The 57,671-nt window shown below is 72.0% G+C and carries 43 protein-coding genes (2 of these 43 cut by a window edge); 14 read left to right on the forward strand and 29 right to left on the reverse strand.

The features are described 5' to 3' along the window. From LY40_RS24915 to LY40_RS24940, 6 genes are all read right to left on the reverse strand, one after another. Window positions 1-2,683 carry the 5' portion of a glycohydrolase toxin TNT-related protein gene (locus LY40_RS24915; protein ID WP_258938325.1) on the reverse strand. 488 nt of this gene lie to the left of the window's left edge, so the window shows 2,683 of its 3,171 coding nt (coding positions 1-2,683); the start codon lies at window positions 2,681-2,683; the stop codon falls past the left edge of the window. Window positions 2,684-2,692: 9 nt separating this feature from the next. Next, entirely contained in the window at window positions 2,693-3,037 is a 345-nt protein-coding gene (locus LY40_RS24920) for a hypothetical protein (RefSeq protein ID WP_183779305.1), read from the reverse strand. Beyond that, the gene (locus LY40_RS24925) at window positions 3,019-3,483 is read right to left on the reverse strand and encodes a YbaB/EbfC family nucleoid-associated protein (RefSeq protein WP_183779307.1); all 465 of its coding nucleotides are present in this window, start codon (window positions 3,481-3,483) and stop codon (window positions 3,019-3,021) included. The genes LY40_RS24920 and LY40_RS24925 overlap by 19 nt, the downstream gene beginning before the upstream one ends. Window positions 3,484-3,588: 105 nt before the next feature. Next, window positions 3,589-4,533 carry a hydroxymethylglutaryl-CoA lyase gene (locus tag LY40_RS24930; RefSeq protein WP_183779309.1) on the reverse strand — a complete coding sequence of 315 codons (945 nt, stop codon included), beginning with the start codon at window positions 4,531-4,533 and terminating at the stop codon, window positions 3,589-3,591. A 5-nt stretch (window positions 4,534-4,538) separates the two neighbouring features. Next, the gene (locus LY40_RS24935) at window positions 4,539-5,144 is read right to left on the reverse strand and encodes a PH domain-containing protein (RefSeq protein ID WP_183779311.1); all 606 of its coding nucleotides are present in this window, start codon (window positions 5,142-5,144) and stop codon (window positions 4,539-4,541) included. Between the two features lie 65 nt (window positions 5,145-5,209). Further along, the gene (locus LY40_RS24940; protein WP_372497779.1) at window positions 5,210-6,076 is read right to left on the reverse strand and encodes a biotin--[acetyl-CoA-carboxylase] ligase; all 867 of its coding nucleotides are present in this window, start codon (window positions 6,074-6,076) and stop codon (window positions 5,210-5,212) included. Window positions 6,077-6,238: 162 nt separating this feature from the next. Between LY40_RS24940 and LY40_RS24945 the strand changes: the two genes are divergently transcribed. Both LY40_RS24945 and LY40_RS24950 read left to right on the forward strand, forming a co-directional pair. Beyond that, window positions 6,239-7,888, forward strand: coding sequence for an acyl-CoA carboxylase subunit beta (locus tag LY40_RS24945; RefSeq protein ID WP_183779313.1), 1,650 nt, complete (start codon window positions 6,239-6,241; stop codon window positions 7,886-7,888). Beyond that, a complete protein-coding gene (locus LY40_RS24950; RefSeq protein WP_183779316.1) occupies window positions 7,885-8,160 on the forward strand; it encodes an acyl-CoA carboxylase subunit epsilon in 276 nt (91 codons plus the stop codon). Before LY40_RS24945 ends, LY40_RS24950 begins: the two co-directional genes overlap by 4 nt. Window positions 8,161-8,236: 76 nt before the next feature. Here the strand turns inward: LY40_RS24950 and LY40_RS24955 are convergent, their stop codons facing one another. After that, the gene (locus tag LY40_RS24955; protein WP_258938327.1) at window positions 8,237-9,742 is read right to left on the reverse strand and encodes an MFS transporter; all 1,506 of its coding nucleotides are present in this window, start codon (window positions 9,740-9,742) and stop codon (window positions 8,237-8,239) included. Between the two features lie 177 nt (window positions 9,743-9,919). Here LY40_RS24955 and LY40_RS24960 point away from each other — a divergent pair, with 177 nt between their 5' ends. The 4 genes from LY40_RS24960 (at window position 9,920) to LY40_RS24975 (ending at window position 13,106) form a co-directional block, all read left to right on the forward strand. Next, a complete protein-coding gene (locus tag LY40_RS24960) occupies window positions 9,920-10,651 on the forward strand; it encodes a GntR family transcriptional regulator (protein WP_258938328.1) in 732 nt (243 codons plus the stop codon). A gap of 154 nt (window positions 10,652-10,805) precedes the next feature. Continuing rightward, window positions 10,806-11,450 (forward strand): Maf family protein, encoded by a 645-nt coding sequence (locus tag LY40_RS24965; protein ID WP_258938329.1) that lies wholly within the window; start codon window positions 10,806-10,808, stop codon window positions 11,448-11,450. Between the two features lie 378 nt (window positions 11,451-11,828). Continuing rightward, the gene (locus tag LY40_RS24970; protein ID WP_258938330.1) at window positions 11,829-12,065 is read left to right on the forward strand and encodes a hypothetical protein; all 237 of its coding nucleotides are present in this window, start codon (window positions 11,829-11,831) and stop codon (window positions 12,063-12,065) included. 270 nt (window positions 12,066-12,335) lie between these two features. After that, on the forward strand, window positions 12,336-13,106 hold the full coding sequence (locus LY40_RS24975) for a 2,3-dihydro-2,3-dihydroxybenzoate dehydrogenase (protein ID WP_258938331.1): 771 nt from the start codon (window positions 12,336-12,338) through the stop codon (window positions 13,104-13,106). Window positions 13,107-13,398: 292 nt separating this feature from the next. Here LY40_RS24975 and LY40_RS24980 read toward each other — a convergent pair whose 3' ends face one another. The 12 genes from LY40_RS24980 to LY40_RS25035 form a co-directional block, all read right to left on the reverse strand. After that, entirely contained in the window at window positions 13,399-14,745 is a 1,347-nt protein-coding gene (locus LY40_RS24980) for a DHA2 family efflux MFS transporter permease subunit (protein WP_258938361.1), read from the reverse strand. A gap of 71 nt (window positions 14,746-14,816) precedes the next feature. Next, window positions 14,817-25,358 carry a non-ribosomal peptide synthetase gene (locus tag LY40_RS24985; protein WP_372497778.1) on the reverse strand — a complete coding sequence of 3,514 codons (10,542 nt, stop codon included), beginning with the start codon at window positions 25,356-25,358 and terminating at the stop codon, window positions 14,817-14,819. A gap of 58 nt (window positions 25,359-25,416) precedes the next feature. After that, the gene (locus LY40_RS24990) at window positions 25,417-26,190 is read right to left on the reverse strand and encodes an ABC transporter ATP-binding protein (RefSeq protein WP_183779326.1); all 774 of its coding nucleotides are present in this window, start codon (window positions 26,188-26,190) and stop codon (window positions 25,417-25,419) included. Beyond that, window positions 26,187-27,116 carry a FecCD family ABC transporter permease gene (locus tag LY40_RS24995; RefSeq protein ID WP_372497783.1) on the reverse strand — a complete coding sequence of 310 codons (930 nt, stop codon included), beginning with the start codon at window positions 27,114-27,116 and terminating at the stop codon, window positions 26,187-26,189. The genes LY40_RS24990 and LY40_RS24995 overlap by 4 nt, the downstream gene beginning before the upstream one ends. Window positions 27,117-27,319: 203 nt before the next feature. Beyond that, entirely contained in the window at window positions 27,320-28,336 is a 1,017-nt protein-coding gene (locus LY40_RS25000; RefSeq protein ID WP_183779330.1) for a FecCD family ABC transporter permease, read from the reverse strand. Between the two features lie 10 nt (window positions 28,337-28,346). Next, the gene (locus tag LY40_RS25005) at window positions 28,347-29,348 is read right to left on the reverse strand and encodes an ABC transporter substrate-binding protein (RefSeq protein ID WP_258938334.1); all 1,002 of its coding nucleotides are present in this window, start codon (window positions 29,346-29,348) and stop codon (window positions 28,347-28,349) included. Between the two features lie 59 nt (window positions 29,349-29,407). Further along, window positions 29,408-30,268, reverse strand: a complete 861-nt coding sequence (locus LY40_RS25010) for a siderophore-interacting protein (RefSeq protein WP_258938363.1) — start codon at window positions 30,266-30,268, stop codon at window positions 29,408-29,410. Window positions 30,269-30,417: 149 nt separating this feature from the next. Then, entirely contained in the window at window positions 30,418-30,672 is a 255-nt protein-coding gene (locus LY40_RS25015) for a phosphopantetheine-binding protein (protein WP_183779336.1), read from the reverse strand. A gap of 87 nt (window positions 30,673-30,759) precedes the next feature. Further along, complete coding sequence (locus tag LY40_RS25020) at window positions 30,760-31,431, reverse strand: isochorismatase family protein (RefSeq protein WP_183779337.1); 672 nt, start codon at window positions 31,429-31,431, stop codon at window positions 30,760-30,762. Next, window positions 31,431-33,143, reverse strand: coding sequence for a (2,3-dihydroxybenzoyl)adenylate synthase (locus LY40_RS25025; protein ID WP_258938335.1), 1,713 nt, complete (start codon window positions 33,141-33,143; stop codon window positions 31,431-31,433). The genes LY40_RS25020 and LY40_RS25025 overlap by 1 nt, the downstream gene beginning before the upstream one ends. Then, entirely contained in the window at window positions 33,140-34,339 is a 1,200-nt protein-coding gene (locus LY40_RS25030) for an isochorismate synthase (RefSeq protein ID WP_258938336.1), read from the reverse strand. The genes LY40_RS25025 and LY40_RS25030 overlap by 4 nt, the downstream gene beginning before the upstream one ends. A gap of 245 nt (window positions 34,340-34,584) precedes the next feature. After that, entirely contained in the window at window positions 34,585-35,340 is a 756-nt protein-coding gene (locus tag LY40_RS25035; protein ID WP_258938337.1) for a hypothetical protein, read from the reverse strand. A 106-nt stretch (window positions 35,341-35,446) separates the two neighbouring features. On the opposite strand from LY40_RS25035, the gene LY40_RS25040 reads away from it, so the two are divergent. From LY40_RS25040 to LY40_RS25050, 3 genes are all read left to right on the forward strand, one after another. Next, window positions 35,447-35,725, forward strand: coding sequence for an SAV_915 family protein (locus tag LY40_RS25040; protein WP_183779343.1), 279 nt, complete (start codon window positions 35,447-35,449; stop codon window positions 35,723-35,725). A gap of 94 nt (window positions 35,726-35,819) precedes the next feature. Next, complete coding sequence (locus LY40_RS25045; protein ID WP_258945870.1) at window positions 35,820-37,616, forward strand: acetyl/propionyl/methylcrotonyl-CoA carboxylase subunit alpha; 1,797 nt, start codon at window positions 35,820-35,822, stop codon at window positions 37,614-37,616. A 285-nt stretch (window positions 37,617-37,901) separates the two neighbouring features. After that, complete coding sequence (locus LY40_RS25050; RefSeq protein ID WP_258938339.1) at window positions 37,902-38,318, forward strand: DUF1707 SHOCT-like domain-containing protein; 417 nt, start codon at window positions 37,902-37,904, stop codon at window positions 38,316-38,318. 94 nt (window positions 38,319-38,412) lie between these two features. Here the strand turns inward: LY40_RS25050 and LY40_RS25055 are convergent, their stop codons facing one another. Together LY40_RS25055 and LY40_RS25060 are read right to left on the reverse strand one after the other, a co-directional pair. Next, window positions 38,413-38,994, reverse strand: coding sequence for a GNAT family N-acetyltransferase (locus LY40_RS25055; RefSeq protein WP_258938364.1), 582 nt, complete (start codon window positions 38,992-38,994; stop codon window positions 38,413-38,415). Window positions 38,995-39,337: 343 nt separating this feature from the next. Next, complete coding sequence (locus LY40_RS25060) at window positions 39,338-41,065, reverse strand: glycerol-3-phosphate dehydrogenase/oxidase (protein WP_258938365.1); 1,728 nt, start codon at window positions 41,063-41,065, stop codon at window positions 39,338-39,340. Between the two features lie 290 nt (window positions 41,066-41,355). Here LY40_RS25060 and LY40_RS25065 point away from each other — a divergent pair, with 290 nt between their 5' ends. Next, entirely contained in the window at window positions 41,356-42,102 is a 747-nt protein-coding gene (locus LY40_RS25065; protein ID WP_258938340.1) for an MIP/aquaporin family protein, read from the forward strand. Between the two features lie 13 nt (window positions 42,103-42,115). Further along, entirely contained in the window at window positions 42,116-43,621 is a 1,506-nt protein-coding gene (gene glpK, locus LY40_RS25070) for a glycerol kinase GlpK (RefSeq protein WP_183779351.1), read from the forward strand. 46 nt (window positions 43,622-43,667) lie between these two features. On the opposite strand, the gene LY40_RS25075 is transcribed toward glpK, so the two are convergent. Beyond that, window positions 43,668-44,453, reverse strand: coding sequence for a VOC family protein (locus tag LY40_RS25075; RefSeq protein ID WP_183779353.1), 786 nt, complete (start codon window positions 44,451-44,453; stop codon window positions 43,668-43,670). A gap of 71 nt (window positions 44,454-44,524) precedes the next feature. Further along, entirely contained in the window at window positions 44,525-45,925 is a 1,401-nt protein-coding gene (locus LY40_RS25080) for an NAD(P)H-quinone dehydrogenase (protein WP_258938341.1), read from the reverse strand. A gap of 84 nt (window positions 45,926-46,009) precedes the next feature. Here LY40_RS25080 and LY40_RS25085 point away from each other — a divergent pair, with 84 nt between their 5' ends. After that, a complete protein-coding gene (locus LY40_RS25085) occupies window positions 46,010-46,462 on the forward strand; it encodes a gamma-glutamylcyclotransferase (RefSeq protein WP_183779356.1) in 453 nt (150 codons plus the stop codon). Between the two features lie 79 nt (window positions 46,463-46,541). Here the strand turns inward: LY40_RS25085 and LY40_RS25090 are convergent, their stop codons facing one another. The 6 genes from LY40_RS25090 to LY40_RS25115 form a co-directional block, all read right to left on the reverse strand. Next, on the reverse strand, window positions 46,542-47,462 hold the full coding sequence (locus LY40_RS25090; RefSeq protein WP_258938342.1) for an endonuclease domain-containing protein: 921 nt from the start codon (window positions 47,460-47,462) through the stop codon (window positions 46,542-46,544). A gap of 252 nt (window positions 47,463-47,714) precedes the next feature. Beyond that, complete coding sequence (locus LY40_RS25095; protein ID WP_258938343.1) at window positions 47,715-48,998, reverse strand: M20 family metallopeptidase; 1,284 nt, start codon at window positions 48,996-48,998, stop codon at window positions 47,715-47,717. Between the two features lie 450 nt (window positions 48,999-49,448). Continuing rightward, the gene (locus tag LY40_RS25100; protein WP_258938344.1) at window positions 49,449-50,006 is read right to left on the reverse strand and encodes a hypothetical protein; all 558 of its coding nucleotides are present in this window, start codon (window positions 50,004-50,006) and stop codon (window positions 49,449-49,451) included. Window positions 50,007-50,066: 60 nt separating this feature from the next. Then, complete coding sequence (meaB, locus tag LY40_RS25105) at window positions 50,067-51,083, reverse strand: methylmalonyl Co-A mutase-associated GTPase MeaB (RefSeq protein ID WP_258938345.1); 1,017 nt, start codon at window positions 51,081-51,083, stop codon at window positions 50,067-50,069. After that, window positions 51,083-53,257 (reverse strand): methylmalonyl-CoA mutase, encoded by a 2,175-nt coding sequence (gene scpA, locus LY40_RS25110; RefSeq protein ID WP_258938346.1) that lies wholly within the window; start codon window positions 53,255-53,257, stop codon window positions 51,083-51,085. Before scpA ends, meaB begins: the two co-directional genes overlap by 1 nt. Further along, window positions 53,254-55,257 (reverse strand): methylmalonyl-CoA mutase family protein, encoded by a 2,004-nt coding sequence (locus LY40_RS25115; protein ID WP_258938347.1) that lies wholly within the window; start codon window positions 55,255-55,257, stop codon window positions 53,254-53,256. The genes scpA and LY40_RS25115 overlap by 4 nt, the downstream gene beginning before the upstream one ends. A 112-nt stretch (window positions 55,258-55,369) precedes the next feature. Between LY40_RS25115 and LY40_RS25120 the strand changes: the two genes are divergently transcribed. Continuing rightward, window positions 55,370-57,118: a serine/threonine-protein kinase gene (locus tag LY40_RS25120; protein WP_183779370.1), complete on the forward strand. Its 1,749-nt coding sequence runs from the start codon at window positions 55,370-55,372 to the stop codon at window positions 57,116-57,118. 88 nt (window positions 57,119-57,206) lie between these two features. Beyond that, window positions 57,207-57,671: the 5' portion of a purine-nucleoside phosphorylase gene (locus LY40_RS25125; RefSeq protein ID WP_183779372.1), read on the forward strand. The gene runs 354 nt beyond the window's last position; 465 of the gene's 819 nt are visible here — the first part of the coding sequence; the start codon lies at window positions 57,207-57,209; its stop codon lies off the right edge, out of view.

Consider the following 57,671-nt stretch of genomic DNA (forward strand, 5'->3'; position numbering starts at 1 on the left):
AGCGCTGCTCGAACGGGGTGCCTGCGGCGGCGAACACTCGCCCGTGAGCGGTGCCGAACCGGTCCAGCATCGTGCCGGCCGCGAGCAGTTCCGGCTCTCCCTCGGCGGAGCAGCCTTCGGGGAATTCGTCGGCGGGTGGCCACACGTACGCAGGTACCGCGTCACCGGCCGGAGCGCCGACAGCCCGGTTGTCACCGGCGGAACCGTCGTCGTCCCCGGTCGCTTCACCCTCGGACGTCGCCTCACCCTCAGACGTCGCTTCATCCTCGGACGTCGCTTCATCCTCGGACGTCGCCTCACCCTCGGAGGTCGCGCCGCCGGAGGTCGCGGCGCCGGACGTCGCGTCGTCACCGGCCGGATCGCCGTCGGCAGGGCCGCGACCGTCCCCTGCCGGACCGTCGAACCCCGCCGCAGCCGCGGCCCCGGCATCGCCGTCGGCGACACCACCGGCGTCGGTCTCACCAACAGCGGCGGCCTCACCGGCGGCTGCTTCGGGAGCCAGGAACCGGGCGTCCCATTCGCGCTCGTGCATCCCGCCGAGCGGATCGTAGCCGTCGCGGACACCGGGTGGCGGGCACGGCAGCACGGACACGGGCGGCGGCGCAGGTTGCCGGGCTCCCTGCCGTAGCAGTTCGAGGGCCTGGTCCGGCTCGATGATGTCCGAGTTCGGATGGTCGTGCGGTTCGAACCGTGCCACGGCGGGAACAGCGGGGTCCGGCTCGGGCGCGGGCAGCTGCCGCGCGGGACGGTCGGAGGCGACCGGCAGGTGTCCGATCGGGAACATGTGCACCAGGAACAGCGCGACGACGCTCTCCCGCTCCTGCCGCGGCGAGCCCAACGCCGGAGCCTGCTGTTGCGGTGCCTGCTGTGGCGGCGGTGACGGCGCCTGGTGTGGCGGCGCGGCCGGCTGCGGTGCGTACTGCTGCGGCGCTGCGTACTGCTGCGGCGCGCCCGGCGCGGCAGCGTAGGGCCCGGCGCCCGGCCCCGGTGGTGCGTTCCGCAGCTGCGGCGGCTGACCCGCCGGTGCCTGCGGTGGGTACTGCTGTCCCCCGGGCGGCCTGCCGTACGGGCTCTGTCCCTGTGGCTGCTGTCCCTGCGGCTGCTGCCCCTGATACGGCTGGCCCGGCTGCGGCCTGCCGTACGGATTCTGGCCCTGGCCGTGCTGCTTGTACGGGGCCGCGCCACCCGGCTGGCCCGCCGCGGGTGGCACCGGTCCGCCCGCTGCAGCGCCGCCACCGGCGACCGGACCGGGCACGGGGCCGCCACCCGCCATGGGACCGGCGGCCGGTGGCGGTGCCGGCTGCGGACCGAACCCGCCGGGCTGCCCGCCGATCGACGGTGGAACGGCGCCCGGCTGCGGCGGAGGTGCGCCACCCGCGGGCGGTCCGCTGAAGCCGGACAGGTTCGTGCCGGTCGGCGGCGTCGGCGCGTCGCCACCCGGTGCGGGCGGCCCCCACGCGGAACCGACGGGAATGCCTCCCGGCGGAGTCGGTGCGTCCGGCAGGACGATCGGGCCCGTACCGCGGTCACCACCGGCGAACGGCGGCGCCGGCTGGACGCCGGGACCGTCGGAGTGACCCTGTCCCAGACCGAACGGCGGTGTGCCCGCGTCACCCGGACCACCGGGTCCACCCGGGAACCCCGGACCGCCGGGGAAACCGGGCCCGCCCTGGCCACCGGGTCCGCCGGCGGGGCCCTGACCGGGGTGTTCGCCCGCGTCCGGCCCACCGAGCAGTTCCTCCACGCCGTCCAGCAGGTCACGGCCGGGCTGGGCCGTCCCTGCGCCGCCACCGCCACCGAGTACGCCGCCGGGACCGTTCGGGGAGGCATCGTCGCCCAGCACGTCCGAGGCGTCGGCGAGCGCTCCACCCGATCCGATCCCGGGTGCCTGGCCGAGCACGTCGTCGACCGGCCCCAGCGGACCCTGCTGATGCGACGAGCCGGGTCCGACCGGCAGCCCCTCCCCGACGGGCGGACCGCCCTGGCCGAGCGGCTGCCCCTCGTCCCGGCCGGAGCCGAACAGGCCCGATGCGTCCTCGAACACGGTGTCGCCGGGAGCGGCGGCCGTGTCCGCCACGTCGGGCAGGCCGAGCGCCCCGAGCAGACCGCCACCACCGCCCGAACCGGAACCACCGGCGGCACCGGGGCGGTCGTTGACCACATCGGGTGCCACGCCCGGGCCCGCGCCGTCGACGCCGACCGTGTCGGCGAGCCCGCCGGTGATGGCCCGCATGTTGGCTGCGGTGCCCTGAACGACCGTGTCGATGCCCGCGAGTGCGGCCGGGTGGCCCGCATCGGCGGCCGTACCCGCTGCGTCGCGCGCCACCGCGGCGTCGCGCAGCTTGCGCACGAGTTCGACCTTCGTGCGGCCGACCTGCTCGGCGGCGCGGTCGAGCCGGTCGGCGGCGTCGCCCGCGCCCTGCGCGGCCTGGCTGAGACTGCCGCGTTCGGGGTCGACGAACCCCGACCACGTCCGGCGCGCGGCGTCGCCCGCCTCCCCGCTCATCGCGCCGAGTGCCTGGCCCGCGACCGTGTCCGCATCGCCGGCGAGCCCTTGCAGCTCGCCCGCGGCCTGCCGCCACGACCGCGCCTGCTCACGCATCGCGTCCTCGTCGGCCTGGGGCCACGCGACACCGGTCTCGGCGGCGATGTCGGCGAGTTCCGCGGGCAGTTCGATCCCCATGTCGCGGGCCTACCCTTCGCGCCCGGCGTCGGTGATCGACTGCTGCGCCGCCTCGTCGCCCGCCGTGTAGGCCTCGGCCGCCCGCGACAACGCGCTGCCCATCTCTGTCAGTCCGCCGGACAGTCCGTCGAGGACCCCGGCCGTCTCGTCGGCGGGCGTGCGATGCCGTCCGTCGAACGCCCGCCCGACCTCGTCGTCGCCCCACGGCGACGACGCGACGGCCTCACGCAACGTCCGTGCGATCTCCTCCGCGCGCCGGGTGAGCCCGTCGAACTCCGCCGCGCGCTCACCGAGCCGCTCGGCGTCGGCCTCGAAACCGTGGTGACCGGGACCGCTCATCGTGATCGCTGCCATTCGGAGTCGTCGATCCAGTTGGCGTCTTCGAAGCTCTCGTCGTCGTCGAAGTCGTCCGCGGTCGGGGCGCTGTTCTCCCCGGACGGGGTGATCTCGTCGGCCGTCAGGTCGGCCGTGCCGAGCAGCAGCGCCTGCGGGTCCGTGTCCTGCGGCAGCGCCGGAGCCAGCGCCTCGCTCGCACCGGTGAACGCCTTCGCCGTCGCCGCGCCCGTGAGGCGGACGATCTGGGCGGCGAGCTCGGCGGGCCGGTAACGCTCGTAGGCGGCGTCGGCGATCGTCAGGCCCGTCAGTACGCCGCGCCCACCGACGGTCGCGGTGACGAGGCCGTCGTCGCTGCTGGCGGATTCGCTGATGGCCGTGAGCTGCTGCTGCACGTCCGCCAGCTGTTCCCGGCTCCGCCGGTACTCGGCGAGCAACTGCTCCACCTCGTCGCGATGGTCGGTCACGGCGCTCTCCCGACGTCGTTCAGTGCGGCCGCATGCAGCCCGGCTGGAGTTCGGACGCGGCGGCCCGGCCCGCGGTTCCCGGCGCCCCCGGAAAGGATGCCCGCGCTAGCCGGCGAGGGCGCGCACGACCCGTGACGGGCTCGGCCTGCCCAGTTGCTCGGCCATCCACGTGCTCGTGGCGACCAGCGCGTCGAGATCGGCGCCGTGCTGCACCCCGAGCCCGTCGAGCATCCACACGAGGTCCTCCGTGGCGAGGTTCCCGGTGGCCGACTCAGCATAGGGGCAGCCGCCCAGGCCGCCCGCGGACGAGTCGACCGTGGCCACGCCGCGGCGCAACGCGGCGAGCGTGTTCGACAGCGCCTGCCCGTAGGTGTCGTGGAAGTGGACGGCGAGCGCGTCGACGCCGACGCCCGCTGCGGCGAACGCGTCGACCAGCCGGTCGACCTGTCCTGGCGTGGCGACGCCGATGGTGTCGCCGAGGGACAGCTGCCAGCACCCGGCGTCGAGCAGGCGCTTGCCCGCCGCGACGACCCGGCCAGGGTCGACGACGCCTTCCCACGGGTCGCCGAAGCACATCGACAGGTATCCGCGCACGGCCATGCCCTCGTCGCGGGCACGCGCCACGACCGGTTCGAACATGGCGAACTGGTCGTCGAAGGTGGAGTTGAGGTTCCGCCGGGCGAACGACTCCGTGGCGCTGGCGAACACCGCCGCGTCGGCGATCCCCGCGTCGACGGCACGGTCGAGGCCGCGCGCGTTGGGGACCAGCACCGGGTAGCGCACACCGTCCCTGCGGTCGAGCCGGGAGAGCAGCTCCTCGGCGTCGGCGAGCTGCGGCACCCATTTCGGGTGGACGAAGCTGGTCGCCTCCAGGGTCGTCAGGCCCGCGCCGGCGAGCCGGTCCAGGAACTCGAGCTTGACGTCGACGGGCACCGTGTCCGCCTCGTTCTGCAGGCCGTCACGAGGGCCGACCTCCCAGATCGTCACCCGGGAAGGCAGGTCGTCGTGACGGGTGAGGCGTTCGGGCAGCCCCAGTTCTCGCACACCCACGCGCGTCACCTCTGCTGCGGGCCGGGCTGGGGCGGCTGCCCCGGCTGATACGGCGGCTGGGGCGGCTGCTGCTGGACCGTCGGCGCGTGCCCCGACGGGTCGTAGTCGAAGTCGTCGTACGGGTTCTCGTTGACCTGGCGGTAGATGTAGGTGTGCACCTTCTCGACGCTCGGGATGTCGTCGAAGGTGAGCGGCTCCTCCGACGCCGATTCGATGATCAGCGTGCCGCAGGCGAAGACGCGGTCGAGCAGGCCGTGCTCGAACCGCACGCTGTTGATGCGCGCCATCGGGATGTCGATACCGGTGCGCTTGACGACGCCTTCGCGGGCGATGACGCGGTCGGTGGTCACGATGAAGTGGGTGGTGCGCCACCGCACGAACGGCGCGAAGACCTGCCAGATCAGCAGGATCAGCGCGACGGCGCCGACGGCGATCTGCGTGACGATGTCCCACGGCGCATCGAAACCCGGCGCGACGACGAACGCCAGCCAGATCCCCACGGCCAGCGTGATCACCAGGATCAGCACCGGCCAGATGAGCATCTTGAAGTGCGGATGCTTGTGGACGACGACGCTCTCGCCCTCACTGAGCAGGCTTTGTGGATACGCCACCGCTGGCCACTCCCCGAAACGCGGTCATCATTTCTGCGGGCAACAGTACCGCTCCGTAGCGTGTTTCACCCATCGGTCGGACGGAGATGCACGACATCTCCGGCGAAAACACTCCGCCGTGTGCCACCGGGGAGTTCGACGACCAGTGCGCCGGTGGATTCGACGTCGACGGCGTCGCCGACCACGTTGCCGCCACCGGTGACGATCTTGACCTCCTGGCCGAGCGTGAGACAGCGCTGCCGGTACTCGTCGAGCATGCCGGCGTCGACGAGGTCGCCAGCCGCCTCGCGCCACGCGACCTCCCGTTCGTGCAGCGCCGCGAGCACCATCATCGCCACGTCGGTGCGATCGCTGGTGGCCGCGCCGAGCTCGGCCAACGACACCGGAGGCAGCGCACCCGCGGGCGTGGCCACGTCCGCGCGCACGCGCGTGACGTTGAGGCCGATGCCCAGCACCACGGCCAGCTCGTCCGACGAGGCCGCCTCCGACAGGATCCCCGCGCACTTGCCGGAAGCATCGGCGGCGAGGACGTCGTTGGGCCACTTGAGCGCGACCCGTGCCCCGAGTGCGTCGCCCACGTCGAGCACGGCCAGCCCCGCGATGATCGACAGCGACCCCACGCCCGCGATCGGCACGCCCGTCGGCCGTAGCAGCACGCTGACGTACACCCCGGAACCCGGCGACGCCCATGTCCGGCCCCGCCTGCCGACCCCGGCGGTCTGCTCGGCCGCGACGAGCGCGGTCCGGTCCGGTGCGCCGTCGACCACGGCCTGCCGCAGGTCGGCGTTCGTCGACCCGGTACTGGCGACGACGTCGACCTGCGCGTACGGCCCCACCGGCGCGGCCAGTTCACCGCGCAGGCGGGCTCCATCGATGCGATTCGGCACGCGCGGAACCCTAACTCCGGTGCCCGTGGGCCGGTCACGTCCCATACGGGTCGGCGGCGTCGAGCGCGGCCACGACGTCGTCGTACCGGCCACCCACCCGCGACGCCGCCGGGACGCCGGAGCACGTAACACCCACGTAGGACAGGCACCGGGGACGTAGCCCACGCCACACCAGAGCCCCCGACGCCATGATTAAGCTCGCGTGTCATGAGCAGCGCAACGGAGCCGGTCGGGGACGCGCCTGACGCACCGAACACAGAACCGGACATCCACACCACGGCAGGCAAACTCGCCGACCTGTATCTGCGTTACGACGAGGCCGTGCACGCCGGGTCGGAGCGCGCCGTCGAACGCCAGCACGCCAAGGGCAAGAAGACGGCGCGTGAGCGCGTGGACATGCTGCTCGACCCGGGTTCCTTCGTCGAGCTGGATGCGCTCGCGCGGCACCGCTCCACGAACTTCGGACTCGAGGCCAGCCGCCCGTACGGCGACGGCGTCGTCACCGGCTACGGCACGATCGACGGCCGCGAGGTGTGCGTCTTCAGCCAGGACGTCACGGTGCTCGGCGGCGCGCTCGGCGAGGTCTACGGCGAGAAGATCACCAAGGTCATGGACCTGGCGATGAAGACCGGCCGGCCGATCATCGGCATCAACGAGGGCGGTGGCGCGCGCATCCAGGAGGGTGTCGTCTCGCTGGGCCTGTACGCCGAGATCTTCCGCCGCAACACCCACGCCTCCGGTGTCGTCCCGCAGATCTCGCTGATCATGGGCACCAACGCGGGCGGGCACGTCTACTCCCCCGCGCTGACGGACTTCGTCGTGATGGTCGACGAGACCTCGCACATGTTCATCACGGGCCCCGACGTCATCAAGACGGTCACCGGCGAGGAGGTCACGTTCGAGGACCTCGGGGGCGGGCGCACGCACAACGCGAAGTCCGGCAACGCCCACTACCTGGCCTCCGACGAGGACGACGCGGTCTCCTACGTCAAGGAGCTGCTCAGCTTCCTGCCCTCGAACAACCTGGCCGACCCGCCGGTGTTCGACGCACCGGAACCGACCGGCGGCGCGATCGCCGACGACGTCACCGACGGCGACCGGGAACTCGACACGCTGATCCCGGACTCGCCGAACCAGCCGTACGACATGCACGAGGTCGTGAGCCGGGTGCTGGACGACGGCGAGTTCCTCGAGGTGCAGGAACTGTTCGCACCGAACGTGATCACCGGCTTCGGCCGGGTCGAGGGCCAGGCCGTCGGGATCGTGGCCAACCAGCCGACGCAGTTCGCGGGCTGCCTCGACATCGACGCCTCCGACAAGGCGGCACGGTTCGTGCGCACCTGCGACGCGTTCAACGTGCCGGTGCTGACGTTCGTCGACGTGCCGGGCTTCCTGCCGGGCACCGACCAGGAGTGGAACGGCATCATCCGCCACGGCGCGAAGCTGCTCTACGCCTACGCCGAGGCGACGGTTCCGCTGGTCACGGTGATCACGCGGAAGGCCTACGGCGGTGCGTACGACGTCATGGGCTCCAAGCATCTCGGCGCCGACATCAACATCGCGTGGCCGTCCGCGCAGATCGCCGTCATGGGCGCGCAGGGCGCGGCCAACATCGTGCACCGCAAGCGGCTCGCCGCCGCGGGCGAGAGCGGCGAGGACGTCGAGCAGCTGCGGGCCGAGCTCATCCAGGAGTACGAGGACACGCTGTGCAACCCGTACGTGGCCGCCGAGCGCGGGTACGTCGACGCGGTCATCCCGCCCGCGCACACGCGCGGGCACGTCACGCGCGCGTTGCGGATGCTGCGGGAGAAGCGCGAGAACCTGCCCCCGAAAAAGCACGGGAACATTCCGCTGTGAGCGCCTCCGACGAGACTCCCGAGACGGCGTCGGCAGACGTCGAGACCGACGGTTCCGGCAACGATCGGCCGCTGCTGAGGGTCGTGCGCGGGGAGCCGGACGACGCCGAGCTCGCCGCGCTGACCGCGGTGGTGGCGGGCCTGGCGGCCGGCGACGGCGGCGGGGACGACGGCGCATCGCCGCGGTCCCGGTGGGCTGACCGGGCCGCGCTCGTGCGCGCGCCGCTGACCCCCGGACCGGGGGCGTGGCGCGCGTCGGCGCTGCGCCGCTGACCTCGGCCGGCGGAACCCACGTCGGCGCACCCCGGACGGCGTACGGCGGCGCGCGGGCATCGGCAGCCGCGGCCGATCACACCGTCCGGTTCTCGCCAGCCGGCGCGTTGACCTTCTGGTCGTGACGCCGCTCGACCGGAGCGGCCGCGACGCCACCGAGAGGGAGGGGTACCAGGTCCGGGTCCGGTTCCCGGACCGCCGGCGTATCGGTCCCCGCTGCCCCGGCGAACCGCCGCAGCCGCACCATCCCGACCACCCCGACGGCGGCCATCGCCAGCGGGATCGCGAACGCGTAGCGGTGGGCCGCCGCCTGGCCCGCGCCCGCGGCGAGCAGCCCGTCGATCGCCAGGCCGGCCCCGAGCTGCGACACGACCGCGAACGTGAACCCGCCCATGTTGGCGAGCCCACTGGCCACGCCCGCACGGTGTTCCGGGCTGGCCGAGCGCGCCAGGTCGAAGGCCAGCATGCTGACGCCCCCACCGACGCCGAGTGCGATCAGCGGTGGCAGCAACGTCGCGGCCGTCTCTCCCGCAGGCAGGGCCACGAGCGCCACTGCCCCGGCGACGGCGAGCGCACCTGCACCGAGCACGAGGCGGCCGCGCACGTGCGGCCGGTGCGACGCCAGCCGTCCCGCGGCCGTGCTGCTCACGACGAATCCGAGCACGACGGCCATGACCAGCCCGGCCGCGGCACCACCGGACAGGCCGTGCACGGCGACGAGGTACGGCTGGCCGAGCACCGCCGTGAACGAGACGAACGAGCCCATCAGGACGAAGTGGGTCAGCAGTGCGTGCCGCACCCCGGGCGAACGCCAGGTCAGGCGCAACGTGTCCCGCAACCGCTCGGATACGGGAGCCGCCGTACCCTCCGGCGCCGCACTGCCCGCGCTTCCGCCGGCCGGCGCTGCGGTGTCAGGGACGACGCGGGGCTGCGGTGATTCCCGCAGGGCGACGGCTGTCGCGGTCAGCACGACGACCGTGACGACGCTGGCGATGAGGAACGCCCCCGTCCAGCCCTCCGCATCGAGCAGCGAAGCCAGTGGCGAGGTCGCGATGATCTGGCCGAGCCCGCCGATCATGCCGGTGAGGGCGGAGACGAACGCGTAGCGGTGGCCCGGGAACCAGTTGCGCGTGATCCGCAGGACGCTGACGAACATGCACGCGTCGCCCGCGCCGATCAGCGCGCGGCCCGCCATCGCCGCGGGATACGCCGTCGCCAGGGCGAACACCACCGACCCCGCGGCCATCAGCGCGGTACCGCCGAGCAACAGGGCCCGCGGTCCGTACCGATCGTTGCCGACGCCGACGGGCACCTGCAGGAGCGCGTACAGCGTCAGCTGCACCACCGAGAACGCGGCGAGGCCGGTCGCGTCGATGTCGAACCGCTCCTGCGCGGTCAGCCCCGCGACCGACAGGCTCATCCGGTGGAACATCGCCGTCAGGTAGCAGAGCGCGCCGAGCGCCCACATCGCCCACGGCACGAACGCACCCGGCGATCCCGCCCGCGACGCGGGTGCCTCCCGCGGCACCGCGACGCCCGATGCCGCGACGCCCGACGCGGCCCGCCCCGCCGCGGCCCGCACCGACGCACTCTTCTGCGGCGTTTTCCTCTGCAGCGTTTTCCTGTGCGGCGTCACAGCGGGACGCGACCCGAGTAAGCGCACACCCACCCCCTCGTTCGACAGTCCCGAGCGCATGAACATTACACGTACATAACTTGTATCTATGTTGCACTCAACGATCCGACTAGACTGCGGAACATGTCAACGAGCGACCGGTCACACCCGCCCGCACCGGCCACCGACTCGCCCGCGACCGGCGGGGAACCGGACCCGCGACGTCCCGACGAACCGTCACCGCCGCGCCCGGCGGGCGAGCGGGTGTACGACTGGGTGAAGGAGCGCATCCTCGACGGCCGGCTGCCCGGTGGCGAACTGCTCAGTGAGGGAGACGCCGCGACGGCGCTGAACCTGTCCCGCACGCCGGTGCGCGAAGCGTTCCTGCGACTCGAGGTCGAAGGACTGCTGCGGCTGTATCCGAAGCGCGGCGCCCTCGTCGTCCCCGTGTCGCCGAACGAGGTGGACGAGGTCACCGAGGCGCGCATCCTGCTGGAGAGCCACGCCGCGGAGCGCGTGATCGACCGCGGCGACGCCGCCGAGGTCGCCGCCCGCATGCGGACCGTGCTCGACCGGCAGCGCGAGCTCGACGTGCCGGACGACCGGGCCCGATTCTCGGCGCTGGACCGCGAGTTCCACGCGACGCTCGTCGACGCGGCCGGCAACGGCCTGATCTCGCACTTCTACTCCGGACTGCACGACCGGCAGGTGCGCATGGCCACGTCGGCACTGCGCCGCGTGCCGGACCGGCGGCAAGAGATCCTCGCCGAGCACGACCGCCTCTGCGGCCTGCTCGAAGGAGGGGACGCGGCCGGCTTCCGCAGCACGCTCACCGCGCACATCAGCGGCACCCACGGCGCCCTGCTCGACAGCTGACAGCTCACAACTCACAGCTGACAGCTCACAACTCACAGCTCACGGCTCACGGCTCACGGCTCACGGCTCACGGCTCACGGCTCACGGCTCACGGCGGCACCGTCGCCGGCGACCACCCGGCGACCGGCGGCGGCCTCCTCGTAATCTGGGTCCCGTGCGCTTCGTTCTCGCCTCCGCCTCGCCCGCCCGCCTCGCCGTACTGCGCGCCGCAGGAGTCGAGCCCGACGTGATCGTCTCCGGGGTCGACGAGGACGCCGTGATGGCGGAACTCACCGATCCGACGCCCGCCGAGACGGTGACGGCCTTGGCCGCGGCCAAGGCCCGCGCGGTGGCCGCCGACCTCGACGTCCGCGGAGGCTCCGACGACGATATGGCCGACGGGGACGCCGTCGTGGTGGGCTGCGACTCGATGCTGTCGATCGGCGACGCCCTGGTCGGCAAGCCGCACACGGCCGAGGTCGCGCGCAAACGTTGGACGGACATGGCGGGCGGCACGGGTGAGCTGCTGACCGGGCACTCGGTGCTGCGCCTCTCGGGCGGCACGGTCACGGCCGAGGCGAGCGGCACGTGCACCACCACGGTGCGGTTCGCCGAGCCCGCCCAGCACGAGCTCGACGCCTACATCGCCACCGGTGAGCCGCTGCAGGTCGCGGGGGCGTTCACGCTCGACGCACTCGGTGGCTGGTTCGTGGAGGGCATCGACGGCGATCCGTCCAGCGTCATCGGCATCAGCCTGCCGTTGACCCGCCGGCTGCTCGGCGAGGCCGGTGTCAGTGTCGTCGACCTCTGGAACCGCTGACCGACGCCCCGCGTCGAAGTCCGGAGTGGACCTCGCCACCGGAGACGACCCGAGGGCGGCTACGGTGGTCACCCGTTCAGGGGCTGCCCGACTCAGCCAATGTGGACACACTGGACACCATTCCCGCGTGGACAGGCCAACCTTCGAACATGAACAACATTCCACTCTGAACTGTCTTCATTCGACAGTGGGACACCGTCAGTGGGAGCAGTGAAAACCGAGTGTGACAACGTGTCACTCGTTCATGTTCCCCCATGTCTCGATCGCATGGCTACCCTTGCGACCAGCGACGAATCGGTTCGATGATCTTGGAGCCGGGTCGACGACAGCCCGACGACCCGACAACTCAAGCACCCCGATTCCTAGGGAGACTGGAAATTGCGTAAGACCCTGGCCCGTACCACTGCCGCTACCGCCATCGCTCTGGGCGCCCTGACCGCCACCGCGGGTGTCGCATCCGCCGGCACGGTCGACGTTCCCGAGGTTCCGTCCAACCCGACCGGCGCCGACTACGTCAACGCCTGGAACGAGTCCGGTGCTCACCTGGGCGGCGGCGCCGCAGGCCTGGTCAGCTCCGCCTGGGCCGGCGCCATCCCGTCGATCCTGGGCGCCTGAGACCGAGCTCGCATAGCGGAGCTCAGTACAACAGCGGAGCTCCATACAACCGCGGCGCTCGATACCGCGTAGCCGCGAAATCCCCGGGGTGGCCGGACCACCCCGGGGATTTCGCGTGTCCGGGACCGGCAACGCGGTGTAGGGCACGTCTTCGAGCAGGCCCGGTGCCGAGCTGTGGTCTCGTCAACAGCGCATCGGCGGTGTGCCGGGGTAATGTCGCACGCGTCCCCGCCAACGGCTCGTGCGAGCCCGGCCGTTCGAAGGAGCTCCGTGGATCAGCAGGAATTCGCCGGCAAGGTCGCCTTCGTCACGGGTGCGGCGCAGGGTATCGGCGCCGCAGTGGCCAGGGCGCTGCGGGACGCGGGTGCCACCGTGGTCGCCACCGATCGCTCCCCCGGTGTCGTCGAGACCTACGCGGGCGAACCCGGGATCACGGGGCTGCCCTGCGACGTGACCGACTCGGCACAGGTCGACGACACCGTCGCGAAGGCCGAGGAGACCGTCGGCGCCATCGACGTGCTGGCCAACGTCGCGGGCGTCCTCGTCAAGGGATCCGTCGCGTCCTATTCGGACGAGGACTGGGAGTTCACGTTCGGGGTCAACACCACGGGCGTGTTCCACGTGTCGCGGGCCGTGAGCGCGCGGATGATCGAACGGGAACGCGGCTGCATCGTCACGGTGTCGTCGAATGCAGGTGGCGTGCCGCGACGGGGCATGGCGGCGTACGCCGCGTCGAAAGCGGCCACGACGATGTTCACCAAGTCGCTGGGCCTCGAGCTCGCCGACCACGGCATCCGCTGCAATGTCGTCTGCCCAGGGTCGACCGACACTCCCATGCAGCGCGCGATGTGGGAGTACGACGGCCGCGGCCCGGATCCCGTACTCAAGGGCGATCCGGAGAACTACCGGGTCGGCATTCCGCTGCGGCGCATCGCCGATCCGGAGGACGTCGCCGACGCCGTCCTCTACCTCGCCTCGGACCGGGCCCGGCAGGTGACCATGCAGGAGCTCTACGTCGACGGCGGTGCCACCCTCCGCTGACCCCACCCGCGGTGTCGCTCCCACTCCTCGCCCGGCCACCGCCCTCTCATGGGCCCGCTACCGCGCTCATCGGCCCGCTACCGCGCGACGGTGATTCCGGGCCCGTGTGCGGATTCCAGGGCCCGTGTTGCGTTCTCCAGGGGCCGTGTTGCGTTCTACGGGGCCGTGTGCTGCTCCCGCCCGTAGCCCGGCCACCACTCCTCATCGACGCCAGCACGCGCCGGTGTTTCCTGGGGCCCGTGTTACACGCGCAGCCCCACCGATGCGCCACTCGGGCCGTCGAACCGGGCGGTTAGCGGGACGGCGCCGTCTTGGGTAGTCGGAGCGCACCGGCGAGGGCCAGCACGCACAGCCCCAGCACGCACCAGAACGCCTCGCTGAACGACGCGGCGACATCGCCCGTCGCGGTGAGCCGCAGCTCCAGCAACACCGCCAGCCCCGCGGTGCCGATCGCCCCGCCGACGTAGTTGACGAGACTCAGCACACTCGACGCCCGTGGCAGCCATTCGGGGTCGACTCCCGTGTAGACGATCGTCATCACGGGTGAGGCGATCATGCTGGTGCCGAGACCGCGGACGAGCAGCGCCGCGACCAGCCAGCCGTCGGAGAGGGCGGCGAGCTGGGTCAGCGGCACCGTCGCCGCGATGATCAGGGCGAACCCGGTCACCACGATGGTGCGCGGCGCCACCCGGTCGATCAGCGGCTTGACCACCAGCAATGACCCCAGTACCGCACCGGCGCCCTGCGGGGCGAGCATCAGCCCCGCGTCCCATGCCGACAGTCCGCGCCCCGACTGCAGGTACATCGGCAGCAGGAACATCGTGCCGAACACCGACGCCGCAGCCACGAACAGTGCCAGCACCGCGGCGCCCAACGGCGGGGTACGGAACAACCGGGGATCCACCAGGGGCACCCGGTCCGCGCGGAGCGCGTGCGCCAGGAATGCGGCCAGCAGCGCCGCACCGACGACCAACGCCGTCACGGCGATCGGGGTGTTGCGGCCGGCGGAACCGATGTCGGTGAGGCCGAACAGCACCGCGGCCAGTCCCGGCGAGAGCAGCATGGCCCCGCGCAGATCGAACCGCGACGCCCGGTCCGCGGCGGGCACGTGCGGCACCAGCCACGCGGCCAGCAGCATCGCGATCAGACCGACCGGGAGGTTCACGAGGAACAGCCACGGCCAGTCCGCCACCTCCAGCAGCGTGCCGCCTGCCAGCGGGCCGAGCACGGGCGCCAGCATCGGCACCACACCGACGATGCTCATGATCCGGCCGGTGCGGCTCTTGCCGGCCACGCGCGCCAGCAGCGCCTGCCCCGTCGGGGGCAGCAACCCGCCGCCGAGGCCCTGCAGCACGCGGAACGCCGCCAGCGACGCGGTCGACCACGCCAGCGCGCACGCCAGCGACCCGACCAGGAACACCGCCACTGCGGCCAGCCACACGCGGCGCGCACCGAACCGTTCCGCCAGCCACCCCGATGTGGGCGCCGCCGCGACCACGGCGAGCAGATACGCGGTGCTCGCCCACTGCACCTCGGTCACACTCGCGCCGAACTCGACACTCAGCACCGGCAACCCGACATTGACGATCGTCGAGTCCAGCGACGCCATGAACGTGCCCAGCACCAGCACGAGCGACATCGCCAGCAGCCGGCCGCCGATGCGGTCGGACACCTCCGGCGCGGCGGGACCGTCGCTGCCGGTCTGCGCGGTCACTCCGGACCCGCCCGCAGGGACCGCCTCGCGAGCCGCACCGCCGCCTCGGCGCCGGCCGGGGCTTCGGCCGCGGCACCGTCACCGGTGAGCAGGTCCGGCAGCGCCCGCAGCACCTGTTCGAATGCGGCGGCGAGGGTTCCCGCCGACTCGGCCACCATGCCCGGCCGGCACGCGACGATGCCGCGCCAGCCGGCGCCCTCCGGCATCACGGTGACCGTCACGGGGTGGTGGGTGAACTCGCGGAACCGCATACCCGTGAGCCGCAGGCCGGGTGCGGGTTCGGCCAGCCGGTCCGGGTCGACCGGGTAGTTCTCGAACACCAACAGGCTGTCGAAGAGCCGTTTCACTCCCACCGACCGTTCGAGTGCGGGCAGCGACACCGTGTGGTGTTCGGCCATCGCCTGCTGCCGATCCTGCAGGTCGCGCAGCACGCCGTCGAGCGAGCCGGTGAGGTTCGCGCGCACCGGCACGGTGTTCGCCAGCAGGCCGATGATCTCCTCGACACCGTCCACCTCGGGCGGCCTGCCGGACACCATCGTTCCGAAGTGCACGTCCTTGCGCCCGCTTCGCGCCGTCAGCACGGCCGCCCACGCGCCCTGGACCAGGGTCGCCGGCGTGATTCCGCGAGCGGCTGCCGTCGCCGCCAGATCGCGCACCAACTGCGGTTCGAGGTCGAACGTGACCGGTTCCGGCATCGCTGCCGCCGCCGCGGCAGCCACGTCCCCGGCGGCCTCACCGGAGGCCGGGGTGTCGGGCAGCGCCCTGTCGTACCGGTCCACCGACGCGAGCTCGCCCGCCCATGCTGCGACGTCGGCGGCGCGGTCGCGTTCGGACAGCCACCGCAGGTACCGCGTGAACGGCACCGGTTCCGACTGCTCGACCGTCTCCGGGCCCGCGGTCCGCGCGGTGTAGGCGGTGAAGATCTCCCCGAGCATGCGAGGGGCCGACCAGCCGTCCGACAGCACGTGATGCGTGGTCAGGACGAGTTCGACCAGGTCGGCGGCCCGGCGGACGACGGTCAGCCGCACCGCCGACCCCTCGGCCAGGTCGAACGGTTCCGCCAGGTCCGCGGCCAGCACCCGTTCGACCGCGGCGTCGACGTCGGCCTCGGTCGAGGAGTCGACATAGCGGCGATCCGGTGCCGCGTCGGCGGACAGGACCGCGACGTCGAGCCCCGGCGGGAACGCGGCGCCGAGGTTCGGATGCCGCCGCAGCAGGTCGCAGGCCGCGGCGTGGAGCGCGTCGACATCGACTCGACCGGTCAGCGAGAACGCCGCCTGCACCGTGTACGGATCGCGCTCGCCCGTGGGCACCCGCCGTGAGTGCTGCAGCATCAGTTCCTGCAACGGGCTCAGCGGCAGCACGTCGGCCACGCGGTACCGCCGCTCGAGAGCCTCCACATCGGACTGGGTGAGGGAGACGAGCTCGAAGTCGGACGGCGTGCGGCCCCCGCCCGCCCGCGCGTCCTCATCTGCGGCCAACGCGGTGAGCTCCTCCCGGAACGTCTCCACCAGCCCGGCGACGTCGGCATCGGTCAGCACGGCCCGTGGCCAGCTCACCCGCACGTGCAGCTCCTGGCCGTCATCGCCGCCGGTGGTCATCGCGTTGAACAGCAGACTGTGTGGCATGGGGATCGTGTCGCCGCCGGAACCGAACGGCGCCGACCCCGGCGGCACCTGCCACGCGCGCTCACTCTCGGGCGGCGACGTGAACTGGCCGAGGTAGTTCCAGCTGACGTCCGGCCGCACCGGGCTCACCTGCCCTGCCGCGGCGAGAATTCCGTGGCCGAGACCGTCGCCCTGGGCGCGGAGCTGTTCCTTGACGGCCTTCAGCTGCGCGGCGGGATCATCCTCCGGCAGCGTGATCCGCGCCGGGTGGACGGCGGTGAACCAGCCGACCGTGCGCGACAGGTCGAACTCCCCGGCCGGGTCCGGCGCGTGCCTGCCGTGCCCTTCCAAGGCGACGTACAGGTCCGGTTCGCGGTCCCGCCATCGGGCGATCGCCCTGGTGAGCGCGGTCAGCAGGACGGTGTCGGGCGTCGCGTGGTAGGCGGCGGGCAGACTGGTCAGCAGGGTCCTGCTCGTCTCGGGGTCCAGTGAGAACTCGTGGTGCACGGCCGTGGCGGCAGTGTCCCGCACCGGGTCGAACCGGGCGCGGGTGAGCCGTTTCTGCGGGTTCCGCCCGACGCCGCGCCAGTGCGGCAGTTCGCCCGACCTCGCCTCGGCGGCCGAGTCCAGTGCACGTGCCCAGCCCAGGAACGGCGTCGGCTTGACGAGCTCCCTGCCGTCGTGGGCGTCGGCGAGGTCGTCGAGGATGACCCGCCACGACACGCCGTCGACGAGCAGGTGGTGTGCCACGATCACGAGCCTGCCCAGCTCGGCGGGGCCACGATCGACCCACAGCACCCGCACCAGCGGTGGGTGGTCGACGTCGAACTGCTCCCGCACGTCGGCGATCCAGCCGTCCACGAGACCGCGCACGTCTCCGGTGGCGGTGACGCGGGTGAGCACGTCCGCCGAGGTGACGGCGTCCGGTTCGGGAATCCGCAGCACCCGGTTCCCCGGCACCGTGCCGTCGACTTCCGCTGCGAGGTGTGCCCGCAGCACGTCGTGGGTCCGCAGCAGCGCGTCCACCGTTCGCGACCACGTGGCGATGTCGCCGCCCGCTGGCACGCAGATCTCGGTCCACTGGCAGAAATCGCCCGGCTCGGGTGCGCGGTCGAGCAGGTCGCGCATGACCGGCGTCAACGGGGCATCCCCTGTGGACGGTCCGGTGCCGGCGCCGTCCACGGCGGCGTTGCAGCGCGCGGCGATGCCCGCGACGGTCCCGCCGTCGAGCACGTCCCGCGGCCCGAGCCGCAGGCCCTGCCTGCGCGCGCGGGACACGACCTGCAGCGAGACGATGCTGTCACCGCCGACCTCGAGGAAGTGGTCGTCGAGGCGGATGTCGCCCGCGCCCAGCACGTCCCGGACGATGCCCAGCAGGACCTCCTCGGCGTGGGTCGACGGTTCCCGTCCCGCGCCTCCGCCGGCGTGGTCGGGTGCGGGCAATGCGTGCTCGTCGAGCTTCCCGCCCGGCGTGAGCGGCAACCGGTCGAGCCGCACGAACGCGGCCGGAACCATGTAGTCGGGCAGCTCGCCGAGCAGGTCCTCCCGCAGCCGCAGCGGATCGAACTCCGCACCCTCTGCGGGGATCACGTACCCGACGAGCTGCCTGCCGCCGCGCACGACGACGGCGCATCCGCGCACGTCGGGGTGCCGCGTCAGCGCCGTCTCGATCTCGGCGAGCTCGATCCGGAATCCGCGCACCTTGACCTGCCGGTCCGCGCGGCCGAGGAACACCAGTTGCCCGTCGGGGCGCCAGTACACGACGTCACCGGTGCGGTACATCCGCGATCCCGGTTCGCCGTGCGGATCGGCCACGAACGCCTGCGACGTCTGTCCCGGCCTGCCGAGATAACCGCGGGCGAGCTTCGGCCCCGCCAGGTACAGCTCGCCGGGCACGCCGGTGCCGACGGGCTGCAGGCCGTCGTCGAGCACGTAGGCACGCACGTTAGGGTCGGGCCGTCCGATGGGGACGGCGCCGGTCTCGCCCGGTTCGTAGTGCCAGGTGACCGAGTTGATGGTGACCTCGGTCGGCCCGTAGGCGTTGAACAGCGCGCGCCTGCCCTTGCCCCAGCGGTCGGCGAGTTCCGGGTCGAGGCGTTCGGCGCCGACCACGAAGAAGACGTCGTCGGGCACCGTGCGGTCCTCGGGCACGGCCGACAGGAACGACGGCAGCAGGTTGACGCCGGTCAGCCGGTGCTCGGCGATGTAGTCGAGCAGCTCGTCGCCGGGCACGCGCACCTCCTCCGGCGCGACGACGAGAGTTCCGCCGGAGGCCAGCGGCACCATCGTCTGCCAGAACGCGACGTCGAAGCTGGTCGAGGCGAAGTGCAGGTAGCGGTCGCGTTCGGTGACCCCGACGACCTCCTCCTGCAGCGCGATCAGATCCGGGATGCCGCGGTGAGTCACGGCCACACCCTTGGGCTTACCCGTCGTGCCGGACGTGTAGATGATGTAGGCCAGCGAGTCCGGCGTCAGCGACGCGCGGGCGCCCGCCGGGTCGTCGTCGCGGCCGGCGGTCTGCGCGTTCGGGGTGTCCATGCGCACCACGACGCCGTCACCGGGGACCTCCCCGCCGAGCTTGGCCAGCGCGTCGGCGTCGGTGACGAACGCGGCCGGCCGCGCATCGCCGATCATGTAGGCCAACCGGTCGCTCGGGTAGTCCGGGTCGAGGGGCAGGTACACCGCACCCGCCTTGAGGATCCCCAGCAGCGCGACGATCATCTCGACGTCCCGGCCCAGCAGCATGCCGACGGGCGTCTCCGGCCCCGCTCCCGCCTCCAGCAGGCGGTGGGCGAGGCGGTTGGCCTGCCGGTCCAGTTCGGCGTAGGTCAGGCTGCGGTCGCGGCACACAAGCGCCTCGGCGTCGGGGGTGCGGGCCACCCACGAGGCGAACGTCTCCAGCACCCCGTCGCGCGGTGTCGCGGGGTGGTGTGACGTGCCCCGGTGCAGCACCGCGGCCGTTTCGCCGGCGTCGAGCATCGGCAGCCTGCCGACTGGCCGGTCGGGTGCGGCGACCAGTTCGGTCAGCAGCGTGTGCAGCCACCGGGAGTACCCGCGCACGGTGTCGGCGGGCAGCGCGTGCGGCTGGTAGCTGAGCACGAGCCGCAGCGGATCGCCGGGCAGCGCGATGACGGTGAGCGGATAGTGCGTCGCGTCGGTGATGTCGACGTCGGCCAGCGCGACGGACTCGTCAACGGCGAGGCCCGCGCCGTTGAACGGGAAGTTCTCCATCACCAGCATCGTGTCGAACAGTTCGCCCACGCCGACTGCGCGCTGGATGTCGGGCAGGCCGAGATGGTGGTGCTCGGCGAGCGCGACGGACTCGTCGTGGACGGTCTCCAGCAGCTCGGCCGCCCGCTGGTCCGGGCGGTAGCGCACCCGCACGGGAATCGTGTTGCCGAGCTGGCCGATCATCGATTCGACGCCGTCCACCTCGGCGGGCCTGCCCGACACCGGGCAGCCGAACACGACGTCGCGCCTGCGGGTCAGTCTCCCGAGCAGCAGTCCCCACGCCGTCTGCAGCACGGTGGCGACGGTGACGCCGCGGTCCCGGGCGAAGGCGCTCAGCCGCCTGCTGAACTCCTCCCCCAGATCGAGCGTGACGTGCTGCGGCCGAGCGGTCTCCCGCCGCGCGGTGGCGGGAGCCAGCAGGGTCGCCTCGTCCACACCGGACAGCGCGTCGCGCCATGCGTCGAGCGCGGCGTTGCGGTCCCTGCTCGCCAGCCAGTGGTGGTAGTCCTGCAGCGACGCCGACGGCGCGACGGCAGGTCCGCCGCCGAGTTCGCGGTACAGGCCAAGCAGGGTCCGCCCGGTGAGCGGCATCGACCAGCCGTCGAGCAGCGCGTGGTGGTTGGTGAGCACGAGCCGGTGCTCGGCCGGGCCGAACCGGAAGAGGCGGAACCGGATCAGCGGCGGCACCTCGGGGTCGAACGGGCGCGCCAGCTCCTCGCGGCACCGCTCGGCGAACAGCGCCTCCACATCGCCGTCGCCTGAGTCCACTGTGGACATGTCGACGTGCTGCCAGTCCAGGTCGACCTCGGCGGGCACGACCTGCACGACCTCACCCGCCGAGGTCGTGGCGAGGTGCGTGCGCAGGGCGGGCTGCCTGCGCAGCAGTTCCGCCGCGGCGTCGGCGAGCCGCTGCCGGTCCAGCTCTCCGGTGAGGGTGAGCACGGCCTGCACGACGTAGACGTCCGCGTCGGTGTCGCCCGCGGCCATCGTGTGGAACGAGAGCCCGGCCTGCAACGCCGTCGCGGGCAGCACGTCCGACACGGGACGCGCCTGTTCGAGCGCGTCGATGTCGGCCTGGGTCAGCGACACGAGCGGCAGGTCGGACGGCGTGAGCCCACCACCGTGGGGGCCGATGCGTTCGGCGTGGGCGGCGAGCGCATCGAGCGCCTCGGTCCAGGCCCGCTGCAGTTCGGCGAGGAGGTCGGCGTCGACGAGCCTGCCCGCGGCGGTCCATTCGACGGCGAGCCGCGGGCCGCCGTCACCGTCGGCAGCGCCACCGTCGGCAGCGTCACCGTCGGGGGCGTGCTCGTGGACGAAACAGTTCAGCGCGAGGACCTGCTCGAGCGCCTTGTCCTCGGGCTCGAGGACGCCGAAGGCCTCGCGTTCGGGCAGGCGCCAGTCGCCGCCGTCGGGTGCGGCGAACCTGCCGAGGTAGTTGAGCAGGACCTCCGGTGGTTCCGGGGCGAGTTCGGCGCCGTCGTCGAGGTGGCGCAGGATGCCGTAGCCGAGGCCGCCGCCGGGCACGGCGCGGCGAGCCTCCTTGACCGCGCGCAACAGTCGTCCGGCGGCTTCGCCGCCTGCTAGGGCATCGCGCAGTTCCGCGCCGGTCCGCAGTGTCTCGACGGGAACGCGCACCGGGAACTCGCCGGTGAACCAGCCGACTGTGCGCGAGAGGTCCGCCCCGGGAGCGAGCGGTTCGCGGCCGTGGCTCTCGACCGTGATCCCGAACGCGTCGCGGCGCGGACGCGCCTGCGCGCCCGCCGACCGCACGACCCGCAGCGCCAGGGCCAGTGCCGCGAGCAGCACCTCGTCGGTTCCGGTGCGGTACGCCGCGGGCAGCGCCGTCAACGCGGCGGCCGACGACCGTGCACTGAGGACGGTGACGTCACGGCGGGCCGTCGCGGCCGTGTCCTGTGCGGGATCGAGTTCAGACAGGCCGAGCGGCCGGATCTCCGGATCGGCCGCGTCGCGCCAGTGGTCCAGTTCGCCGCGGCGCTCTCCCGAGCCACCCTGTTCGGCCAGCGCCAGCGCATGCGCACGCCACGACGTTCCCACGGGGGCCAGCGCGTCGCCGCGGCAGGCGGCCCGCAGGTCCGGCAGCAACACTCGCCAGGACACACCGTCCATGACGAGGTGATGGGCGACGATCACGAGCCGGTCGTCGCCGACGAGGGCCAGCCGCAGTACGTCGCCGGCGACCGGGTCCAGCTCGGCCGCGAGGCGTTCGGCCACGTCGGCCGGATCGGCGCCGGCCGGTTCGGCCGACACCATGCCCTCGGCGGAGACATCCGTGACGGGCCGTACCTCGAGTTCCCGGCGGCCGGTCAACCGCAGCCGCAGCGCGGCGTGCGTGTCCAGGACGACACCGAGGCCGGTGACCACGCTCGAGGGTGCCAGCGGCGCGGCAGTCGTGACGACCGTCCACTGCGCGTAGCCCGCGAAGGCGGCCGGGTCGGGATGCGGGTCGAGCAGGCCGCGGGCGATCGGCGGTGCGGGCAGCGTGCCGACCGGTTCATCGGGGATGGCGGGCGCGGCCTCGTCGCCGGAGGCCGACATGCGCGTCGCCAGCGAGGCGAGGTCGCGCCGGGCCAGCAGGTCGCGCGGGCGCAGCTCGAACCCGTGGCCGCGGAGGCGGCTGCTGACGCTGATCGCGCTGATGCTGTCGCCGCCGAGGCCGAAGAAGTCGTCGTCCGGGCTCACGTCGTCGGCCGCCAGGTCGAACACCTCGGCGACGACGGCGCACAGCAACCGTTCGCGTTCGGTCGACGCCGACCTGCCCGACGTCGCGACGCGCGGCGCGGGCAGGGCGGCACGGTCGACCTTGCCGCCCACGGTGAGCGGCAGCTCGTCGAGCACGACGACGGCCGACGGCACCAGGTGGTCCGGCAGCCGCTCGGCGAGGCCGTCGCGGATCCCGTCGGGGGTCGGGGCCGCGCCGCGTTCGGGCACGACGTACCCGACGAGCCGCGGCGTCGTCGTGTCGCGGCGGACCATCGCGGCGGCGCCGCTCACCCCGGGCAGTGCGCCGAGTTCCGCCTCGACCTCGCCGACCTCGACCCGGTGGCCGCGGATCTTCACCTGGCCGTCGGCGCGGCCCAGATAGTCGAAGCCGCACTCGGGGGTCCACCGGGCGAGGTCGCCGGTGCGGTACATCCGGCCGCCTGCGGGCCCGTACGGATCGGCCACGAAGCGTTCAGCGGTTCCTGCGAACCGACCGAGGTAGCCGCGCGCGAGCTGCGACCCCGCGAGGTACAGCTCCCCCACCGCGCCCGGTGCGACCGGCTGCAGGGCGTTGTCCAGCAGGTACGCGCGCATCCCCGCCAAGGGTTTACCGATCACCGGGGTGTCGCCGACGATGTCGGCGTAGGCCGCGTCGACGGTCGCCTCGGTGGGGCCGTAGATGTTCCGTCCGGCCACATCGGATTCGGCGATGCGCCGCCACAGCGCGGGCGGTGTCGCCTCACCGCCGAGCACGAGCAGCGACGGCCGGTGCGCGCCGGTGAGCAGGCCGGCGTCGAGCAGCGGTGCGGCGAGCGACGGCGTGGTGTCGACGACGTCGATCACGTCGCGTTCGCAGGCGGCCAGCAGCGCGTCGGCGTCCTTGGTGACGTGGGTGTCGTAGAGGTGCAGTTCGTGCCCGCACAGCAGCCACAGCAGCTGGTCGAGGGCGGAGTCGAACGCGAACGAGTACGTGTGCGCGACGCGCAGCCTGCGGCCGGCCCTGCGTTGGGTGTCGGCCACGACGGTCGCGCGCTGATGGTGCAGCAGCGCGCGCAGGCCGGCCGAGGGCACGAGCACCCCCTTGGGCGTTCCGGTCGAGCCGGACGTGTAGATGACGTAGGCGAGGTCGTCGGGCCTGCGTTCGCGGGCGAGTTCGCCGGACGACAGTGGACGGTCGTCGCAACCGGACGCGTCCGCGACCGCCAGGGTGGGCACGGCGCCGAGGTCACGGCCGAGCGCGGGGTCGGTGATCGCCAGCGCGGGCCGCGCGTCGTCGCACAGCAGACGCAGGCGCTCGTCGGGGTGGTCGAGGTCGAGCGGCAGGAACCCCGCCCCCGCGTCGAGCACGGCCAGCAGCGCCACGACGAGGTCGGCCGACCGCGGCAGGGCGACCGCCACCACGTCGTCGGGACCCGCGCCGCGCGCCCGCAACGCACGCGCGAGTCGGTGCACCCTGCCTGCCAGCTCGGCGTAGGTGACCCGTTCGCCGCCGCAGACCAGCGCCGTCTCGCCGCCGCGGGACGTCGCCAGCGCAGCCAGGACGTCCGGCACCGCAGCCGGTTCTCCCGGGATCGCGGCCGGTGTCCAGGCCTCGAGCACCGCGGCGCGGGTCTCGCCGGGCAGCAGCGAGACGCGTCCCGCCGTGCCCTCCGCCGTCCCATCCGGATCGGCGGACAGCTGCCGGACGATCGACCGTACCGCGTCGAGCCGTGCATCCACATCGGACTGCGTGTGAGTGCGGGCGTCCACTTCGAAGCCGAGCAACAACCCACCGCCGCGACTCGGCAGCACGCTCAGCCCCATGTCCTCCGGCGGTCCGCCCGCGACGTTGCGCATCACGCCCTGCGAACCGGCGAAATCCAGGGTCAGGTCGAACGCCTTCAGGTTCACGCCGGCCCCGTGCAGGATCGCCCCCGCCCCCGGAGCCGCCAGGTCGCGCGGCAGGTTCTCCCCGCGGTAGCGCTGGTGGGCACGCAGTTCGGCCATCGCCTCGGCCACGCGCCGCGCGACGACTCCGAGGGTGTCGCCGCCTCGCACCTCCAGCCGCAACGGCAGCACGTTCACCGCCATGCTCGGCGTGCGCAGTTCCGCCCCGCTGGTGCGGCACATCAGCGGCAGCGCGAACACCACATCGGTGCGGCCTAGCGCGCGGTGCAGGAACACGGCGTAGCAGGCCAGGAGGGCGTCGCCCCACGTGACGCCCTCCCGGTCCGCACACGCGCGCAGCTCTGCCATGTCCTCGGCAGGCAGCTCCGCGCTCGCCGACACGGTGTCCGCGAGGCCCGAACCGGGAGCGGTCCACTCGGGAAGGTCCGGCAACGGCGTCATCCGGTCGACCCAGTACGCGCGGTCGGCCTCGGGCCGTTCGCTCGCCAGGTAGTCACGGTCGGCGGCGACGACATCGGCGAACGGGCTGAACGGGCATTTCGGCGGCTCCTCGCCCCGCACCAGCGCCGTGTACCGGGCGGCGGTGCGCCGGGCCAGCATCGCCGCGCTGTACCCGTCGAACACGAGGTGGTGCCCCAGCTGCGTGTACCAGACGTCCGTGGCGGACAGCGTGATGACCGTCTGGGTGTACAGCGGGCGGCCGGTCATGCCACGCGACGATTCGGCAAGCGCGGACCGCTCCGCCGCCACGAGCTCCTCCGCTGCGGCCCGCGGATCGGCCGCACCGCTGACGTCGACCACCCGCGGTGCGGGCACCGGTTCGTCGCTGATCCACTGCCGCGGCCCGTCGGTGGTGTCGGCGAGCCGCAGCCGCAGCGACTCGGCGTCGCCGACGGTGCCGGTCATCGCCTCGGCCAGCAGCGCGACGTCCACCGGGTCCTCACCGCTGAGCTGCACCACGTCACCGACGACGTAGTACGGCGAATCCGGTTCGAGGCGCTGGGCGTTCCAGATGCCCAGCTGCGCACTGGTCAACTCGAACAGCTCGGCGGCAGGTGCCGCGGATTCCGCGTGTTCCGACGGTGACAACACTCGCTCCTCACGAACGCCTTGGGCAGAACCGGCCGGTGCGGCCGGTCGGCGGCTGCGGCTACTCGGGCACGACCATCGGCGTGCCGCTCACCGGGTCGGCGACGATCACGCTCGGCAGGTCGAACACGTCCTTGATCAGTGCCGCGTCGACGACGTCGGCGGCCGTGCCCTCCGCGGCGATCCGGCCGTCCTTCATCGCGACGAGATGATCGGCGTACCGGCACGCCTGGTTGATGTCGTGCAGCACCGCGATCACCGTGCGGCCCTCGTCCCGCAGCCGCGACAGCAGCGCCAGCAGCCGATACTGGTGCGTGATGTCCAAAAAGGACGTCGGTTCGTCGAGCAGCAGGTACGGCGTGTCCTGCGCCAGCACCATCGCCACCCACACGCGCTGGCGCTGCCCGCCCGACAGTTCCGCCACCGGCCGGTCGGCGAAGTCCTCCACCTCTGCGGTGACCATGGCCTCGGCCACCGCCTGCTCGTCGGCCGTGGTCCACAACGCCAGCAGCGACTGGTGCGGATACCGGCCGCGCGCGACGAGCTGGCGCACCGTGATGCCCTCCGGCGCGAGCGGGTCCTGCGGCAGGAACGCCAGTTCGCGTGCGAGGGCCTTCGCCGGGAAGTCCGACACGGAACGCGAATCCAGCGACACCGTGCCCTCACCGGGCTTCAGCAGCCGGACGAACGCCCGCAGCAACGTCGACTTCCCGCAGCCGTTCGGCCCGACGACCGCGGTGAACGCACCGTCGGGGACGTCGAGGCTGAGCCGGGTCGACACGACCCGTTCGCCGTAGCTCAGGGTCACGTCCTGGGCGGACAGTCGAGTGGTCATCTCCGCCTCACCTCCTGGGCGAGCAGCCAGATCAGGTAACCGCCGCCGATCGCCGTCGTGACGACGCCGACGGGCAGGGACACGGGGGCGAGCAGCATCTGCGCGATGATGTCGGCCAGCTGCAGCAGCACCGCGCCGGTCAGCGCGGCGGGCAGCAGCGGAATACCGGGCGCCCTCGCGAGTCGGCGGCCGATCTGCGGTGCGGCCAGTGCCACGAACATGACGGGGCCCGCCACCGCGGTCACGGTCGCCGTGCAGCCGACGCCGACCAGCACCATCAGCAGCCGCTGCCGTTCCAGCGGCACACCGGTCGACACGGCGATCGAGTCGCCCAGCGCCGACTGCTGCAAGGCCGAAGCCCGGAGACCGATGACGACCAACAGCACCGCGATGACGGCCAGCGGCACGATCAGGTCTTCCCAGTCGATGCCGTTGAGCGAGCCCGAGTTCCAGCCGACCGCGGCCATCGCGACCTCGAGTTCCGCGCGCAGCACGAGCCAGTTGTTCAGCGCCGTGACCATGGCGTTGACGGCGATGCCGATGACGACAAGGCGCATGCCGGACAGTCCGTTCGACCGCGACAGCGAGTACACCAGCGCCGCGGTCACCAGCCCGCCGGCGACCGCCCCGAACGCGACGGTGACCGACGTGCCCGCGAACACGGTCATGACCAGCAGCGTGCCGGTGTAGGCACCGGCGTCCAGACCGATGATGTCCGGACTGCCCATCGGGTTGCGCGTCAGATTCTGGAAGATCGCGCCGGCCACACCGAGCGCGGCGCCGAACAGGATCCCGGCCACCACGCGGGGCGCGCGCCACTCGGCGATCACCACGGACGGCTCCAGCCCCGTCAGCGCACCGAACACCTCACCGGGCGTGGCCCAGCTCGTGCCGTACGACAGGCCGACGAAGCCGAGTCCGAGCATCGCCACGACACAGCCGACGACGAGTCCGATCGTGCGCCGTTCCACGAACCACGCGCGGCCGCGCACGGGAACCCGCACCGTCGAGGTGCGCCGGAGCAGCGGCGCCTCCGGTGTCTGCCGGGTGTCCTGCGGCTGGGTGTCCGGCGGCTGCGTGTGTTGCGACTGCGTGTGTTGCCGCGGCGTGTCCGGTCGTTGCATGTCGGTCACAGCGATCCCGCCCCGTATCGCCGGACCACCCAGATCAGCATCGGACCGCCGAGGAAGGCGGTGACGATGGCGACCGGCACTTCGCCGGTGTCCAGCAGCACCCGCGCGATCGTGTCCGCCACGAGCATCAACACCGGCCCCACGACCGCCGACAGGCCGACCAGCCACGGCACCGAACCCACCGTCAACCTGCGCAGCAGGTGCGGCACGATCAGGCCGACGAACAGGATCGGCCCCGCGACCGCGGTCGCCGCGCCCGCCAGCACGGTGATCAGCACCAGCGTCAGCGTGCGGACGCGCGCGACGTTGGCCCCCAGCGTGTGCGCGACCGTGTCGCCGAGCGCGACCGCGTTGAGCGACCGCGCGATCACCAGCGCGCCGACGAGGGCGACGCCGATCGCCACGAGCGGCACCGTGAGGTCCGTCTGCTCCCGTCCTGCCAGCGAGCCGACCGACCAGAACCGGTACTTGTCCAATGTGTCCGGAGACATGAGCCGGATTCCGAGCGACACGCCCATCAGTACCGCGGAGAACGCGACACCCGCGAGCAGCAGCCGCAACGTGGAATGCCTGCCGACGGCGTACACGAGGGCCGTCGCCAGCACCGAGCCCACGACACCGAGGCCGAGCTGCGAGACCGTCGAGCCCGCGAGACCGAGCGCGGCGCCCACGGTGAGCGCGAACCCGGCTCCGTGGGTGACGCCGAGGATGCCCGGTTCGGCGAGCGGGTTCCGCGACAACGTCTGGATCAGCGCGCCGCCGACGGCGAGTGCCGCACCGACGGCGACGCCGAGCAGCGTCCGCGGCAGCCGGATGTCGCGCACGACCAGGTGGTCACCGCTGAGCGGATCGAAGTCCGCCAGCGCCCGCCAGAGCTCGCCGAGCGGCACGGCACGCGAGCCGACGGCGACACTGGCGACGCAGGCGGCGAACAGGGCGACGAGCCCCACGGCGAGGACGACCGGGCGGGCCGTCCTCGCCGTGGGCGGGCTCGCGGGTGGTGCGCTCGTCACGTCCGCGGCGTCACTTCTTCAGCAGGGGTGCGAACGTCTCGTCCAGCGCCTCGAGTGTCTGCTGCGCCTGGCCGTACGTCGCCGCCTCGGTGTACTTGATCGGGAACGTCATGTCCTTCTTCACCGCGGGCAGGTTCTTCCACAGGTTCGAGTCCATGGCGTACTTGACGGGCTGGGGTGCGGACCCGTCCGCGTCCACCGTGTAGGTGATCGCGTCGGCCTCGCGCATGGCCGACGGCAGTTCCTCCAGCGACGGGTACTCGCTGACCGCGCGCGAACCCTTGCCCTTCTCCTCGACCTCGCCGTAGTACTTCGCGCCGATGTCGTTGGCGATATTCGTCCCCCAGGAACCGTCGAACTCCCGCTGGAAGTTGCCGTTCTCGGCCTCGCCGTAGCCGCCGACGTGCGCCAGTTCGAGATCGGGCAGGACGTCGGCGTACTTCTGCTTCAGCTCGTCGGCCTTGCTCTCGTACGCGTTCTTGACCTCGTCGAACTTCTCGAGTGCGCCTGCCGCATCGGCCTGCTTCTGGGAAACCTCCCGCCACGCCGACGGCACCTCGGGGCCGACGGCCACGACGGGCGCGATCGATTCGAGGCGCTCGGCGTCGATCTCACCGAAGATGGGCTTCGGCACGCCGATGACGATGAGGTCGGGGTCCTGCTCGGCGATCGCGTCGTAATTCGTCTCCGCAGCGGTCTCACCGGCGACCCGTGGCAGGTCCTTGTAGGTCTTGAGGTCCTCGTCGGACATCAGCGGTTCACCCCGTTCCCACGAGGAGATGCCGACGAGCGGGGCGTTGGCCTCGATGAGCGTGGGAACGGCGTAACCGGTGGCGACGACCCGCTTCGGATCCTGCGGAATCTCCACGGTGCCGTTGTCGGCCTCGAACTGCCGGGTGGGGCCCTCGGTTTGCTCTCCGCCGGCGGCTCCGCAACCGGAGATGCCGACGGTCAGGGCGAGAGCGGCCGTGGTGACCACTCCCTTGGCGAGACGGGATCTGAGCAGAGACATCGTTTTCGTCCTTGAACAACTCGAGTGGGGTCGGGGATTCAGTTGTCGGCCTTCGCCGGTCAGTCGTGGTCGTCGTCGTAGTCGGCGACGCCGAGCTTCCAGTAGCCGGTGATGTCGTAGTCGCGGCGGGCGAGGCCGAGTTCGTCGCGGACCCACCGGCGGAGCGGCTTGAGCGTGCCCGCCTCACCGGCCAGCCACACGTAGAGTCTGTCCTCATCGGACGGACCGGGAACGGGAAGGGACCGGATCGCGGACTCCAGCAGATCCGTCGTTCCCGGTCGCGCACCGTCGCGATGGAGCCAGTGGATCGCGACGCCGTCTGGGGCGTCGAGCGGAATCTCCTCACCGGCGTCGGCGACCTCGATCACGGCCCAGCCCTCGGCGGTCGGCGGCATCTCCTCGAGCCACCTCGCGATCGCGGGCAGCGCGGTGATGTCACCTCCGAGCAGGTACTTGTCGTAGCTGTCGGGTACGACGAGCCCCCCGGGCGGACCCGCGACGTGGACGGGCTCGCCCACCTCGACCGTGCGCGCCCACTCCGCGGCGAGGCCGCCGTCGTGCACCGCGATGTCGATGTCGAGCTCCCGCGCGTCGGGATCGAACCGGCGGACCGTGTACTCCCGCGACGTCGGCGAGGGCCTCGGCCACGACAGCATGGTGCCGTTCGACTCGGGCAGCCGCAGCGTGCCGTCGGGATCGGCGAAGACGAGCTTGACGTGCTCGTCGGGCACGTGGGCCTCGAAGCCGTCGACGCCGGGACCGCCCAGCGTGAGGCGGATCAGCCCGGAGCCCACCATCGCGGTACGGACGACCTCGACGGTACGGATCCCGATCGGATAGCCCACCTTCTCGGCACCGTCGCCCGCACGCACCTCCGCGATCCGGTCGAGATGGCGGTGGCGGTGATCGACTCGGCTCATCATGCGTTCTCCTGTGTTCCACGGGACACCCGCACCCGGTCGAACCACATGACCGGAAGCGCCACGACGATCGGTCATGCGTTCTCCTGTGTTCTGCGGGACACCCGCACCCGGTCGAACCACATGACCGGAAGCGCCGCGATGATCGGTCATGCGTTCTCCTGGGTCAGCAGGGCGATCCAGTGGCCGAGTTCGGGCCGTTCGGCCAGATCCGGGAACTCGACCGCGTCGGCTCCCGCTGCGCGCCAGCGTTCGATGAGGCTCATGATGCGGATCGAATCGAGGCCGGCGTCGAGGAGGTTCTCCTCGGCCGCGATGTCGTCGGCCTCACGGCCGAGCAGGTCGGCGACGTCGGCGCGGACGGAAGCGGCCGTGAGGCCCGCCTGCTGCGTGGGGTCTGCCATGGTCTGTCCTCTGCTGTGGCGGTGTCTGTCGTGGTGGCGTCTGCTGTGGCGGTGTCTGGCGGACTCGAGCCGGGCGCGAGCCGGTCGTCACCGCGCCCCTGCGGTCACGGGCGCGGTGAGCGCGCCGCGGGCGGTGTCGGTGTCGACGACGTCCCCGCAGCAACCCGCCACGTAGGCACACGCCTGGTCGTGGCGGTCCCTGGCGAAGTCGGCGACCGCGTCGGCGACGAGGAACGGCCGCACGTCACGCATGAACGCCTCCTGCGCGGTCGCCTGACAACCGATGTGGGCGTACACGCCGGTGATCATCAGCTGGTCGCGGCCCGCGTCGGCGAGGCGTTCGGCGAAGTCGCTGCGCTGGAACGCGCTGTAGCGCCACTTCGTCAGCACCGTGTCGCCCGCGGCCGGGGTCAGTTCGTCGACGATGTCCGCCACGTGCGGGTCGTCGTCGACGTGGGCGCGCATTCCCTGGCCCCAGAAGTCGGTCTGCAGCCCGCGTTCGCCGGGTGGCGGGGTCGCGGGTTGGGCGGTGTAGAACACCGGGACGCCCCGCTCCCGGCACGCCGCGGCGAGCGCGGCGATGTTGCCGGTCATCTCCGGGATCGGCGCACCGGCGAACGGGCGCATGAAGTACCGCTGCATGTCGTGCACGAGCAGCGCGGTCCGGTGCGCCTCGATGTGCCAGTCCACACGCGACACCGGCAGTTCACCGGCCGTGGGCAGCGCGTAGGGCTCGATCTTCGGCAGGGACAACGACATCACCCGTTCTTCGCCTGAGCCGCGAGCACTGCCCGCAGCTCCCGTTTGCTCGTCTTGCCGACGCCGGTCGTGGGGAACTCGGCCGTGAGCACGACCCGGTCCGGGACCTTGAACGCCGCGACGCCGCGTTCACGCACGAACCGCCGCAGCTCGGCCTCGGCGGGCTCGGCCCCGTCGGCCGGGACCACGTAGGCACAGGTCCGCTCGCCGAGGAACTCGTCGGCCACGCCGACGAGTGCGGCGTCGAGGACGTCGGGGTGGGCCATGAGGTGGTTCTCCACCTCCTCCGGTGCGACCTTCTCGCCGCCGCGGTTGATCTGCTCCTTGACCCGGCCGACGACCTCGACATGCCCCGACGGGTGGAGCCGCACCAGGTCGCCCGTGCGGTAGAAACCGTCGGCCGTGAAGGCCTTCGCGTTGTGCTCGGCCGCCCGGTAGTAGCCGCGGATCGTGTACGGGCCGCGGGTCAGCAGCGCGCCAGCCTGCCCCGGTGGGACCACGTCGTCGGAGCCCGCATCCGGGTCGTCGGGGTTCACCACGCGGATCTCGTCGTCGAGGGAGATCGGCCTGCCCTGGGTGGACAGTACGAGCTCGTCCGGGTCGTCGAGGCGCGTGTAGAACACGAGCCCCTCGGCCATGCCGAACACCTGCTGCAGCCGGCAACCCAGCGCCGGTTCGATGCGCTCGGCGAGTTCCCTGCCGCACTTGGCACCGCCGACGAGCAGCACCTCCAATGTGGACAGGTCGCGCGCCGTGCGGCCCGCGGCCTGCACCCACGCGGCGGCCAGCGGCGGCACGACTCCGCACATCGTCACGCCCTCGGCCTCGATGAGCGCGAACGCGGTGTCCGCGTCCGGTCGCGGCGAGAGGACCACCGCCGCCCCTGCGTGCAGCGCACCGAGGATGCCCGGCGAGCTCATCGGATAGTTGTGCGCGACGGGCAGCACCACGAGGTACACGCTGTCGGGTCGCAGCCGGCAGATCCGGGCGCTCTCGCGGACGCTGTAGAGGTAGTCGTCGTGCGTGCGCGGGATCAGTTTGGACATTCCCGTGCTGCCGCCCGACAACTGCAGGAACGCGAGGCCCTCCGGGTCCGGGTCGGGCAGCTGCCGCGGTTCGGCGGCTGCCAGGTCGGCGAACTCGTCGCTGCCGACGACGAACACGTGCCGCAGCGACGGCACCTCGTCGGCCACCGAGCGCGCCTCGGCGGCGTAGTCGTGACGTTCGTGGCTGCCGACCGTGACGATCGCGGCCGCCTCCGCGTGCGAGGCGAAGTGCACCAGCTCGGAATGCCGGTGTGCGGGCAGTGCGAACACCGGCAGGGCGCCTGCCCGCCACAGCCCGAAGACGACCGGGACGTACTCGGCGACGTTCGGCAGCTGAACGAGCACGCGCTCGCCCGCCTCGATACCCCGGTCGACGAACCCGGCGGCGAGTCGGTGGGACCGCTCGTCGAGTTCGGCGTAACTCCAGCGCACCTGTTCGCCCGTCGCCGCACTGACGCCGACGACCGCGGTGCGCTCGGAATACGCCGCGACCAGGCCGCTGAGCCAGGTGCCGAACGTCTGCCCGCGCCAGTGGCCCAGCGCCCGGTACTGCGCCGCGTCCTCGGCGGGCCAGGGCGTGTGGTCGGGGCCGGCGTCCACAGTGGAGTCGGCCGTCACGAACGGGTCCACAACGGAGCTCGTGCTCCCGGCGGGTCCGGAGTTCATTCGGCCACCCCCAGCGCGCCGAGCAGGGTGCGGAACTTCGCCCGCGTCTCGGCCAGTTCCGCATCCGGGTCGGACCCGGCGACGATGCCCGCGCCCGCGTGCACGCGCACGGCCGCGCCGGACGCCTCGGCGCAGCGGATCGTCACGACCCATTCGCCGTCGCCGTCGGCAGCCGTCCAGCCCACGAGCCCGGCGTAGTAGCCGCGGCGCGTGGGTTCGAGGTCGGCGATGACGTCGCGGGCGGTGGTCGTCGGGACGCCGCACACGGCCGGGGTCGGGTGCAGCGCCTCCGCGAGGGCCAGCGACGAGGAGGCGGGGTCGCCGGGCTCGGCGAGCGTGCCGGTGATGCGGGTCGACAGGTGCCACATCGTCGGCGTGCCGACCACCTCGGGCTCGGGCACGTCGAGGTCGGCGCAGAACGGCCGCAGCACGTCGGCGACCTGGCGGATGACGAGTTCGTGCTCCGCACGATCCTTGGCGGCGGTGCGCAGGTCGTCGATGCGCCTGCGGTTCTCCGCGTCGTCGGCGCTGCGCGGCCGGGAGCCTGCCAGGGGGTTGACGGTGACGGTGCGGCCGCGCCGGGAGATCAGCAGTTCGGGGCTGGCGCCGAAGAGGGTGCGGGCGGCGGGGTCGCCGGGGGCCGTGACGTCGACAGCGAAGGCGTGCGCGGCCGGGTCCGCGTGCACGAGGCGCGCCAGCAGCGGCGGCACGGACACCGGGGCGTCCGCGGTGACGTCGAGGGCGCGCGCGAGGACGACCTTGTCGATGTCACCGGTCTCGATGTGCAGCAGCGCCTTGCGGACGGCCTCGACGTAGTCGGCGAGATCGGACTGGGGCGTGACGATCCGGCTCGCGCGGGCCGGTGCCGACGCGGCCGAGGCGGCGGTCGTCCGCTCCGGTGCGGGCGCGCGGCGGACGAGAGCCGGTACGACCAGGCTCGCCTCATCGTCCGGCCGGAATCCGACGGCGCCGGCGACGATCGGATCGACCATCCCCGCGGCGCGGGCGTCGGCGAGTGCTCGTGCCGCGGCCTCGGCTCTGGACGCACCCGGTTCGGCGGCCACCGCGGCGTGCACCCCGTCGGCGAGCAGCGTGCCCCGCGGCGACGAGTAGTAGAACGAGCCGGGCAGGTAGGCCGTCAGCAGGTCGGCGGCGTCGTACTGGGGCCGGGGCCGCGCCAGGACCGGTGAGGACACTCAGACAACTCCCTCGTCAGACACGGCGTTCACTCCTCGTTTCCCGCCGGCTTCGTCGCCGGCGATTCCCGGGGACGAAGCCGAACCTCGATGCCCGGTCGGTGCCATCCGGTCGGCGACATCTTGGTTAGCCTTACCTAACGAATCCGAACCTACGTTAGGTAAGCCTTAGATGAAAGACGCGCCCGTGAGATCCGGTTCACACGCTCGTGACCGGTTCGGACCAGTGGAATCGTGACGGTGTGTTACGAGCAGGCCATGAGCTCGTACGATTCGACGTCGACCTCGGGCCAACCCCGCAGCGACCCCGGCGAGCCGTAGGTACCCGTACAGCCGACCGTTCCGCCCGACAGGTCGAACACCTCGGCCAACACCGGCGCCTCCCGGCAGGCCGCGACGCTGTCGACGTCACTGCAGTCGTGACTGACGACGACCACCTCGGGCACGGCGTCGCCGTCGACGTCGTCGAGCGTCACACTGCCCGCGTCGGAGAAGTACGGCCGCTGATCCGACCGCCAGCTGTCGCCCTGCCACACGTGGAGCTCACCGACCATGCCGCCGTCGTGCGGACCGCGCACGAGACACACCGGCGTCGCACTCTCCTTGCAGCGCAGCGAATCCTGGTTGAGCGGAACCCCCATCGTGCCGATCGCCACCTCGGCCACGCTCGCCGACGCGGGCCCGCCCGCGCGCAGCCTGCCCGCCGACCCGCGCTCGGCAGCCAGCAGCTCGACGGTCATACCGTTCACCGACGCCGAAGCCACCACCCGGCAGGGACCGCCGCCGCAGCCGTCGGCAGCCGTCGGCGTCGGCATCGAGAGCCCGTCGGCCGCCTCGTGCTCGTCGCCGGGGCGCAGCAGCACGGCCGCCACCAGGGACGCCACGACCACCACGGCCGCGAGCGCCACCGTCAGCAGCACCGGCCTGGGCGGCCTGCCCGAGGCAGACTCCGCCCCCTCGGCCCCCTCCGGCTGCTCCGGTTCCGACGACTCACTCCGCACGCACCGAGCCTAAAGCTCCGCACCGCCCGTGACCGCTCATCCGTGGCACATCGCGCGGACGTGGGACAACCCGGATCACGGACCGCGCACGACTACCGTGACGCCGGTGACGAACCCCCAGCTGCCGCCCGTGGTCTACCTGCCCACCGGCCCGCACGACGGCAGGCACACCCTGCAGACCGACGTCGAGCTCCGCCGCACCCCCGACGGCCGCCTCGCCCTCCTCGCCTACACCGCCGTCGACCGCCTCGTGGAGTGCTGCGGCGAGCATCAGCCGTGGATGCTCGTGCAGACCTCCGACCTGCAGACCCTGCACGAGTCCCAGCCCTACGACGTGATCCTCGTCGACGCCGAGATTCCCGAGGAGCTGCGCCACTCGGCCTGACGACGCCGATCACCCGGCCGTGACTCGGGTCTCACCGATGGTCGTCCGCCGGTCCGTAGACTCCGACCGAGAACGGCTTGACATGGAGGTAGGCGTGCCGGAGCGAGGCAACAAGGTCGTGGCAGGCGCGGTGACGAAGGTGCTCATCGCGAACCGTGGCGAGATCGCCGTGCGCGTGATCCGGGCGGCGAAGGACGCAGGCATCGCCAGCGTGGCCGTCTACGCCGACCCGGACCGGGACGCGCCCCACGTCCGACTTGCCGACGAGGCGTTCGCCCTGGGCGGGGACACGGCGGCGGACAGCTACCTGGTGTTCGACAAGCTGCTCGACGTGGCGAAGCGCTCCGGCGCGGACTCGGTGCACCCCGGCTACGGATTCCTGTCCGAGAACGCGGACTTCGCGCAGGCGGTCATCGACGCGGGCCTGACCTGGATCGGCCCGTCGCCGCAGGCGATCCGCGACCTCGGCGACAAGGTCACCGCGCGGCACATCGCACTGAAGGCCGGCGCTCCCCTCGTGCCCGGCACCAAGGACCCCGCGGCCAACGCGGACGAGATCGTGGCCTTCGCCGAGGAGCACGGGCTGCCCGTCGCCATCAAGGCCGCGTTCGGCGGCGGCGGTCGTGGCCTGAAGGTCGCCCGCACGATCGACGAGATCCCCGATCTGTTCGAATCCGCCACCCGCGAGGCGGTCGCCGCGTTCGGCCGCGGCGAATGCTTCGTCGAGCGTTACCTCGACAAGCCCCGGCACGTCGAGGCGCAGGTGCTGGCGGACCAGCACGGAAACGTCATCGTCGTCGGCACCCGCGACTGCTCCCTGCAGCGCCGCCACCAGAAGCTCGTCGAGGAGGCGCCCGCGCCGTTCCTGACCGACGAGCAGCGCGCGACCATCCACGCCTCCGCCAAGGCCATCTGCGCCGAGGCCGGCTACCACGGCGCGGGAACCGTCGAATACCTCGTGGGCATCGACGGCACCATCTCGTTCCTCGAGGTGAACACCCGGCTCCAGGTCGAGCACCCGGTGTCGGAGGAGACCACGGGCCTCGACCTGGTACGCGAACAGTTCCGCATCGCCGAGGGTCACGAACTCCAGCTCACCGAGGACCCGACACCGCGCGGCCACTCCATCGAGTTCCGCATCAACGGCGAGGACGCGGGCCGCGGCTTCCTGCCCGCCCCCGGCACGGTGACGCGGCTCGACTTCCCCTCCGGCCCCGGCGTGCGCGTCGACGCCGGCATGGAGACCGGCACCGTCATCGGCGGCCAGTTCGACTCGATGCTGGCGAAGGTCATCGTCACCGGTGCCGACCGCGACCAGGCCATCGAACGCTCCCGCCGCGCGCTCGACGAGATGGTCGCCGAGGGCATCGCCACCGTGCTGCCGTTCCACCGCACGATCCTGCGGGACCCGGCGTTCATCGGCGACGGCAAGACCTTCTCGGTGCACACCCGCTGGATCGAGACCGAGTTCGAGAACACCATCGAGCCCTACGTCGCGCCGGTCGACGCCGCCGACTCCGACGAGGAGCCGCGGCAGAACGTGGTCGTCGAGGTCGGCGGCCGCCGGCTCGAGGTGTCGCTGCCCGGCAACCTCGCCGCAGCGGGCGGTGGCGGCGGCGCCGCGAAGAAGTCGAAGCCGCGCAAGCGCGCGGGCGGCGGCACGGCCGCGGTCAGCGGCGACGCCGTGACCGCCCCGATGCAGGGCACGGTCATCAAGGTCGCGGTCGAGGACGGTCAGCACGTCGAGGCCGGCGAACTCATCGTGGTGCTCGAGGCCATGAAGATGGAGAACCCGGTGACCGCGCACAAGTCCGGCACCGTGACCGGCCTGTCCGCTGAAACCGGCACCACCGTCAACCAGGGCACCGTCCTCCTCGAACTCAAGGACTGACACGTTTCGAGGCGCGTGTCCTGCACCCAGACACGCGTGTCCTGCGTTCAGGCGCGCGTGTCCTGCGTTCGCCCGTCGCCCGGTCGCCGCGCCTCACGACCGGGCCGACGCGCGCCTGCTCCTTCGCGCGTGTCCTGAAACTCCGGCACCCGACCACCACACGGCACCGACGCGCCGGGTAAGCGACTGGCCTGTGGCCCACCCGCTGCGTTCGGGAGCGAACACTCGGCAACGGTTTCGCAGGCACCGTGGCCCCGCCGAGGCCGACACGCCTACGATCGAGGTGTGGCCGCTGATCGATCCGAGTTGCGGCTCAGCGATGCTGAGCGGCAGGAAGCCCTCGATGCGCTGTCGGAGCACGTGCGCACCGGGCGGCTCGAGCTGACCGAGTTCGACGAGCGATCGGTGCAGGTCAGCGGGGCGAAGTTCCGTAAGGATCTGAAACCGTTGTTCGCCGACCTTCCCGAACCCCGGCCGAGCGTCCTCGAACACCGCCCGCGGCAGGAGAGCGGGATGTCCCGGGTGAACCCGCCTGCGGCGGCGCCCGTGCAACCGTGGCGGCAGCGGCTGGCCTCGGCGGCCGTCCCCGTGGCAGCGGTGCTGGCGATCGCGCTGTTCTTCGTCACCCGCGCCGGGTTCTTCGTGTTCCTGATCCCCGCTGCGGCGGCCCTGCTGGCCGGATTGATCGTCAACCGCCGCTGACTCCCCCGCCACGTCGCCCCTGTCACGTCGCCCCTGTCCCGTTCCCGGGCGGTCGTCATTACGTCCACAGTGGATGTCGCATGTGGACCGGTGATCACAACGACGCGGCGCCTTCCCATTCCCGCGCCAGCACGGCGTAGACGACCTCGTCGGTCCATTCGCCCTTGACGTACTCGTTCTCCCGCAGGTGAGCTTCCCTGCGCATGCCGAGTTTCTCCAGCACGCGCGCGGACGCCGCGTTGCGGCCGTCGAGCCGTCCGCACACGCGATGCACGCCGAGCTCGGTGAACGCGAGATCGATCAGCGGCCGGGTGGCCTCGGTGGCGAAGCCTCTGCCCGCGTGCTCGGGGTGCAGCACGTAGCCGACCTCGGCCTGCCGGTGCTCGCCGTGCTGCCACTCCAGGTTGACGTCGCCGATCACCTCGCCCGCCTCGCCGCCAGGGCCCCGCAGGGCGACGGCCAGCAGCAGCGTGTCACCGGGTTCGGCCAACGTCGAGTGCTGCTCGATCCGCGTGGACAGCTTCGCCGCCGTCTCGCCCCTCGACAGCGGGCTGCTGTAGAGATACCGGTTCACGTCCTCCCGCGAACGGATCGCATGGAGCGAGTCGAGGTCTCCCTGCTCGAACGTCCGCAGCACCAGTCGCGGCGTGCGCAGCACCCGCGTGCGGTCGATGATCACCCGCCCGAGCCTAGCGACGGACCGGACCAGGCTCCACGGCCTTTCCGCCGCCCTCACGGGCACACTCCGACAGCATCTCGCGGCGGCGCAGTCGCGTCCCGACGCGGCGTTGAAGGGGAGGCTGGCGGCAGGGCGGCGGCGCAGAACACGCGGGTCCGAGTGCAGAACACGCGGGCCTGAATGCAGGACACGCGCGGCGTGCTCGCCGCTCCGGGAATCGCCCCGGCGCGGCGAGCATGCCGCGAGATTCGACGCCGGTCAGCCGACGGTTTCGACGCCGGTCAGCCGCAGGCCCGGCGGCGGTCAGCTGACCGGCTCGGTGAGCCGCGAGATGCGGCGGTCAGCTGACCGGCTCGGTGAGCCGGTCCCTCGCCTCCGGTGCGGCGACTCGCCTGGCGTCGGCGGCCTCGTCGTCGGGCTGGGCCTGCGAATCGCGCTCGGCCTCCACGCGGGCGCGGTAGACCTCGACCTCGCGCTGCCGCTGCTCCGGCGTCCAGCCGAGCACATCACCCACGAGATCGGCGACCTGCTCGGCGCAGTCGACCCCGCGGTGCGGGTACTCGATGGAGATCCGCGTCCGCCGGGCCAGCACGTCCTCGAGGTGCAGCGCACCCTCGTCGGTGGCGGCGTAGACGGCCTCGACGCGCAGGTAGTCCGGCGCGGCCTCGATCGGCTTGAGCAGGTCGGGCCTGCCGTCGGCCACGGCGAGTACGTCGCCGATGAGCGAGCCGTACCGGTCGAGCAGATGCCGTACGCGGTACGGGTGCAGCCCGTGGTCGGACGCCAGGTGATCGGCCTGGTTGACGAGCGCGTGATAGCCGTCGGCGCCGACGAGCGGCACCTTGTCGGTGATCGACTCCTGCACGCGCTCGGGCACGTCGACGGCCGCGGCGTCCACCGCGTCGGCCGCCATCACGCGGTAGGTCGTGTACTTGCCGCCCGCGATCGCCACCAGTCCGGGAGCCACGCGCGCGACGGCGTGCTCGCGCGAGAGCTTCGACGTCTCCTCGCTCTCGCCGGCCAGCAGGGGCCGCAGCCCGGCGTACACGCCTTCGATGTCGTCGTGCGTCAGCGGTGTCGCCAACACCTTGTTGACGTGCTCGAGAAGGTAGTCGATGTCGCTGCGCGTCGCCGACGGATGCGCCAGGTCGAGGTTCCAGTCGGTGTCGGTGGTGCCGACGATCCAGTGGTTACGCCACGGGATCACGAACAGCACCGACTTCTCCGTCCGCAGGATCATGCCGCTCTCGGCGACGATGCGGTCCCGCGGAACGACGATGTGCACGCCCTTGCTGGACCGCACCCGGAACCGCCCGCGGCTGCCGGAGAGGCGCTGCAGCTCGTCGGTCCACACGCCGGTCGCGTTGATCACCGCGTGCGCCTGGACGTCGGTCTCCTGTCCACTCTCGACGTCGCGCACGCGCACCCCGGACACCCGGTCCGCCTCGCGGAGGAAGTCGACGACCTGCGTGGAGTTGCGCACCACGGCGCCGTAGTGCGCGGCCGTGCGGGCGACGGTCATCGTGTGGCGCGCGTCGTCGGCCTGCGCGTCGTAGTAACGGATGCCGCCGATCAGCGCATCGCGCTTCAGGGCGGGCACCATGCGCAGTGCGCCCGCACGTGTGAGGTGCTTCTGCCCCGGAACGGAGCGCGCGCCGCCCATCGTGTCGTACAGGAGCAGGCCTGCGGCGGTGTAGGGACGTTCCCATCCGCGGTGCGTCAGCGGGTACAGGAAGCTCACCGGCTTGACCAGGTGCGGCGCGAGGCGGGTGAGCATCAGTTCGCGCTCGCGCAGCGCCTCCCGGACGAGACCGAACTCCAGCTGTTCGAGGTAGCGCAGCCCACCGTGGAACAGCTTGCTCGACCGGCTCGACGTGCCCGAGGCCAGGTCGCGCGCCTCGATGAGCGCCACGCGCAGGCCGCGCGTCGCCGCGTCGAGAGCCGTGCCCGCGCCCACGATGCCGCCGCCGATCACGACGAGGTCAAAGGTTTCCTTCCCGAGCCGCTGCCACGACTCGGCGCGCGTCTCAGGGCCCAGCTGTGCCGATGCCGCGGCCCTCGCCGACATCCTCGCCTCGCGTCCACGCTGCGCTGTCACGTAACTCCTCCTCGCCGACGTCGCGCCCGATCACCGGGACGCTTCCAGCATGGCACGTTCGCCGTCGCTCGCACGTCGCCCGCGCCGGTTGTGGGCCGAACGTCGCTTTGAGCGATCACTCACAGGCGAGTAGCGTTCTGATCCAACGTGGAACGGCAGCGGCGTCGCCCGTCGACGGGCTCGCCCTGCACGGACATGTCAGGTGTGGCCGCGGCGGAGCGTCGACGGCTGCGACGTCCAAGGTGGAGGGCTGAGAGCCTATGAACGCCGGAGCTATTTTCGTCTGGGAGATGCTGGGCACCGCGGTGCTCGTCCTCCTGGGTACCGCCGTCGTAGCAAACAACATGCTGCGCAAGACCCTCGGGAACGGGGCGGGGTTCCTCTTCGTCACGGTCGGCTGGGCGTTCGCGGTCTTCGCGGGCGCGAGCATCGCCGACCCGTCGGGCGGCCACATCAACCCGGCGGTGACGTTCGGGCTCGCCGTCGCAGGAGAGCTGGCGTGGGCGGACGTGCCGATCTACTGGGCCGGTCAGCTCGTCGGTGGTGTGATCGGTGCGACGCTGACGTGGCTGACCTACAAGCTGCAGTTCGACGACCACCCGGAACCGGAGAACACACTCGGCATCTTCTCCACCATCCCGACGATCCCGAACAAGCTGTGGAACACGGTCACCGAGATCATCGGTACGTTCATCCTGCTGGCGTGGATCCTGCTCACCCCGGCGGCGACCGTGAACGCCGAGGGCGAGCCCGTGTTCGGCAACGCCGCGCTCGGCTATGCGGGCGTGGCGTTCGTGGTGTTGGTGATCGGTACCTCGCTCGGTGGCCCGACGGGCTACGCGATCAACCCGGCACGCGACCTCGGACCTCGTATCGCGTACGCGCTGCTGCCGATCCGCGGCAAGGGCAACCCGCAGTGGGGGTATTCCTGGGTTCCCATCGCCGGCCCGCTCATCGGTGCCGGCCTTGCCGGCCTCCTCTACCTCGCAGTCAGCGGCCTGAGCTGAGTTTGGAGCAAATGTGTCTCGTTTTGTCGCCGCCATCGACCAGGGCACGACGTCGACCCGCACGATGATCTTCGACCACGCCGGCAACGTCGTGGCCGTCGATCAGCGGGAGCACGAGCAGATCTTCCCGCAGGCGGGCTGGGTCGAACACGACCCGGAACAGATCTGGGCCAACACCCGTGCAACGGCCGCGGGCGCGCTGGCCAACGCCGACATCACGGCCGCCGACGTGGTCAGCGTCGGCATCACCAATCAGCGCGAGACGACCGTCGTGTGGGACCGCCACACCGGCAAGCCGGTCTACAACGCGATCGTCTGGCAGGACACCCGCACCGACCGGATCATCACCGAGCTCGGCGAGCTCGGCGGAGGCCAGGAGCGGTACCGCGAGAAGACCGGCCTGCCGCTCGCGACGTACTTCTCCGGCCCGAAGATCAAGTGGATCCTCGACAACGTCGAAGGCGTGCGGGCTCGTGCCGAGGCGGGTGACCTGCTGTTCGGCAACATGGACACGTGGGTGCTGTGGAACATCACCGGCGGCGTGGACGGCGGTATCCACGTCACCGACCCCACCAACGCCTCGCGCACCATGCTGATGGACCTGTCCACCCTGTCCTGGGACGAGGGCATCGCCGCCGACATGGGCATCCCGCTGTCGATGCTCCCGGAGATCCGCTCCTCGTCCGAGGTGTACGGCACGGTGCGGGAACGGGGCGCGCTCGGCGGCGTCCCGATCGCCGGCATCCTCGGCGACCAGCAGGCGGCGACGTTCGGCCAGGCCTGCCTCTCGCCCGGCGAGGCCAAGAACACCTACGGCACCGGCAACTTCGTGCTGCTCAACACGGGTAACGACAAGGTGCTGTCCGAGAACGGCCTGCTCACGACGGTCTGCTACAAGATCGGTGAGAAGGCCACCGTGTACGCGCTGGAAGGCTCCATCGCCGTCACCGGGTCCCTGGTGCAGTGGCTCCGCGACAACCTCGGCATGATCGGTTCGGCCGCCGAGATCGAGGGCTACGCGCGCACCGTCGACGACAACGGCGGCGCCTACTTCGTGCCCGCGTTCTCGGGGCTGTTCGCACCGTACTGGCGCTCGGACGCCCGCGGCGCGATCGTCGGCCTCACCCGCTACGTCAACAAGGGACACCTCGCACGGGCGGTGCTCGAGGCGACGGCGTTCCAGACGCGCGAGGTCATCGACGCCATGAACGCCGACTCCGGCGTGCCGCTGCGCACGCTCAAGGTCGACGGCGGCATGGTGGTCAACGACCTGCTGATGCAGTTCCAGGCCGACATCCTCGGCGTCTCGGTGATCCGGCCGAAGGTCAACGAGACGACCGCCCTCGGCGCGGCCTACGCGGCCGGCCTGGCCGTCGGGTTCTGGCAGTCCGAAGAGGACATCCGCTCGAACTGGGCCAAGGACACGGAATGGCAGCCGGCCATGGACGAGGCGCGCCGCGAAAGCGAGTACCGCAACTGGAAGAAGGCGGTCACCAAGACGTTCGACTGGGTGGAGTGAGCAGCACCGGCCCGGTCGTCGTGTGAGCAGCACCGGCCCGGCGGCGTCAGCTTTCGATCACCCGGAAGTAGGCGCCGCCCGGGTCGGCCACCGCTGCGAGCCTGCCCCGCGGTGAGTCGACCGGCCCGCCGTGCACGGTGCCGCCGAGATCGACCAGCCGCGTCACGACCGCGTCCACCTCGGTGACCGCGAAATACGTCGTCCAATGTGGCGGAATGTCGGCCACCGCGATATCCGGCAACGTGCCGATGCCGCCGACCTCGGCCGCCTCGGCGCCGTCACCGGCGTCGACGCGGAGCGTGGCGTACTCGAAGTCGCCGTGAGAGGGCTCGTCGAAGCCGTAACCGAAAACCTCGGCGTAGAACCGCTTCGCCGCCGGATAGTCGCGGACGACGCACTCGTTCCAGGTGAGCGCACCGGGCACGTTGGCGATCTGCACGCCCGTGGTGCGACCCGCCTGCCAGATGCCGAACACCGCACCCGCAGGGTCGACGGCGACCGCCGTGCGCGCCGCCTCGCCGACGTCCCCCGGCGGCAGGATGAGCTTCCCGCCCGCCGCGGTGATCCGCTCCGCAGCCGCATCCGCATCGTCGACCGCGAGGTAGGTACTCCACGCCGACGGTGCCTGCACTCCCGGCGGTTTCGGCCCGATCGCCGCCGTGGCGCGGCCGTCGACCATCGCGATCGAGTAGTGCCCGTAGTCCTCGCCGGTGTCGACGAACTCCCAGCCCAGCAGGTCGCCGTAGAACCGCGTGGCCTCGTCGACGTCGTCGGCCATCATGTCGACCCAGCAAGGCGCGCCCTCGGGCCAGGCGGTGTCGCGGAAGGTCACGGCCGCCCCTTTCGTCTCCTGGCGTCCAGTGTGACACGGCGCACCCGCCGGGCAAGCGTCGTCGATCCGCATCAGTCCAGGTCGTCGTGCTGCATCAGCTGCCGGCCCGCCTCGGTGATCGACCCGGACAGCGAAGGGTAGACCGAGAAGGTCAGCGCCAGGTTCTCCACCGTGAGCTGGTTCTGCACGGCCAGCGCGATCGGCAGGATCAGCTCGCTCGCCGTCGGCGCCACGACCACACCGCCGACGACCACGCCCGTGGCCGGGCGGCAGAACAGCTTCACGAAACCGTGCCGAACACCTTCCATCTTGGCGCGCGGGTTGGTCGACAGCGGCAGCATGATCGTCCGGGCGGGCACCTCGCCGGAGTCGATCGCCTGCTGGCCGATGCCGACCGTGGCGATCTCCGGGTGGGTGAAGACGTTCGCGGCGACGGTGCGCAGGCGGATCGGGGCGACGCCCTCTCCGAGGGCGTGCCACATCGCGATGCGCCCCTGCATGCTCGCCACCGACGCCAACGGCAGCAGCCCGGTGCAGTCACCCGCGGCGTACACGCCGGGCGCGCTGGTGCGGGACACCCGGTCGACGGGGATCGACCCGTTCTGCGCCGTCTCGATACCGACGCGGTCGAGGCCGATGTCAGCGGTGTTCGGCACCGAACCGACCGTCATCAGCGCATGGCTGGCCTCGATGGTGCGCCCATCGGCCAGCTGGATCGTCACGCCCTTCTCGGTGCGCTCCACCCGGTCGGCGCGCGCGTGCTTGACCACGGACGTACCGCGCCGGGAGAAGCCCTCCTCCAGCACCGCCGCGGCGTCGGCGTCCTCGTGCGGCAGCACGCGGTCACGGCTGGACACGACCGTCACCTTGACGCCCATCTCGGTGTAGGCCGAGGCGAACTCGGCACCCGTCACACCGGACCCGACGACGGCGAGGTGCTCCGGCAGCTCGGGCAGGTCGTACAGCTGGCGCCAGTCGAGGATGCGCTCCCCGTCGGGAACGGCGCCCGGCAGCACTCGCGGGGTGGCGCCGGTGGCGATCAGCACGACGTCGGCGTCCAGCACCTCGTCGCCGTCCTTGCCCTCGACGGCGATCTTGTGCGTGGCCAGGCCCGGCTCGTCGTCGCAGAACCGCGCGGCGCCGGTGATCACCCGCACACCCTCGCGCTGCACGCGGGCACGGATGTCGGCCGACTGCGCGAGCGCGAGCCCGCGGACCCGGCCGTGGACGGTGGACAGGTCCACGCGGGTGTCCTCGAGGTCGACGTTGACGCCCAGCTCACGGAACCCGTGCAGACTCGCCCTGGCACCCGACGAGGCGATGAACGTCTTCGACGGCACGCAGTCGTACAGCACACAGGCGCCACCGAGACCGTCACGCTCGACGACGGTCACGTCCGCGCCGTGCTGGGCCGCCACGAGAGCGGCCTCGTACCCGGCAGGTCCGCCGCCCATGATCACGATCTTGGTCACGTCTGGTGCCTCCTCACACGCCGTCCGGTCCCACTTTAGGCGTGGCCGGGTTTCGACTTCCCGAGAGGCCGTTACGCTGTCGCCGTGCCTCTCTATGCCGCGTACGGGTCCAACATGGAACCCTCCCAGATGGCCGAGCGAGCGCCGCACTCGCCGATGGCGGGAACGGGCTGGCTGGAAGGCTGGCGGTTGACGTTCGGCGGCGAAGACCTGTTGTGGGAAGGTGCGCTCTCCACGATCGTGGAGGACCCCGACTCCAGGGTGTTCGTCGTGCTCTACGACGTCACATCGCTCGACGAGGGTCAGCTAGACCGCTGGGAGGGCAACGAGCTCGGTCTGCACAACAAGATCCGCCTGCGGGTTCAGACCATGGACGGATCGGTGCTGGCGTGGCTGTACGTGCTGGACGCCTACGAGGGCGGCCTGCCGTCGGCGCGCTATCTCGGCGTGCTGGCCGACGCCGCCGAGGCCGCCGGCGCCCCCGCCGACTACGTGGCCGACCTGCGCACCCGCCCTTGCAAGGGCATCGGCCCGTAACCCCACCGCCGAGCCCCACGAATCGCGTGTCCTGCGTTCAGCACCGCGTGTCCTGCGTTCAGCACCGCGTGTCCTGCGTTCAGCACCGCGTGTCCTGCGTTCCGACATCGAAACCACGTTTCCGGAACACCTGGGTGAGCTGAGCCAGGACCCGCGACGGCTCCGCGAGGTCGACGGCACGTGCCCGCACCACCATCCATCCGCGACGTCGAAGGTCCTCGTCGCGCGCAGCGTCGAGCTCGCGTTTCCCTTCGTGCGCTTCGTGGCCGTCGTATTCGAGGGCGACCAGGAGTTCCGGCCACGCGAAGTCGAGCCGATACACCTCACGGCCTGCGAGATCGGTGACCGAGTACTGCTGATGCGGCACCGGAAAGCCGCCGTCGACCACGGTGAGCAGCATCGAACTCTCGGCGGGTGATTCGGCGAGACCGGTCGTCAACTGGAGCAGCCGCCGCGCCTGCCGTCGGCCACGCGCATCCGGGCTCACATGGATACGGGTATCGATGTCCGCGTAGAACTCCGCTCGCGCGGCCTCTGGGGTCCGGCGCATAGCCTGGTCAGCGCAGGCCAACGCGGCGCGTGGGCGACTGCGCCGCAGCACCTCGGCAACCGCCGCGTCCAGTGCAAGCGCTCGCAGCCCATCGATGTCGACGACGTCCGCCGGCTCGACATTGCCGCGGTGCAGCAGCAGCCCGGGACGACTGCGTGCTTTGCAGTGGTGCGGCACCACCAGATGCACCGGTGAAGCCTCTGCTGCGTCACACCCTTGAATCCGCAGGGCGCTCTCCCCCGTGAGCACGGCGTCCTGCCCGATCGCGAGTTGGAAGGCGGCGGCCCTCGTCGCGAAGCCGGTAGCCCGGTCGGCCTCCACGAGAACCGAACGAGATGCTCTGACGAGCGTTCCCTCATCAACGGCGACGCGCAGGGTTGAGCGCCCCAGCGCAGCCACCAGTTCGGCGCGGAGGTACGCGCCGTGCACACTGTTCGGCAATTCGGTCATGCCGTCAGCGTGGTGTATCGATCATGCCGAAAACGGCTTCATCCCCAATTTGTGGATAACTCGCCCTGTTGTGGATAACTCAGATCCACATGCGCGTGCACGAATGCAGAACCGGCGGTTCTGAGTGCAGAACACGCGGTGCTGGGTGCAGGACACGCGGTGCTGGGTGCAGAACACGCGGTGCTGGGTGCAGAACACGCGGTGCTGGACGCAGGACACGCGGTGCTGGGTGCAGGACACGCGGGTCCGGGGTCAGGACTTGAAAGCCGCCAGGGCGGTGTTGACCAGGACTCGCGTACCGGTGAGCAGGGCACGTTCGTCGGCTTCGAAGGTCGGCTGGTGCAGGTCCCGTTTCGGCCCTTCGCCCGGCCACACGCCCAGCCGCGCGAACGCACCCGGCACGTGCTGCAGGTACCAGCCGAAATCCTCACCGCCGGACGACTGTTCCGTCCCAACCAGCGCATCCGCACCGAGCGCGGCCTCGACGCCGCCACGCAGCAGCTCCGTGCTGTCCTGCCCGCTCACGACGGGCGGCACCCCGCGCTGGTAGTTCAGCTCGTAGCCGACGCCCAGCGGCGCCAGGAGCGACTCCACCGACGATTCGACGAGCGATTCGAGCTGTTTCCAGGTGTCCTCGTCGGCGGTGCGCAACGTGCCGCGCAGCAGGCCGTCCTGGGGCACGGCGTTCGGGGCCTCACCCGCGTGCACCGAGCCCCACACCAGCACCGTGCCGGACCGCGGGTCGACGCGCCGCGACAGCACCGACGGCAGCGACGTGATCACCGTGCCCAGCGCGTGGACGAGATCGGCCGTCAGGTGCGGACGGGACGTGTGCCCACCCGGCGAGGTGAGCCGCAGCTCGACGAGGTCGGCCGCGGACGTCAGCGCCCCGATACGGGTCCCGACCTTGCCGACCTCCACGCGCGGGTCGCAGTGCAGGCCGAAGATCCGGTCGACGCCGTCGAGGTGGCCCGCACGGATGACGTCGAGGGCACCACCGGGCATGACCTCCTCGGCGGGCTGGAAGATCAGCCGCACCCGCCCGGGCAGTCGGTCGGCGACACGCGCCAGCGCCAGGCCCGCGGCCAGCACGATCGTGGTGTGGAGGTCGTGGCCGCACGCGTGGGCTGCGCCGTCGACCGTGGACGCGAACGGCAGTCCGCTCGCCTCGGTCAGGGGCAGCGCGTCGAGGTCGGCCCGCAGCGCCACGCACGTCGGCCCGTCGCCGATGTCGCAGGTCAGGCCTGTCCCGGACGACATGACCCGCGGCGTCAGGCCCGCCGACTCCAGCAGGCTCGCAACCAGCTCCGTCGTACCGTATTCGCGCCGCGCCAGCTCCGGGTTGGTGTGAATATGCCTGCGCCAGGCCAGCACGTCGCCCGCGTGGCCGGCCAGCCAGTCGTCCAGCCACTCCGGCCCTCTGCCCGCACCGAGGTCGGCCACCGGCGCCATGCTCACACCGGAATCGGTGAGCACCGCGTCCGACGAGCCGTCCGGGTCACCCGGCACCTCGGGTCGCGAGTCGAGAACGGTCACCGCACACCTCCGCGCACGCCCACCGACGCCGAACCCTGTCCACGGCGCGCGGACGTCACCTCATGAATCCTGTTTCCAGTGTTGCACCGAACAGGTGAGCACGAGACCCGGATGTCGTAGCGGGGAGACCGACGGTAGGCAGATTGCGGCGAGCGGCGATGCGAATTTCGTCCGCTACCGGCCACCGCACGACGGGTGACCACTGGTCGTCGCCGAATGCACATCGACCTGCGCAGACGCACCGCCCGGCGATGCCTCACCCGACCCTGTGACGAGCCCTGCGAGCTGTCGTCGCGACGTGAACCGGCACGCGGACGTCACGGACCCCGCCCCGCTCGCAGCACTCCGGCACGCAAGCACCGCGGGCGCTCAGCACCCCGGCACGCAGTACCTCCAGCGCTCAGTACCTCGGCCTGCTCAGTAACTCGGCCTGCTCAGGATCGCAGGCGCTCAGTCGTCCTTCTTGGCACGCTTACGCCGGATGATGCGCCCCCACACGATGATGCCCAGCAGCGCGGCGGCCGCAAGACCGACGACGAGCTTGTTCTTCGCGTTCTCCTGGTCGGCCTCGGTCTGCGGATCGAGTTCCGGCCCGGAGTCCCCTCCCTGCGCGATCGCTGCGACGTCCGCCGTGCGGAGGCCGGCCGGCGGGGACCCCACCACGTCGACACCCGACACCACGTCAGCACCTGCCACCTCGGCAGCCACCTCGGCAGCCCGCACATCGGCCACCGCGTCGTCGGCCACCGCGTCGTCGGCCACCGCGTCGTCGGCGGACGGGGAACCGCCGGTGGGCGCCTCCGTCACGGCAGCCGTCCCCGAAGCGGAAACGGCCCCGGCGTGCGCACCGGAAGCGGCAGCCGCACCGGGAACGGCACCGGCCGCGGCGGGCGCGGCGGCGGCCGCCACACCGAACCACACGCCACCGGACACGACGGCAAGCACCGCAAGGACCACGACGCCGGGGACCGTCCGGCCGGCACGCGACGACGACGCGGCGGACCTCACGGGAGCGGACACATGACAGGCACACATCACCGTCAGTCTGCCGCCGAATCCGCGGGGTGGTCAGCCCCCACTCGGTGTGTCGCCGAAGCCGTACCCGAACGCGGCAAGGATCCGTTCCGCGGCGAGTGTCGCGGTCAGGGTGCCGTCGCGGACACCGCGTTCGACCTCGCCCGCGACCTCCTGCACGCCGGAGTCCTCGGCGAGACGGTCGAGCAGCTGGTCGCGCACCATCGCCCACGTCCAGTCGATGCGCTGGCGGGTGCGCTTGGCCTCCAGTTCACCGGTGGCTTCGAGCGCGGCGCGGTGCTCGCCGATCTTGCCCCACACCTCGTCGAGTCCCTCACCGGTGAGGCCGCTGCAGGTCAGCACCGGCGGAGTCCAGGTCGCGTCGGCGCCGTAGAGCATGCGCAGCGCACCGGACAGTTCGCGGGCGGCGCGGCGGGCGTCGTGGGCGTGTTCGCCGTCGGCCTTGTTGACCGCGATGACGTCGGCGAGTTCGAGCACGCCCTTCTTGATGCCCTGCAGCTGGTCCCCGGTGCGGGCGAGGGTGAGCAGCAGGAAGCAGTCGACCATGCCCGCGACGGTGACCTCGGACTGGCCGACGCCGACTGTCTCGACGAGCACGACGTCGAAGCCCGCCGCCTCCATCAGCGCGATCGTCTCGCGGGTGGCGCGGGCGACGCCGCCGAGCGTGCCGGACGTCGGCGAAGGGCGGATGAACGCCGACGGGTCGACGGCCAGCCGTGCCATGCGGGTCTTGTCACCGAGGATCGACCCGCCGGTCCGGGTGGACGACGGGTCCACCGCGAGCACGCCGATGCGATGTCCCGCCTCGGTCAGCTGCGTGCCGAGCTGGTCGATGAAGGTCGACTTGCCGGCGCCGGGGACGCCGGTGATGCCGATCCGCCGGGCACCGCCTGCGTGCGGCAGCAGCTCGACGAGCAGTTCCTGTGCCTGCTGCCGGTGTTCGGGTTTCGACGATTCGACGAGCGTGATCGCCCGCGACAGCATGCCGCGGTCGCCGGCGCGCACGCCTTTCGCGTACGCGGCGACGTCGACGGCGTTGCGGCGCGGCACTATCCGTCCTGCTCCAGCTGGTCGAGCAGGTCGAGCGCGGCGTCGGCGATGACGGTGCCGGGACCGAAGATCGCGGCGGCGCCCGCGGCGCGGAGTTCGTCGTAGTCCTGCGGCGGGATGACCCCGCCGCACACGACGAGGATGTCCTCCCTGTCGAGCGCGGCCAGCTCGGACCGCAGTGCGGGCACGAGCGAGAGGTGGCCCGCCGCGAGCGACGAGACGCCGACGACGTGCACGTCCGCCTCGACCGCCTGGGCCGCCACTTCGGCGGGCGTGGAGAACAGCGGGCCGACGTCGACGTCGAACCCGACGTCCGCGAACGCCGAGGCGATCACCTTCTGTCCGCGGTCGTGGCCGTCCTGGCCCATCTTGGCCACGAGGATGCGCGGGCGGCGCCCCTCCTGCTCGGCGAAGGCGTCGACCCGCTCCCGTGCGGTGTCGATGCCGCCGTCGCCCTGGGTCTTGCCGACCTCGTCGCGGTACACACCCGAGATCGTACGAATCTGCCCGGCGTGACGTCCCCACGCCTTCTCGAGTGCCTCGGAGATCTCGCCGACGGTGGCCTTGGCGCGGGCCGCGTCGACGGCGAGTTCGAGCAGGTTCCCCGTCCCCTCCGCCGCCGCGGTGAGCCTGCGCAGCGTCTCCTCGACAGCGCCGGAGTCGCGTTCGGCCCGCAGCCGCTCCAACTTCTCCAGCTGCTGCGCGCGGACCTCGGCGTTGTCGACCTTGAGCACGTCGATCTGCTCGTCGGCCTCGGGACGGTACTTGTTGACACCGATGACGGGCTGGCGGCCGGAGTCGATGCGCGCCTGCGTGCGCGCGGCGGCCTCCTCGATGCGCAGCTTCGGGATGCCGGCGTCGATGGCCTTGGCCATGCCGCCCGCGGCCTCGACCTCCTCGATGTGCGCCCACGCGCGGCGGGCGAGGTCGTAGGTCAGCTTCTCGACGAACGCGCTGCCGCCCCACGGATCGATGACGCGGGTGGTTCCCGACTCCTGCTGCAGCACCAGCTGCGTGTTGCGGGCGATGCGCGCGGAGAAGTCCGTCGGCAGGGCGAGCGCCTCGTCGAGCGCGTTGGTGTGCAGCGACTGCGTGTGCCCCTGCGTGGCGGCCATCGCCTCGACGCACGTGCGCACGACGTTGTTGTAGACGTCCTGTGCGGTCAGCGACCAGCCCGAGGTCTGCGAGTGCGTGCGCAGCGACAGCGACTTCGGGTTCTGCGCGCCGAACCGCTTGACGAGCTTGGCCCACAGCAGACGTGCCGCACGGAGCTTGGCGACCTCCATGAAGAAGTTCATGCCGATGGCCCAGAAGAACGACAGCCGCGGCGCGAACGCGTCGATGTCCAGGCCCGCGCCCTCGCCCGCGCGCAGGTATTCGACGCCGTCGGCCAGCGTGTACGCCAGCTCGAGGTCGGCGGTCGCTCCGGCCTCCTGCATGTGATAACCGGAGATCGAGATCGAGTTGAACCGCGGCATCCGCTGCGAGGTGTAGGCGAAGATGTCGGAGATGATCCGCATCGACGGCTGCGGCGGGTAGATGTAGGTGTTGCGGACCATGAACTCTTTGAGGATGTCGTTCTGGATGGTCCCCGCCAGTTTCTCCGGCGCGACGCCCTGTTCCTCCGCGGCGACGATGTAGAGCGCCATCACCGGCAGCACGGCGCCGTTCATGGTCATCGACACCGACATCTTGTCCAGCGGGATGCCGTCGAACAGCTGGCGCATGTCGTAGATCGAGTCGATCGCCACGCCCGCCATACCGACGTCACCGGCCACGCGCGGGTGGTCGGAGTCGTAGCCGCGGTGGGTGGCGAGATCGAACGCCACCGACAGTCCTTTTTGGCCGGCCGCGAGGTTGCGGCGGTAGAAGGCGTTGGACTCGGCGGCGGTGGAGAAGCCGGCGTACTGCCGGACGGTCCACGGCTGGTTGACGTACATGGTCGGGTACGGGCCCCGCAGGAACGGCGCCGAACCGGGATACGTGTTCAGGAAGTCCACATCGGACAGATCGTCGGCCGTGTAGAGCGGTTTGACGCCGATGCCCTCGGGTGTTTCCCATTCGAGCGCGTCCGAGCCCTTGCCGGTGGCCGACTGCAGCGCCTCGGCCCAGCGCTCGCGGTCACCGGCCGCGGGCCTGCCGAGGTCGACGTCGGAGAAGTCGGGGATGCTCATCGGGCGGCTCCCTGCTCGTCGGCTCCCTGGCTGTCACGGCCCCGCTCACCGCGGTCCTGTTCACCGCTGCCCTGCCCGTCGACGCCGAGCGTGTCGAGGATGCGGGTGAGCGCCGCCAGCGCGTTGCATCCGGAGTGGACGGTGCCGTCGACGGTCACGTCGTCGGGTGCCTTGCCCGCGAGCCACACCTCGGTGGCACCGGCCTCGCGCAGGGCCGCGACGACGTCGGCGGCTTGCTCGGCGTAGCCGGTGTCCGGGCCGCACAGGCATGCCACGGCGGCTCCGCTCTCGCGGAACCGCGCGACGAGGTCGGCTGCGGAGCCGGTCTCGCCGGGGTTGACGGGCTCGATGCCGCCGGCCTGCAGAAAGTTCGCGGTGAACGTGGCGCGCGCCGTGTGCTGGGCCAGCGTGCCGAGCGTGGCGAGAAAGACCGCCGGCCGCGAGCCGGTGGCGGCGAGGTGAGCGTCGGCGCGGTCGCGCAGCGCCTCGAACTCCTGCGCGTAGCGCAGGCGCGGCAGTCCGCCATCGAGCCCGTCCGGTTCGGCGGGACGGCGTTCGAGGAGCTGCTCGTCGGCGAGCGGGAACTCGCTGACGCCGGTGATCGGGTCCTTGCGCGTCGCGATCCGCTCCGACCGGGCGCCGCGAGTTTCGGCGAGGCGCGCCGCGAGCGCACCGGAGGTCAGCTCCGCGACGACGCCGCCCGCCCGTTCGATGGCGGTGAACTCGCGCCACGCGGCCCGGGCCAGTTCGTCGGTGAGTTTCTCGACGTACCAGGACCCGCCCGCCGGGTCCACGACGCCCGCCAGCCTGGTCTCGTCGAGCAGGATCGCCTGGGTGTTGCGCGCGATGCGCAGCGACAGCTCCTCGGGCCTGCCCAGCGCCTCGTCGAACGGCAGCACCGTGACGGCGTCGGCCCCGCCCGCGCCCGCCGCGAACCCGGCGATCGTCGTGCGCAGCATGTTCACCCACGGATCGCGCCGGGTGACCATCGCGGGCGAGGTGACCGCGTGCTGGCGCATGGCGGCGCCGGCACCGGTCACGCCCGACACCTCGGCGACCCGCGCCCACAGCCTGCGGGCGGCGCGCAGCTTCGCGATCGTCAGGAACTGGTCGGCCGTCGCGGCGAGACGGAACTCCAGCTGTGCGGCGGCCGCCTCGACGTCGAGCCCCCCGTCGACCAGCGCGCGCAGGTAGGCGACGCCCGCGGCGATCGTCGCGCCGAGTTCCTGGGCGTCGGATCCGCCCGCCTCGTGGAACGGCAGCCCGTCGGCGACGACGGTGCGCAGCAGCGGGTGCCGTGCCGCGACGCGCGCGGCGAGCTGGGCGGCCGGCGTCAGGTCGTGGGCGGTGCCCGTGCGCGCGTGCAGGCCGATCGGGTCGACGCCGAGCGTACCTCCGACTTCGGCGTCGGGCACCCCGTGTTCGGCGTGGACGGCCAGCAGCGCGTCGGCCGCGGCCACGTAGTCCGCGCCCGCGTCGAGCGTCACCGGCGCCAGGTCGAGCCGCACCTCGTGCAACGCGTCGGCCAGCGACTCCACGGGCACGCCCCCGCGGCCCGCGCGCAGCCACACCGAGGTGACGCCATTCTCCAGGTCTGCGAGCAGTTCGCGGTTGACCGCGGCCGCGTCGCCGTGTCCGTGACGGGACCGGACGTCCCATCCGGCGGCCGCATTGCCCTCGGGGCGGCGGCCGCGCACGAACGACGGCAGCCCGGGAAAGCCCGCGTCCGGCGCTTCGTCACGCGCCGTGTACAGCGGCTGGATCTCGATGCCGTCGTAGGTCGTGGTGGTCAGCAGGCTCTCCGGCGCGCCGTCGAAGCCCTCGGGCAGCGCACCGGTCTTGCCGAGCACGCCCGCGACGAGCCGCTGCCAGGTCTCGTGGTCGGGGGTGTCGAACTCGGCCGCGAGCGACAGGCTCGGGGCCGCGGCCGCACCGCCGACCGAACCGGTCTGCCGGGATTCCGGGCCGCCCGCACCTGGCGTTCCTGCCACTTCCGTCATACCGAGTGATGGTAGGACCCACGGCGGTCCGTCAAGTGTGAGGCTGATCGCGACCCGGCCCCGCGGGCGGGCGGGTACCCGGCCACCCGCGAACGCCGACACCCGACAGAATGTGTACGTGTCCGCAGACCAGCCGCGTGTCGTCGCAGGCCGCTACCGACTCGACTCCGTGCTCGGTGCCGGCTCGATGGGCACGGTCTGGGTGGCTCACGACGAGTTCCTGCAACGGCAGGTCGCGCTGAAGGAGGTGCACGTCCCGCCGGGCGTGCCCGCCGAACAACTCGCCGAGCTGCGCGAACGCACGCTGCGCGAGGCGCGTGCGATCGCGGCGCTGTCGCACCCCAACGTCGTGGTGCTGCACGACGTCGTCCGCGAGGGCCACGATCCGTACGTCGTCATGGAGCTGCTTCCCTCACGAAGCCTGGCCTCGATCCTCGACAGCGATCGCCAGCGGCTCACCACGGCGCAGGCGGTGACGGTCGCCGAGGCCGTCGCGGCGGCACTGGAGGCGGCCCACGCGGCGGGCATCACCCACCGCGACGTCAAACCGGGCAACGTGCTCATCGCCGACGACGGCCGGATCAAGCTGACGGACTTCGGTATCGCCCGCAACGTCTCCGAAGTGACGATGACCCACACCGGGATGATGCTCGGCTCCCCCGCGTTCATCGCACCGGAGGTCGCCTCGGGCGGAGCCGTCACCTACGCGGCCGACCTGTGGGGACTCGGCGCGACACTGTTCGCCGCCACGGAGGGACGACCGCCCTACGACGAGGGCGGCGACCCGCTCGCCACCGTGACCGAGGTCGTGCGGGGCACCCCGCCGACCCCGTCGCCCGGCCCGCTCGCCGTCGTCATCCAAGGACTGATGGCCAAGGAGCCGAGCGCACGCACACCCCTCGCCGAGGTGCGCCGCAGGTTGCGGCCGATGCTGCCCCCGCACCGGGAGGACGTGTTCCCCGCGTCGCTGTTCGACGACACGGAGGCCGGCGGCGGACACGACCCGGGCGCCACGCAGATCATCCCGCGGCTGCCGGCCGCGCAGGACGCCGAACCTGCGCCGGAGACGACCGCGACCGACGGGTCCGAGTCGGGCGGTTCGGGTGAGCTGGCCGCAGATCCGGGGCCGCTGCCGTTCGCGCCGTCGACGGGCCCGAGCCATGCCGCCGAGCCGGAACCCGCCTCGCGCAGGCGGCTCGTGCTGATCTCGGCGGCGGTCATCGCGGTGTTCCTGCTGGCCGTCGCGGGCGGGTTCCTGCTGGTACGCACCGTTTCGGGACAGTCGCTCGCCCCTCCGGCCGAAGGGGCGCAGCCCGAGCGCACCGCCGAAGGGCCCGAGTCCGCCACGCCACAGCCGCTGCAGCTGCGCCACGGCGACGCCACCAACATGCGCGGCGCGAAGGGCGGACTGTTCACCGTCCGGGTGCCCTCCGACTGGAAACGGTTCGTCACCCAGCGGCCCGCCGACACGCTGCCCACCAGCACGCACATCCAATTCGTCTCGGCCGACGGCGCGCGGACGCTCGGCGTGGAACGGTTCGCGGGCGAGGATCTGGGCGCCGAGCAGTACGTTGGCCGGCTGCGCGAGTCGTGGACCGGCTCGGACTTCACGCTCGTGCAGCAGGAGAACATCCACGACGGTGAGGGCCTGCGCATCACCTACCGCACCGCCGAACGCGGCGGCCGCGACGAGGACTCCGGTGAGGACGGCCGCGCGATCAACCGCAGCACCACCGCCGACGTGTTCCCCACCAGCACCGGCCTGTGGGTGGTGGCCGTGACCGTCCCGGTGGACCAGGAACGGCTGGGCAGGCAGCACCTGTTCGAGCGCATCGTCCCGACGTTCCGGCAGACGGACTGACGACGGCGGACGCGCGCTCCCACGAGAGCCGGCCGGGTCCGGCGTTCCCGCCACGGAAGGGTGCGGGCCTGCAGTAACCTGCGCGGTCGTGACGGATTCGAACGCTTCCCCCACCGATCAGGCCCACGAGACGGCCCGGCAGGCCGCCTCCGTTCTCGCCGAGCGCACCGGGACCGAGCGGCACGACATCGCGATCGTGCTGGGCTCGGGCTGGCGGCCGGCCGCCGACGTCATCGGCGCGCCCGACGCCGAGGTCGAACTGGGCGACCTGCCCGGGTTCGCCAAGCCCGGCGCCGTGGGGCACGGCAGCACCGCGCGTTCGGTGTCGCTCGGTGACAACCGGGCGCTGGTGCTGCTCGGCCGCACGCACCTGTACGAGGGCCGCGGCGTGGCCAATGTCGTGCACGGCATCCGCACCGCCGCGGCGGCAGGCGTGAAGACCGTGCTGCTGACCAACGCCGCGGGCGGGCTGCGGCAGGGTTTCGAGGTCGGTCAGCCGGTGATGATCTCCGATCACCTGAACATGACGGCCACGTCGCCGATCGTGGGCGCG

The organism is Prauserella salsuginis, assembly GCF_024648885.1.
Taxonomy (GTDB): domain Bacteria; phylum Actinomycetota; class Actinomycetes; order Mycobacteriales; family Pseudonocardiaceae; genus Prauserella; species Prauserella salsuginis.

Coding starts and splice junctions, on each gene's coding strand:
- LY40_RS25010 (WP_258938363.1), bottom strand. CDS start 30,268: ATGAGCCGAGTCGATCACCGCCACCGCCATCTCGACCGGATCGCGGAG.
- LY40_RS25005 (WP_258938334.1), bottom strand. CDS start 29,348: ATGTCTCTGCTCAGATCCCGTCTCGCCAAGGGAGTGGTCACCACGGCC.
- LY40_RS25065 (WP_258938340.1), top strand. CDS start 41,356: ATGAACGCCGGAGCTATTTTCGTCTGGGAGATGCTGGGCACCGCGGTG.
- LY40_RS24980 (WP_258938361.1), bottom strand. CDS start 14,745: ATGTCGCTCGTGCTGGTGCTGGGCACGTTCATGGCGTCGCTGGACTCG.
- LY40_RS25060 (WP_258938365.1), bottom strand. CDS start 41,065: ATGTCGGCGAGGGCCGCGGCATCGGCACAGCTGGGCCCTGAGACGCGC.
- LY40_RS25015 (WP_183779336.1), bottom strand. CDS start 30,672: ATGGCAGACCCCACGCAGCAGGCGGGCCTCACGGCCGCTTCCGTCCGC.
- LY40_RS25020 (WP_183779337.1), bottom strand. CDS start 31,431: ATGTCGTTGTCCCTGCCGAAGATCGAGCCCTACGCGCTGCCCACGGCC.
- LY40_RS24990 (WP_183779326.1), bottom strand. CDS start 26,190: ATGACCACTCGACTGTCCGCCCAGGACGTGACCCTGAGCTACGGCGAA.
- LY40_RS24920 (WP_183779305.1), bottom strand. CDS start 3,037: ATGGCAGCGATCACGATGAGCGGTCCCGGTCACCACGGTTTCGAGGCC.
- LY40_RS24940 (WP_372497779.1), bottom strand. CDS start 6,076: ATGGGACGTGACCGGCCCACGGGCACCGGAGTTAGGGTTCCGCGCGTG.
- LY40_RS24960 (WP_258938328.1), top strand. CDS start 9,920: ATGTCAACGAGCGACCGGTCACACCCGCCCGCACCGGCCACCGACTCG.
- LY40_RS24995 (WP_372497783.1), bottom strand. CDS start 27,116: ATGCTCGGACTCGGCTTCGTCGGCCTGTCGTACGGCACGAGCTGGGCC.
- LY40_RS25025 (WP_258938335.1), bottom strand. CDS start 33,143: ATGAACTCCGGACCCGCCGGGAGCACGAGCTCCGTTGTGGACCCGTTC.
- LY40_RS25090 (WP_258938342.1), bottom strand. CDS start 47,462: ATGACCGAATTGCCGAACAGTGTGCACGGCGCGTACCTCCGCGCCGAA.
- scpA (WP_258938346.1), bottom strand. CDS start 53,257: ATGAGCATCCCCGACTTCTCCGACGTCGACCTCGGCAGGCCCGCGGCC.
- LY40_RS24945 (WP_183779313.1), top strand. CDS start 6,239: ATGAGCAGCGCAACGGAGCCGGTCGGGGACGCGCCTGACGCACCGAAC.
- LY40_RS25115 (WP_258938347.1), bottom strand. CDS start 55,257: ATGACGGAAGTGGCAGGAACGCCAGGTGCGGGCGGCCCGGAATCCCGG.